Source organism: Micromonospora sp. NPDC048871 (assembly GCF_043198155.1).
In the GTDB taxonomy this organism is placed as follows: Bacteria; Actinomycetota; Actinomycetes; order Mycobacteriales; family Micromonosporaceae; genus Micromonospora.
This window is the reverse complement of sequence record NZ_JBICUM010000008.1, coordinates 115,344-171,229: the sequence shown is the minus strand read 5'-3', so window position 1 is coordinate 171,229 and position 55,886 is coordinate 115,344. Positions and strand designations below refer to the sequence as shown.

Here is a 55,886-nt window from a genome sequence, read left to right as displayed (position 1 = left end):
CTGTTCGGGGTGGCCTTCGAGTTCCCGCTGACCCTGCTGATGCTCAACTTCACCGGGGTGGTCAGCGCCAAGCGCCTGCTGAGCTGGTGGCGGGCGGTGGTCTTCATCTGCTTCGCCTTCGCGGCGGTGGCCACCCCCGACCCGGGCCCCTTCGGCATGACCCTGCTGGCCCTCTGTCTGAGCCTGCTCTATTTCATCGCGGTCGGGGTGGCCTTCCTCAACGACCGGCGCAAGGGCCGCGGCAAGGAGGTCTACGCCGGCATCGACGACGACGAGGCCTCCCCGCTGGAGGTGGATCTGGAGCCGGTGTCGGCGGGACGGCCGGTGGACCAGGTCAGCCCGATCGAGCCGCCGGAGCCGATCGTGGCACCCAAGCCGATCGAACGGCGCTACGACGACGTCACCTGATGACGGGCTGCCCCGGTAGCGGGGCAGCCCGCAGGGACCGCCGGTGCGTTGTCCGCCACCCCTGCCTTTAGCGCACGGGGTGTCGCCTGTCAGCGATGCAGTCGGTAATCCGTCACCGGGTCTCCCAGGTGCAACAACTGGGTAATGACTTCTTTACGATTTGTTGTCGCACCCCATCAGGAAGGTCGTTGCCCGTGCGCCGTACGTTGTCCTGCCGCTGGCCCACCTGACCTGAGCGGGCACGGGTGGCACGGTCGGTACGCCGGCTGTGTCGTGGTGGGCCCGTTGCGCGGTCGGTCACCGTGACTGCGCGCGCCCTCCTGCCTGATCGCGGCCCGTGTCATGCGAAGGATCTGGCCCACCACCATTGCCGCCTCGGGAGTCCCGTCTATGGGACTCCCACGGCGGCAGCGCGCGTCCACAGATCGGGAGTCAGCATTGATCCACGTCGTCGTCGCCGAGGAGATGAGTCTGCTGCGCAGTGCGCTCTGCGTGGCATTGTCGAGCGAGGAGGAGATCGAGGTGATCGCCCAGGTCGCCCGGGTGGAGGAGTTGCCCGAGGTACTGCGGCGGCACCAACCCGACGTCGTACTGGTGGACCTGGCTTCGGAGGTCTCCCCGCCGGCCAAGGTGGTCGCCGAGATCGCGGGCGCCGCCCCCGACGCCGCGGTGCTGGCGATGGGCCGCCGGTGGAGCCCGGAGGTGGTGGAGGAGTTGTTGGATGCCGGGGCACATGGGCTGATCGGCATGGATGCTCCGGTGGAGGCGCTGGTCGGGGCGGTGCGGGAGGTCGCGACCGGCGAGCGGGTGATCGACGCGGAGGTCGCCGTGACGGCCCTGCGGCCAGCGGGCAGTCCGCTGACTCGCCGCGAGGCGGAGGTGCTGCGGGTGGCCGCCGAAGGGCTGCCGCTCAAGGACATCGCCCGGCGACTCTTCCTGGCGCACGGCACGGTGCGCAACCATCTGTCGGCGGTGATGCGCAAGACGGGTGCCCGCAACCGGATGGAGGCGGTGTGGCATGCCCGCCGCCACGGTTGGATCTAGCCGACAACAGGATCGCTGCGGCGAGGGCCGGCAGCAGCGGGGTTGCGGAGGCGAGCGCCGGCAGCGACCCGAGCGGGGGCTTGGCTCACCGAGCGGCACCGGTCGGTACGTGTTTGAATGTTGACGGTTCGTGATCCGCCTGGCGGTTCCCGGGAAGGTCGACGTGATCCGTACCCTGCTAGCCCTCGACGGTGCCCTGGTCCGGGGTGCCCTCTCCCTCGTTCTCGCCGCCGAGGCCGACATCAGCGTGGTGGCGGAACTCGACCGGGGTGAGGCCCTTCCCGCGCTGATCCAGGCCCAGCGGCCCGACGTGGCGGTCATCGACCTCGATCTGGTCGGGTCGGCCGGTGCGGCGGGCTGCCCGATGCTGGTGCTGGTCGACCAGCGTCGGGCCCGCCGCCTGCACCGGGTCCTCGTGCCGGGACGCCCCCTCGGGGTACTCGGCAGCGACGTCGCGCCGCGTCGGGTGCTGGAGGGGGTCCGGCGGCTGTCCCGAGGGGAGTCGGTGATCGACGTGGACCTGGTCCAGGCGGCGTTGACCCGGGAGAGCCCGCTGTCGGCACGGGAGACCCAGATTCTCGATCTGACCGCGGCGGGAGCGCCGGTCGTCGAGGTCGCCCGGGCCCTGGGCCTGGCACCGGGCACGGTGCGCAACCATCTCGGGCGGATCGCCCGCAAGGTCGGCGCCCGCACCCGGGTGGAGGCCGTACGGGTCGCCCACGAGGCCGGCTGGATCTGACCCCGGGCGGGCACCGGTGTCCTACGGCGACCTGACCCGGGTGAGCATGGTGCTGTTCCGGCTGCCCAGCTGAGCCCGCCCCGCCCCGACGGGCCGCCCAGTCCGTGCCGCCCGACCGCGCCCGACCGACGGGCCGGGCCTTCACGCCCGGGTGGAGGTCACGGCCTGTCGGGTGTCCGGGGCGGGGTCCTGCCAGTGACCGACCAGTTCCCGGTAGGTGGGGGAGAGGTGCAGCAGTTCCTGGTGGCTGCCGACCAGTGGCCGGTCGCCGTCGAACACCAGCACCCGGTGGGCGCGCAGCGCCGAACTGATCCGGTGGGCGATCACCACGAGGGTGCCCGGGCGGTCGGCGAAGGCCCGTTCGACCCTGGCCTCCATGCCGGGGTCCAGGTGACAGGTCGCCTCGTCCAGGATGACCAACGGGGCCGGGGCCAGATAGGCCCGTACCGCGGCGATGAGTTGACGTTCCCCGGCGGAGAGGGCACCGGGCTCGACCTCGGCCGCCAACCCACCGAGGCGGTCGACCAGTGGCCAGGCGCCGAGGGCCTCCAGGGCCGCCGCCACGGTCGCCTCGTCCGCCTCCGGCCGCAGGTACAACAGGTTGTCGGCGAGGGTGCCGCTGCGGACGTACGCCTCCTGCGGCACCAGCACCCGCAGCCGGGCCAGGGCCTGGGGGGTGGCGGCGGTGACCGGGGTATCGGCCAGGTGCACCCTGCCGGACTCCGGTGGCGCCAGCCCGGCGATCAGGGCGGCCAGGGTGGATTTGCCGGCACCACTGGGCCCTACCACGGCCAGGTGTTCCCCGTGGGCCACCGTCAGGGTGAAGTCGGCGAGGACCGGCTTGGCGTGCGGGCCGTACCGGAAGGTCAGCCCGCAGGCCCGCACCGCCGGCGGCACCGCGGTGGTCCGCGGTGCCGGCCCGAGAGCCGGCGGTGGGGCGACAGGACTGGAGTCGGGCGGCGGGCTGCTGCGCAGGATCCGGTCCAGGGTCACGGCGTAGCGCAGGCCCCCGCCGCCCACCCCCTGCACGAGAGCGTGCAGGGCCGGTTGCAGACCGGTGGTGACGTAGACCAGCGCGCCCAGCACCGCACCGGTGCTCAGCCCTTGGCGCACCAGCCAGGGGGCGGCCAGCAGCAGGATCACCACGGGCAGCCAACCGCCCAGCCCTAGGCTGAGGCTGCGCAGGGCCGCCATCCGGGCCAGAGTCCGCTCGGTGTTCGACTGGGTGACGATTCGCCGGTCGACCGCGGCGACCACCCGGTCCTGCCCGCCGCAGGCCAGGACGTCGCGATGTCCGGTCAGGGCGGCGGCGGCCGAGCGGCCCAGTTCCTCACCGGCGGCCACCTGGGCCCGCTGGTGGGTGACCATCGCCGGCAGCGCCGCCGCGAACACGGCCAGCCCGAGCAGCAGCGGCGCGGCCACCGCCGCGGCCAGGGGCGGCGACAGGGCCAGCAGGCCGAGCAGCGCCGCACCGGCGGTGAACAGGAAACCCCGGACCACCAGCAGCAGGCCGCCGAAGGTGTCCCGGACGACCTCCACCTGTTGGGTCAGCCGGGCCACAGCGGCGCTGTCCGGTCGGCCACCGGCCCGGGTGGCCTCGCGCAGGGCACCGTCGACCACCCGGGTGGCCAACTCGTCACGGAAGGGCTCGACCACGGCACCGAGACTGCGGTACACCCGGCCGGTGGCGACCGCCCCGATCAGCACGGCGGCGGCCAGCCCGGCCAGCCAGGCCAGGCCGGTGGTGAACCGACCGGCCAGGAAGCCCTGGTCGACCGCCCGGGCCACGAGCAGGCCGCTGAGCAGCGCCGGCAGGGACTCGCCCACCGACCAGGCGGCCAGTCGGCCCAGCGGACGGCGGCGGGCCCGCAACGCCGCCCAGGTGGTCCGGCGTACCCCGGTCATCGGGGGTCCCCGGCCGGGGTGAAGATCGCCCGGTAGTCCGGGTCGGCCCAGAGCCGTCGGTGCGGCCCCACCGCCCGCACCCGGCCGTCGTCGATCCAGGCGACCAGGTCGGCCGCGGCGGCGGTCGCCGCACGGTGGGTCACCACCAGCCGGGTACGACCCTCGGCTCCCTCGGCCACCGCCTGGCTGATCCGGTGCTCCGTGGCGGTGTCCAGGCTGGACATGGCGTCGTCCAGGACCAGTACCCGTTCGGCGCAGAAGGCGCGGGCCAGCCCGAGGCGCTGGGCCTCGCCCCCGGAGAAGGGTGCCTCCGACAGCGGGGTGCGGAACCCGTCCGGCAACCGGGCCACGACGTCGGCCACCTGGGCGGCCCGGGTCACCGCCAGCACGGGCGCGGTCGCCGGGTTCGCACCGGCGGGCGGGTCGGCCGACTCCGGGGGCAGGGCCAGACCGATCGCATCGTGGACGGTCTCGCCGACCAGGACCGGCCGGTCGAAGGCGTGTCCGATGCCCCGCCGCAGCGCCGCCGGGCTCAACCGGGGCAGGGGTGTCCCGTCGAGCAGCACCTCACCGGCGTCCGGGTCGTGCAGCCGCCCGGCCACGGCGGCGAGGGTCGACTTGCCGACTCCGGAACGCCCGACGACCGCGAGGGTGCTGCCGGCCGGCACGAGCAGATCCACCCCGCGCAGCAGGGGGCGCCCGTCCTCGCGGTGCACCTCGACCCCGCGCAGCCGCAGCTCACCGCGGCCGGGGGGGAGGGCCTCGTCGCCGTAGCGGCGGGTGGGCCGGGCCAGTGGCTCGGCGATCCGGCTGGCCGCCGCACGGGCGCGTACCAGCCGGTGCAGGGTGGCCAGCACCGCACCCAACCCGGCGCCCAGGGCGGCGTACTGCACTGCGGCCACCAGTTGTCCGGGGGTCAGCCAGCCGACCGTGAGGGCGTACCCGCCGACGGCTACGACGGCCGCCTGCAACAGCGGACCCACCGCGGCGGTGCGGGCGCTGGCCTGGGCCAGCAACCGCCAGCCGAGCGACCCGTACCGGCGTAGCTCCGGCAGGGCGGCCAGCACCCGGTCGCGTTCGGGGTCCACGGTCGCGGCGGCGGCGATGGTGCGGGCCCCGCCGAGGGCCTCCAGCAGCCGTCCGGCGATGCCGCCCAACACCCGCTGGTAGCCGGTCACGGCGGCGGAGGCGTCGCTGACGAAGGCCCGCATGAGTACGGCGAGCACCACCAGCCCACCGAGCAGGGTGATCCCCAGCAGCGGCTCGATCAGGATCAGCGCCACCACGCTGCCGACCGGCGGCACCAGGGCGACCACCCCGAACACCACCGCGGTGCCGGCCTGCCCGGCGTCGGCGCTCTGCCCGACCAGCCGGCCGACCAGGTCACCCACCGGGTACCGGCGGACCGTGCGGACATCGCAGGCGAAGAGGTGGCGCAGCAGTCGCCGACGCAGCAGGAGAGTGGCCCTGGCCGTGCCGTAGCCGGCGGCCAGGTCACCGAGGATGTCGGTGACCAGCAGGCCGGCGACCAGGGCGCAGGCCACAGCCGGCCACCAGGAGGCCGTACCCCCGACGGCGGCGTCGACGGCGAGCCCCAGGGCGGCCGGAAGCGCGAGTTCGGCGGCGGCGCCGACGAGCGCCACCACCGTGAGCAGGACGGTCCAACCGCCGCCGTCCCGGACCACCCGGCGCAACAGCCGGTCGGCGCCGTCTCGAGTCGGCATCGGCACCTCCCGCGAGAAAGACGTGCGGCCCTGGGCGGGTTCATCGCCCCGCCCAGGGCCTCGCGTGGCGACCTATCAGTTGCAGGTCGTGACGGACAGCGAGCTGTCGCCGCAGAGCAGCAGGCTCGCCCGGCTGCCGCCGCCGGTGCGGTCGGCGGGGGCCATCTCCAGGCCCTGGAGGTCCAGAAGCGCCATGTCTTGTCACCTCCTTCCGTGCTGGTCGGTCTGATCGGATCCCCTCGCATCAGCGAGGGTGTCTGGGGCGCCCGTCAGGGGCGCGAGGAAGGGCAGCGTCACCGGGGCCTCGGCCCGGGCGGTGGCCAGGGCCAGCAGGACCCCTGCGGTGCCGGTGCCCAGGTCCATGGAGAGCCGCAACAGCTGCTCGCCCGGGAAGGCGGTCCCGTCCGCGTACGGCAGGGCGTGCCAGCCGAGGCGTTCGACCTGCGTGGCCAGTTCTGCGGCCAGGGCCGGGTCGTCCGGGTACGCCGCCAGGTAGGCGATGATGCCGGCCCGCCCGGCGAACAGGCCGGACTGCGCGTAGAAGGGGGACCGGGCGGCGCGCCGTACCCCGGCGCTGGCCTCGGCGAACCGCTCGTCGGTCCGGTGGCGCAGGTACTGGTCGAGCACCAGCCCGATGCCGACACTGCCCTGCCCCAGGTAGGGCATGGTGCGCCAGCCCTCGTTGACCTCCAGGGCGCCGTCCGGACGGACCACACAGCGGTGCAGGTCCTGCCGCAGTGCGGTGGCGGCGTGGGTCAGCAGGTCGGGCTCACCGGTCAGCTCGTGCAGCCGCACCAGCATCAGGGCCGGTCCGCTGCGACCGCGCAGCAGTCCCGCGTACGAGTGTCGACCACCGCTGATCTCCGAGGTCGGCTCGTCGGTGAGTTGGGCGACCACCCGTTCGGCGGCCGACCAGGCGGCCTCGCGCAGGGCCGGCTCGCCGGTGCGTCCGGCCAACTCTGCGAGGTTGAGCGCGATTCCGGAGAGGCCACCGGCCAGGCTGTGGTCCAACCCGTCCAGGGGTTGCCGCAGGCAGATGTCGAGCACGTCCAGGGCGTCCTGTCGGCGGCCCAGCAGCTCCAGGGCGTACGCGACGCCGTGCAGCCCGTCGTAGAAGCCGCAGCGGGTGCCGGAGGCCGGTGAGGTGGCCTGGCGTACCAGCCACTGTTCGAGTTCCGGCCAGCGCCCGGCGCCGCTGACGTGCAGGGCGTACAGGACTCCGGCGGCGCCGTGGGCGAGATTGAGCCCACCGCTGCGGAACTGCTCGATGTCGCCGGGGAAGAGTCGGTCCTCGCGCCCGGGTGTGGCGCTGGCCAGGATGGCCCGGGCCAACCGGTCGCGGTGGGCGGGTCCTAGGTCGACGGTGAGGTCGACTCGGGGTTCCGCTGCTGCCGGGCTTTCCCCGGTGATCTCCGCGACGGCGGCGTCCAGAAGCTCTTGGGGCACCGGGAACCGCTCGGCGATCACCTCCGCCAGGTGTGCGGCCTTGGCCGGTGCCAGGCGGACCAGTTGGGTCAGCGGCAGGAACAACGCCAGCCGCAGGCAGGCCAGGGCGTAGTTGTCGACCGCGGGACCGGTGCGGTCCCGGGGGGCGGCGAAACCCTGGTTGCGCAGGCCGGGCCGGCGGTGCCCGTCGATCGGCGCGGCCACCTCGAAGTCGACCAGGGCGATCCGGTCGTCCGGGCGGACCATCACGTTGAACAGGTGCAGGTCGCCGTAGACCAGGCCGCGTTCGTGGATGGCCTTGATGACCTGCTCGACCTGCCGGTGGACCTCCAGGGCCCAGCGGGTGTAGTCGGCCCGGTCGGCGTCCGTGGCGTCGGCGTCGATGAGGGGGTACCGGTCGACCAGCACCTTGTTCAACGCCCGGCCCTCGATGAACTCCAGCGCCAGGAACCGGTGCTCGCCGAGGGTGAACTCGTCGTGCACCCGGGGCACCTGTGGCAGGTCGGCGAGTCGACGCAGCGCCTCGGCCTCGCGGGACAGCCGGGCCACCGCGTCGGTGCCGTCGGCGTCCAGGCCGGCGTGCGGTCGCGCCTCCTTGAGCACCACCTGGGTGTCGGTGCGCAGGTCCCGGCCGACGTAGAGGCCGCCGCCGTTGGAGAAGTGGATGACCTTCTCGATCCGGTACGGCACCTCGTCCGTGCTGGTGGCGTTGCGGGCGGCCAGGTGGGGTGCCAGGAAGTCCGGCAGGGTCACCCAGTCGGGTACGTGGAAGACCGGGTCGCGCCGGTCCGGCACCAGGGTGCCGGTGCCGTCCTCGATCGCCGGTACGACCTGCCCGTCCGCCGAGTGGCAGTAGCGGGCGGCGAAGCCGCCGTAGCGTACGAACACCGGGCCGGTGCCGTAGCGCAGGTCGCTGAGGATGTACGGGCCGGACTCCCCGGCGAGCAGCTCGTCGAGTTCCTTGCAGACCAGTTCCAGCTCCGCCTCGTCGTGCGGGTAGACGGTGACGAACTTGCCGCTGGCCGCCCGGGAGGCGTACTTGGAGTTGCGCAGCAGCAGAGTGCGCGGACCACGCAGGAACTTGAAGGACAGCCCACGCGGGACGCAGTAGTCCCAGACCAGGTCCAGCACCCGCTCGGCGTTGTCCAGGGTGGCCGCCACATGGATCTTCCAGCCCTGCTGGGGCAGCGAGTCGCCGTCCGGGGCGTAGATCAGCCAGTCGTCCAGCGGCTCGGTACGCCAACCCTCCGGCAGCGCTCGCCGGGCCGCGGCGAAGGTGGGCTGCTCGACGGCGTTGCCGAGGGAGTCGTAGAAGTGTCGGTCGGCGGCGCAGTAGCTGTCGTAACGGTCGTCCACCGCGATTCCTCCCTCCCCTGATCGGCTCGTCCTCGTGCCCTGCTGGCTGATAAGAGTTTGTCCGTTCGGCCTATGGCGGAGCCAGTGCGTTCCGTCATGAGGTGCAGTGCGTGCCGCACAATCGACCGTGACAAATGTCAGGTGAGGGCCGGTGGCCCCGCCGAGGGTCTTCCGCCGCCGGTCGCTTCGATGGCCGGACCGCGCATGACGGCCGATGCCCGAGGGGCCGCCGGGCAGGGCATTTCGGCGGATGCCCGGGGGTGGCCGGGCCGGGTACGGTGCACGCCGTGACGGCAGACGATCACCCCTCGCCGGCCGATCGGCCGATCGCCGTTCTGACCAACCCCACCGCCGGCCGAGGGCGCCATCGGGGACTGCTACCCGAGGTGCTGGACCGCCTGGCGGCCGGCGGTCGCCCCCTGCGGGTGCTGGAGGCCCGCACCCGTACCCAGGCCGAGGCCGCCTGCCGCGAGGCGGTCGCCGAGGGGGCCGCGGCCCTGGTCGCGGTCGGTGGCGACGGCACCATGCACCTGGCCCTACAGGCGGTGGCCGGCACCCCGGTGCCCTTCGGCGCGGTACCGGCCGGCACCGGCAACGACTTCGCCGAAGCCACCGGCTTTCCCGCCGACCCCCTGGCCGCCGCGGACGCCGTCACGGCCGCCCTGCGCCAGGGACGAACCCGCCCGGTCGACCTGGCCCGGATCACCGGCCCGGACGGCGCACACCGGTGGTACGGCGGGGTACTCGCGGCCGGGTTCGACGCGATCGTCAACGAACGGGCCAATCGGATGCGCTGGCCACGCGGCCCCCGCCGCTACGACCTGGCGATCCTGGTGGAGTTGGCCCGACTACGCCCGCGCCATTACACCCTGCGCCTGGACGGGGTGACCCACGAGACGGAGGCCGTGCTGGTGGCGGTCGGCAACTGCCCCTCCTACGGCGGGGGAATGCGGATCTGCCCCGACGCCGACCCCAACGACGGCCTGCTGGACGTCGTCGTGGGTGGGCGCTACACCCGGCGAACCCTGATCCGCGAGAAGCCGAAGATCTACCGGGGCACCCACGTCCACCACCCGCTGGCGCGCACCTACCGGGCCCGCACCGTGGAGATAGCCGCCGCCGAGATCACCACCTACGCCGACGGCGAACGCTGCCTACCCCTCCCGATAACCATCACCGCCACCCCCACCGCCCTCCACCTCCTCCTCCCCTAACCCCCCACCCCACCGGTGGCCCCCGTTGATCATGAGGTTAGCGGCAGATGTCGATCTTCTGAGTGCCGCTAACCTCATGATCAACCCGTGCTGGGGTGGGGTTTAGGGGTGGGTGGGGTGGGTCAGGGGGAGGATGGAGCCTAGGCCGTTGGGGCGGCCTACTTCGGCGGTGGGGAGGACCAGTGCGGCGCAGCCGGCCGCTACCGCTCCTGCGTCGGCGGGGGTGTCGCCGACCATGAGAGCCCGTTCCGGGTCGACGCCGAGCATGCCGCAGGCCCGCCAGAAGATCGCCGGGTCCGGCTTGCAGCGGCCCACCTCGTACGACAGGACGAAGGCGTCGACCAGGTCGGCCAGGCCCCAGGCGGCGAAGTGGGGACGGATATCGAAGCCGATGTTGCTGACCACGGCCACCCGTACCCCGGCAGCCCGCAGGGCGGTCAGGATGGGGGCGGTGTCCGGGTACGGCACCCAGCCCTCGGGGGTCAGCACCCGCTCGTAGAGGGCCTCGGCCAGGCCGTCGATGCCGGCGTCGACCGTGGCGGCCAGCCCGGTGTACGCGCCCCGGTGGGCGTGCTCGTACAGATCACGGTCGGCCCACAGCTCGGCCAGGTGTGGTGGTACCCGGGCCGGCAGTGGCCCGCCGGCCCGACCCGCGGTGAGCAGTCGGTCGGCCAGCGCGGTGGCCCGGACCCGGTCGAGTGCCACCCCGCAGGCCGCCGCGGCGGTCAGGACCCACTCGCGGGGCTCCTCCACCTGGGCGAGGGTGCCGTGGAAGTCGAGCAGTACCGCCTCCACCGGACGGCGGGAGGGGGTCGGCTGGTCATCGCGTACGGGGTGGGTCGGTTCGGCATGATCCGGCACGTGGTGCACCCTACCGACCCCCTCCGACCCGCCTGCCGGTCGGCCTTGCCGGGTGCGGTGTCAGGCGTACGGACTAATCTTGGTGACATGTCGAGCCCCGCCGAGCGGTACGCCGCGGCGCGCCGCCGGGCCGCCCAGGCCTCCCAGTTCCCGGCCCTGGAAGAGTTCACCTCCGACCTCGGGTTCGACCTGGACGACTTCCAGCGTGAGGCGTGTCAGGCCCTGGAGCGGGGCAGCGGGGTGCTGGTGTGCGCCCCGACCGGCGCCGGTAAGACCGTGGTCGGTGAGTTCGCCGTACACCTGGCGCTGCGGGGGACCCCCGGGCAGCCGGCGCCGACCGACGGCACCCGGCGCAAGTGCTTCTACACCACCCCGATCAAGGCCCTGTCCAACCAGAAGTACCACGACCTGGTCGATCGCTACGGTGTCGAGCAGGTAGGGCTGCTCACCGGCGACAACGCCATCAACGGCGAGGCCCCCGTGGTGGTGATGACCACCGAGGTGCTGCGCAACATGCTCTACGCCGGCTCGGCCACTCTGGAGGGCCTGGCGTACGTGGTGATGGACGAGGTGCACTACCTGGCCGACCGGTTCCGGGGCGGGGTGTGGGAGGAGGTCATCATCCACCTGCCCGCCTCGGTCACCCTGGTGTCGCTGTCGGCGACGGTGTCCAACGCTGAGGAGTTCGCCGACTGGCTGATCACCGTACGGGGTGAGACCACCGTGGTGGTCAGCGAGCACCGGCCGGTGCCGTTGTGGCAGCACATGCTGGTCGGCAAGCGGATGTTCGACCTGTTCCACGACGCGGCGGCGGCCCGCAAACACGACGTGCACCCGGAGTTGCTGCGCTACACCCGGGAGACCGTGCGCCGCCTGGATCTGGGCGAGGGGCGTGCCGCCGGTTGGGGCGGGCGGCGGGGTCCCCGCTGGCGGGGACCCTCCCGGCCGGACATCGTCGAGCGGCTGGACCGCGAGGGGTTGCTGCCGGCCATCCTGTTCATCTTCAGCCGGGCCGGCTGTGCCGCGGCCGTGCAGCAGTGTCTGGCGGCCGGGCTGCGGCTGACCTCTCCGGAGGAGCGGGCCGAGATCCGCCGGGTGGTGGAGTCCCGGGTGACGGCCATCCCCAGTGAGGACCTGTCGGTGCTGGGCTACTGGGAGTGGCTCGACGGCCTGGAGCGCGGGCTGGCCAGCCACCACGCCGGGATGCTGCCGGCGTTCAAGGAGGTCGTCGAGGAGTTGTTCGTCCGAGGGCTGGTCAAGGCGGTCTTCGCCACCGAGACCCTGGCCCTGGGGATCAACATGCCGGCCCGCTGCGTGGTGCTGGAACGTCTGGTCAAGTACAACGGCGAGGCCCATGTCGACCTGACCCCGGGGGAGTACACCCAGCTCACCGGGCGGGCCGGGCGGCGGGGCATCGATGTGGAGGGGCACGCCGTGGTGGTGTGGTCCCCGGAGACCGACCCCCGGCACGTGGCCGGGCTGGCCTCCACCCGCACCTATCCGCTGCGGTCCAGCTTCCGGCCCTCGTACAACATGGCGGTCAACCTGGTCGGCAGTGTCGGCGCGGCACCGGCCCGGGAGCTGCTGGAGTCCTCCTTCGCCCAGTTCCAGGCGGACCGGTCGGTGGTCGGCCTGGCCCGGCAGGTGCAGCGCAACACCGAGACCATCGAGGCGTACGGCGTGGAGGCGCAGTGCCACCACGGTGACTTCGACGAGTACTTCGCGCTGCGGGTGGCCATCGCGGACCGGGAGCGGGCGATCGCCCGGCAGGGGCAGAACCAGCGCCGGGCGGCGGCGGTGGCCGCGTTGGAGCGGCTGCGGGTCGGTGATGTGATCCGGGTGCCCTCGGGGCGGCGCGCCGGCCTGGCCGTGGTGCTGGATCCGGCCGCGGGTGGCTTCAGCGAGCCGCGTCCGCTGGTGCTGACCCAGGACCGCTGGGCCGGGCGGATCAGCCCGGCCGACTTCACCACCCCGGCCGAGGTGCTGGCCCGCATCCGGGTGCCGAAGAACTTCAACCCCCGTAACCCGGCCGCACGCCGGGACCTGGCGGCGCAGGTCACCGGCACCGGGCTGGACCGGCACAGCCGGCGGGGTGCCCGGGGCCGGCAGTCGGGCGAGGATCACCAGCTCACCCAGTTGCGTGCCGAGCTGCGACGGCATCCCTGTCACGCCTGCCCGGAGCGGGAGGAGCACGCCCGCTGGGCGGAGCGTCGTCGTCGGCTGGAGCGCGACACGGAGGAGTTGCGGGAGCGGGTGGCCGGTCGGACCGGATCGCTGGCGCGTACCTTCGACCGGATCGTCGCCCTGCTCACCGCCCGGGGCTACCTCACCGCCGAGGGTGAGGTGACCGACGCCGGGCGGATGCTGAGCCGGATCTGGACCGAGACGGACCTGCTGGTGGCGGAGTGTCTGCGGCGGGGGGTCTGGGACGGGCTGTCACCGGCCGAGCTGGCCGCTGCGGTCTCCGTGGCGGTCTTCGAGGCCCGGCGTGACGTCGACGAACGGGCATCCCTGCCCCGCGGGCCGGTGGCCGAGGCGGTCGACTCGACCTTGAAGCTGTGGAGCGAGATCGAGGCCGACGAGGCCGGCCGGGGGCTGACGGTCACCCGGGAACCGGACCTGGGGTTCGCCTGGCCGATCTACCGCTGGGCCCGGGGGGAGGCGCTGGCCAAGGTGCTGGGCAGCGGACACGAACTCGACGGCGAGATGCCGGCTGGTGACTTCGTCCGGTGGGCTCGTCAGGTGGTGGATCTGCTCGGTCAGATCGCCGACTCCGGTGGAGCCTCGACCGAACTTCGGGCCACCGCCCGGCAGGCGATCGGCGTGGTCAACCGGGGAGTGCTCGCCTATCACGCACCCGCCTGACGGTCCGTGAGTCGGGGCTGACCTGTCGTGATGTCACCGATTCACAACGTTCCGCGCCGGCTGGTCGCTCCTATTGTGCCTGGTGGGAGGTTCCCTGATCATTTTACCGGCGCGTAGCCCGCGTGCCGTGTAGCTCTGGGGGGAGCCGCCGTGGCGGAAATCAATCACTTTGAATACGGATGGATCACACCCGCGCTCAGTTACGCGCTGTCGGTGCTGGGTTCCATCCTCGGGCTGATCTGTGCGGGCCGGATCCGGACCGCGTCGAGCACCGGTCAGCGGATCTGGTGGGGGACCCTGGCGGCCTGGGCCCTGGGTGGCACCGCCATCTGGACCATGCACTTCATGGCGATGCTCGGCTTCGCCGTCAGCGGCTCCCGGATCCGGTACGACGTGCCGATCACCGTGGTCAGCGCCCTGCTAGCGGTGGTGGCGGTCGGCATCGGGTTGGCCATCGTCGGCACCGGTCGGCTGTCGGCGGTACGGGTGCTCGCCGGTGGCCTGTTCACCGGTGCCGGGGTGGCGGCGATGCACTACACCGGCATGGCCGCGATGCGGCTGAACGGGGACCTGGGGTACGACCCCACCCGGGTCGGCCTCTCCGTGCTGATCGCCGTGGTCGCCGCCACGGCCGCCCTGTGGCTGGCGATGACGGTTCGTCGCGGTATCGCCATCTTCGCCTCGGCCCTGGTGATGGGGGTGGCGGTCAACGGCATGCACTTCACCGGGATGAGCGCCCTGTCGGTGCACCTGCACGAGCAGCGCAGAGAGGTCACCGGCGCCGAGGTGGGCAGCCTGCTGATCCCCATCGTCCTGCTGGTGATATTCGGGGTGGTGGGGCTGGTCTACGCGCTGCTGGCGGCGCCCACCGAGGAGGACCGGGCGGCGGCGGCCTATCTGGACGCCCGCCGGGCGGCCCCCACCCCCGAACCGGTCGCCGTCGACACGCCGGACCCGGTGGGCCTGCGCGCCCGCTCGACCCTGGCCCGCCCCGGCGCCCCCTTCCCGTCTCGTCGGGACCACCCGCCGCGCTGACCCCGGCCCCGGTCGGAGTCCGGGAAGAAGCGCTGGTCAGGGCCGCGGTCGGTGGAGGCCAGCCCGGCTCCCGGCAGTCGAGGGCTGCCGGCGCGTCGACCCTCCCTGCTGGACGGTCGCGGAAAGTGTCATACCCGGTACCCACCATGTATTCATGGCTGTCCCCGCCCTCACCCCGCGCAACACCCCGCCGCGCTCGCTGCCGTTGCGCGAGGCGCGCACCCGACTGAGTCAGCTCGTCGCCATGGCGGAGCTGACCGACACCGTCACCGTGGTCACCCGCGACGGTGACCCCCGTCCGATCGCCGCCATCGTGCCGGCCGAGGCCGCCCGCAGTGCCGCCCAGGCCCGCGCGGACGCCGGTCGGCTGGCCGAGGTCACCGCCGGCTGGTCCCGACGCCTCGAAGCGCAGCGGGAGCAGGCCGGTCGTCGGCACGCCGCCGAGTTGCGCGCCATGCGAGCGGCGCTTGCCGAGGTGTGGGCCGAGCTGGAGCGCCGGGCCACCCCGGGCGATGCCGAGGTGGCCCGGCTGCGCGCGGCGCACGCAGACCTCCTCGCCGGCTGATAGCGCCTGCCGCCGACCCTGGCTCGCCCGAGCGTGCCTGGCGGTCCCAGCACTCCCCGACTGCCTGCTGGCCGCGACTCGCCCGAGCGTGCGCCGGCCCCGACTCGCCCGAGGGTGCCGGCCGGCCCGGGCTCGCCAGAGGGTGCCTGCCGGTCCGCAGCCTGCCCGAATCTGCCGGCCGCAGCTCGCCCGGTGTCTGCTGGTCGCCCGGTGGCGACCCTCGGCCACAATAGACTTTCGCGATGGCGGTAGTCGGGGGTGACGATGAATGAATCCGAAGGACCGGTCGGCGATCCGCTGCCGCAGCGCCCCGCCGAGCCCGCTCAGCCCGGCGAACCAGTCGGGCCCGCCGCCGCGAACCGCACCCGGTGGCTGCGCCTCGGCGCGCTGATCGTGCTGCTGGTGGTGGCCGCGGTCACGGTGGTGCGGGTGGTCAGCGCGACCGCCCCACCCAGCCGGGAGCAGTTGCGGGAACGCGCCGAACTCACCGGCAAACAGGAGCTGCTGATCGGGGTCAAAGACGATCAGCCGGGAGTCTCGCAACAGTTGGAGACCGGTGCCTTCGTCGGCTTCGACATCGAGATCGCGTACATGATCGCCGAGGATCTGGGCTTCGAGGCGTCACGGGTGCGGTTCCTGCCCATCGAGAGCGAGGACCGGGCCCGTCGACAGGCCCGCGACGGGAATCGGTACGTAACGGTCGATCTGGTGATCGCCTCGTACAGCATCACGGAGGAGCGTCGGCGTCAGGGTGTGATCTTCTCCGCGCCGTACCTGCAGACCGAGCAGTCCGTGGTCACCCGGGCGGACAGTGACCTGCGGCCGACCACCTTCGCCGACCTGGCAGGCCGCACGGTCTGCACCTTGGCGACCTCCACGGCGGAGCAGAACCTGGCCGCTGCAGGCGCTCGGGCGCACGGGCGTAACCGGATCAGCGACTGCATCCGGGAACTGCACGACGGCGAGATCGACGCGGTCACCACGGACGCGGCGATCCTGGCCGGATTCGTGGCTCCGCCGGCCGTCGAAGCGGCGCCCCCGAAGGTCAAGATAGAGAACCCCAAGCCGTTGCGTCACTTCGACATCGGCGCCTCCGGTGACGAGTTGTGGGGGGTCAACACCGGGCCCAACCCGGCCGTGCGTGACCTGGTCAATCTCTCCTTGGAGCAGGCGCGTACCGGCCGCAACGGCAAGCGGTGGCGGACCGCCTTCGACCGCTATTTCGGCTACGCCCAGCAGTACAGCGTCGAGCAGCAGGTTGCCGTCGACCGGCAGCCGCCGCCCGGCCCGGGGGACAAGGTGGAGGTGCGGCAGTGGCCATGGGAGAGGTTCGCCTGGCGGCACCCGAGCCCAGCCCGGCCGGGCCCGGCATTCGTCGCCGCCCGGGGGCGCGCCAGACCCAACAGTGGCTGCTGACCCTGCTGCCGGCCTTCCCGGTACTGCTGCTGGTACTGCGGTTGTGGCGGCTCAGCCGGCAGGACATGTCGACGATGCTGCTGCTGGTGCAGTACGTCAGCCCGCTCGGGTTGCTCAGCGCGCTGCTCATCGCCCTGGTCTGGGCGGTGCCCCTGGTGGTGCTGCTGCCGGTCGTGCTCGGCCGACTGTTGCAGGTCAGCGCCCCGGACCGGTTCGATCCGGAACGCTCACTGCTGGCCTACATCGCCGTGCGTACCCCCGGTTGGGTGCCGGTGGTCGCCGCCGCCCTGGCCGCTCTCACCTGGCAACTGCGGTTCCTGCCGAGTCTGGTGATGCTGCTGGTCTGGCTGATCGCCCTGCACACCCGCAGCCGGTACCCCGACCGGCCGCGACTGCTGCTGGTCACCGGCCTGATTCTGCCGGTCGTCGTGGCGGCGGCCAGCTACGCCTGGCTGGCACCGGCCATCCGGTCGGCGGTCGGGCACGGGGAGTTGGCCACCGCCCTGCTGCTGGCCCTGCCGCCCGCCGGGGCCCTGGTGCTGACCGGCCCGGTGCCGGCGCGGATGGCACCGACCGTGACCCGGATGGTGATCTACGCGGTCGGGGTGCTGATGCCGCTGTTGACCGGCACGGTGTTCCTGCGTGTGCCGTTGCTGCCGGCGGTGGCCGTCGAGGTAGGCGCACCGCACACCCAGGAGGTGGTGCTGGGCGAGGCGGTGACGGTCACCGACCGGATGACGATCGTGTTGAGCCGTACCGGGGAGATCCGCTTCCTGCCCAATGACGAGGTGCGGGCGCAGGTGCTCTGTCCGGACGCCGGTCGGGTGCCGAGCAGCCGGGTGGCCGTGGCCGGATGGCCGGTGGAGGACACCGCCCTGGAATGGCTCATGCCGCGCCGACCGGTGGGCGCACCGGACTCCCGCTGCACCGGCCTGGTGCCGTTGCCGACACCTTCCCCGTCAGCCGGGTCGTGACCGCCCCTTCAGGCGCCGGCCCAACTCGCGGGCGATCTCCCGGTCGGCGTCCCGGGCGGCCAGCGCCTGACGCTTGTCGTACGACTTACGGCCCTTGGCCACGGCCAGTTCGACCTTGGCCCAGCCGCCGGAGAAGTACATCGACAGGGGCACCAGGGTGAACCCGCCCTCCCGGATCTGGGCCAGGATCCGGGCGATCTCCACCCGGTGCAGCAGCAGCTTGCGGGTCCGCCGGGGTGCGTGGTTGGTCCAACTGCCGTAGCCGTACTCGGCGATGTGCAGGCCGTACAGCATGATCTCGCCGTCGAGTTCCTGAGCGAAGGCGTCGACCAGGGAGACTCGGCCCGCCCGCAGCGACTTGACCTCCGTGCCGGCCAGCACGATCCCGGCCTCGTAGGTCTTCAGGATCGTGTAGTCGTGCCGGGCCTTGCGGTTGGAGGCGACGATCGTCCGCTCGCCGCTGCCAGAGGTGCTCACCCGCCGAAGGATATCCGCCGATCAGCCTGCGTGACGGCTCGGAGCCGGGGTGGTGCGGTGCGATCGCCTACCTGGTCAGCCGGGGTGGCGGGCGAAGAAGTCGGCCACCACCTCGGTGTGGGTGGAGAAGGCCAACTCGGTCGGCTCGGTCAGCACCAGCCACTCGGTGGCCTCTGCGGTCGGGGCCGAGGGGGGCAGCTCCTCGATCGGGCGGGCGGGCAGTTCACCGAAGACGAGGAGGGTGCCGCCGGCCGGTGCGCTGTGCACCGCGACGAGCTGCACCCCGTCCGGGTCGGCGATCAGCCCGGTCTCCTCCCGCAGCTCCCGCACCAACGCCCCCGCCCACTGCTCGCCGTGCTCGATGAAGCCGCCGGGCAGGGCCAGCAGCCCACGGGCCGGTTCGATGGCCCGCCGGACGGCGACCACACCCAGGCCGGTCGGGGTACGCACCGGCAGCAGGGCCACCGCGACCGGCAGGGGATTGCGCCACACCGTCTGGCCGCAGTGCCCGCAGCGCCTGGGCCAACCGGCCTGGACCGGATAGGCGGTGCCACAGTACGAGCAGTGTGAATGGGCCACTCCGGTCATGCCGATGCACGTTACGCCCGCCCACACCCGCTCGCCGGCCCGGGTCCGGCCGCCAAGGCGCTCTAGGAGATGGCGAGGCGGGCGCTGCCGATCACGTCGATGCGCCCCCACCGCCCAGGAATGTCGAGCATTTCGATCCGACCGAAGCGCTGCGGGATCGCCGGATCGACCACGAGGTGTTCACCGTACGGTTCCAGGCCCAGCAGGGTGCGCAGCAGCAGGAAGGTGGCCCCGGTGGCGGAGGCCTGCGGGCTGTTCGCCGCCGGGTACGGCACCGGACACCGGGTCAGTTTTCGGTCGTAGCCGGCGAAGGCCTCCGGCATCTGCCCGCCGAAGTGCTGGGCGGCCTCGATGAGGGACTCGGCGATGATCCCCGCCTCGGCGGCGAAGCCGTATCGCCGCAGTCCGGCGGCGATCAGGGAGTTGTCGAACGGCCACACCGTGCCGACGTGGTAGCCGAGGGGGTTGTATCTGGCCTGCCCCGTGCCCAGGGTCCGCACCCCCCAGCCGGAGAACAGCCGCGGCCCCATCAGGTGCCGGGCGACCGCCGGGGCGTGGGCTTCGTCCACGATGCCGCTCCACAGCAGATGGCCCATGTTGGAGGCGAGGGCGTCCACCCGGTCGCCGTCCGGGCCGAGGGCCAAAGCGAAGTACTCCCCGTCGTCGATCCAGAAGTCCCGGTTGAACCGCTGCTTGAGCTCCTCGGCCTGTCGCTCCAGGCGGTCGGCGTACGCGGGATCGCCCCAGAAGTCGCGGGCCAGTCGGGCACCCCGCCGCTTGGCGTCGTACACGTAGCCCTGAAGTTCGCAGGTGGCCCGGGGCAGCCCGGGTAGCCGACCGTCCGCGTAGCAGATCGCCTCCGGGGTGGTCTTCCAGCAGTGGTTGATCACCCCGGACTGCTCGTTGCGTCGCTGATACCACAGGTAGCCGTCGCCGCGGAGGTCGCCGTACTCGTCGATCCAGTGCAGGGCCGCGCGGGCGGCATCCTCCAGGTGGCGGACCAGTTCGCCGTCGCCGGTCCACCGTTCGTACTCGTCGAGCAGGACGACGAACAGCGGGGTGACGTCGGCACCACCGAAGTACGGCGACTGGGGTTGCTCCTCGAAGGCCACCTTCTCCCCCTGCCGGAACTCGCTGATTATCTTGCCGGGCTGCTCGTCCCGGAAGTCGTCGAGCACCGTGCCCTGTGGCAGGGCGAGCAGTCGGAGGGTGGTGGCGGCCGTGCCGGACACGAAGGGCAGGATCTGGAAGCAGGTGAGGATGGAGTCGCGGCCGGTGATGGTGGCCAACCAGGGCAGCCCGGCGGCGAGCATCGTCTCGTGCGGCGCCGTCAGCGGGGAGAACCGCAGGCTGGCCAGGTCACTCAGGCCGCGTCGGTAGGTGGTGGCCAGCGGCTGCCAGTCACAGTCGAGTCGGGGCGCCTCGGTCAGCCACTGCCTCAGGTCAGGACGCGACCGGGTGCCGGCCTGGCGGTCCGCGTGCCCCAGCCGGTCCCGTACGTCCGCGCCGTCCGGGCGCAGAATCATGCTCTGTACGCGCAGGGTGGTGCTCCACCGCCCCTGCCGGTCGACTCGGATGCGGAAGGTCATCCCGTGGCGGTCGACCTCGACGGGTTCGCTGGTCGAGACCTCGGTGGTGCGATGGAACCGCTCTCGGCGGTAGCCGAGCCGCAGGCGGTCCTCCGACACCTCGCGGTAGCCGCGCGACTGCGACGCCCGTGGCAGGAGCACCTGGTAGGTCGACGCGAAGTCGCTGTCGATGTCGATGCGGATGAGGTAGTCGGTCGGCTCGCCGGTGTGGTTGAGCACGGTCAGGCGTTCGGTGAAACTGCTCTCGGAGATCCACCGGTCACGGATGACGGAGACCTTGGCGTCGACGTAGTGAGTCGGATTGCCGGGGACCAGGAAGAAACGGATCTCGTTGTAACTCGGCTCGTGCACCGCCAGGGGGTGCAGCTGCTCTCCGTTGATGCTCAGCCGCCAGATGGACAGGAACCGGGTGTCGTAGGCGAAGAATCCGCTCGGGCCGGGCGGATTGGAGGTGATGTCCCCGTTGTCCTCGCTGAGGGCGAAGATGTTGCCGTCGAGGATGCGCGTCATCCGCCTCATCACGGTTTCCGATCGTCCGCCGGGGCCGCTCGGGTGGCCACGACCCGGGGATGGCGGGCTCCCTTGGGCGGGGCGAAGAGGCGTTCCAGCATGACCACGAAACGGAACTCGCCGTCCGCGGTGAAGTCGTTGCGCAACCAGGCCGGCAGCGGCTTGACCTCGCCGTACGCCATTCGAAGGAACAGGGTCTCGTCGGTATTGATCACGGTGTCGGCCTCCACCGGGCCACCCTGGGACACCGTGATCCGACCCCGGTCGATGGTGACCAGCCAGTGGTCCACCCCGCGCGGGTTGACCAGGTCGAAGCGGATCCGGCCGGAGACCTGCCGGAGCATCCGACCTCCGCTGCGGGTGAGGTCGTCGAAGAACGCCCGCACCGACTCCGACATCGCACCAACTCCAAGGGTCCGGCGGCGATCGACAGCACTGTCAGCGGATCGATCACGGGCAGGAAGCCGCACCTTCGTCACTTTAGCGGCTTTGATCCCCATCCGGGGTCCTCTCTGCCGAGCCGTCGGCTCCGGCGACCGGTCCCGCAATATCGCCGTTGGTTTGCGCTGCGGATGCGTCTATGGTGGTTCGATGTACCCCGTCGCCCTGCCCAACCGCGTCGCCGTCGTCACGGCGCCGCCGGTGTCGGCTGCGGCGAAGGCGGTGGCCCAGGTTCCCGCGCAGGCTGGTAGCGGCCAGCCGAGCCCCGCAGGCCGGAGCCCTCCGGAAGTCGTCCACACCCACAGGACGACCAAGGGCGAAGCCACCGGCTTCCGCCCCTTTTCTTTTTCCGGAGAAGGGATCACGGCATGAGCACCACCCACGATCAGAAGTGGTTGACCGACCTCAGGACCACCCTGACGGACGAGTTCGAGACGCAGACCGCCCGGCTGACCCAGTTGACCGCCGACACCGGCGACCCGGGCGAGGCGCACACCAACGCCGCCTTGATCGCGGCCACCCGGCAGAGCCTCGCCCAGATCACGGACGCGCTGCGGCGGCTGAGCAGCGGGAGCTACGGCGACTGCGAGAAGTGCGGCACGGCCATCCCGCGCGAGCGGCTGGAGATCCTGCCGCAGGCCCGCTTCTGCGTGCCCTGCCAGCAGAAGCAGAACCGCTGACCGGCGCGGGCTGTCGCACCGACCTACCGGTGCGGCGGCCCGCCCTCGCCGGGCGCGGCGGTCTCCCCGTCGGCGGCAGCCGGCCCGGTCCCTCCGGCGGGGGGTGACGCCATCTTCAGCGGGGCGGTGACGGTGGCGGTCAGGCCGTCGGACCGGTGGGTGAGGGTCAGCGCCCCGGTCAGCTGATGAGCCAGCCAGAGCCCTCGGCCGCCCGGGGTGTCGGTGGCCGGTCGGTGCACCGTCAGATCGGCGCCGCCGGGCCCGTGGTCGACCACCACGCAGACCAGCCGGTCGGCGTACCGGAGCAGTTCCAGTCGGCCCCGACCACCACCGTGCAGTACGGCGTTGGTGACCAGTTCGTGGACGGCCAGGACGAGATCCTCGGCCGCCTCGCCGTGCAGACCGGCGGCGGCGACCTGGGCGGCCAGCAGATGCCGCAGCGCGGTCACGGTCTGTCCGGTGAAGGCCAGCGACAGCAGGGAGTCGACCTCGTCATCGCCGGATGATGCGCCGTCCGGGCCGCTGGCGTCCGGCCGGTCGAGGTTGCTCATGCTGGCAGATTACGTTGTCCGCCGAGATCCGCACTCCTTGCCCGAGGGCAAGTTCCGGCGCCATGGTGGCCGCCGTGCCCGCGTCGTGCTTTGCTCTGCTTCAATCCGCGCCACGCCTGTCCCGAAGTCGGGGCGGCGCGGCCGGGCCGCGCCCTGAGGTGGCCGGGGCGCGACGAGGAGGACAAGGAGACCCCTACATGGCTGACTTCGTCGGTGCCGTAGACCAGGGCACCACCAGCACCCGTTTCATGATCTTCGATCATGCGGGCAACGAGGTGGGTCGCCATCAACTGGAACACCAGCAGATCCTGCCGCAGGCCGGCTGGGTGGAGCACAATCCGCTGGAGATCTGGGAACGGACCCAGACGGTGATCCGTACCGCCCTGAACACCCACAGCCTGGCCGCCTCCGACCTGGCCGCGCTCGGGGTGACGAACCAGCGGGAGACCACCGTGGTGTGGAACCGGCGCACCGGTCGGCCGTACTACAACGCGATCGTCTGGCAGGACACCCGCACCGACCGCATCGCGGCGGCCCTGGACCGGGACGGCCGTGGCGAGATCATCCGCCGCCGGGCCGGACTGCCCCCGGCCACGTACTTCGCCGGCGGCAAGATCCAGTGGATCCTGGAGAACATCGAGGGGGTGCGGGCCGACGCCGAACGGGGAGACGCGATCTTCGGTACGACGGACACCTGGCTGCTGTGGCACCTCACCGGCGGCACGGAGGGCGGTGCCCACCTCACCGACCCCACCAACGCCAGCCGCACCATGCTGATGGATCTGGAGACCCTGGACTGGGACGACGAACTGCTGTCGTTCTTCGACATCCCCCGCGCGATGCTGCCCCGGATCGTCGCCTCCTCGGACCCGCAGGCCTACGGCACGACCCTGCCGCAGGGCCCCTTCGCCGGGACGGTCCGGATCGCCGGAGACCTGGGCGATCAGCAGGCCGCCACCGTCGGGCAGGTCTGCTTCGCGCCGGGGGAGGCCAAGAACACCTACGGTACGGGCAACTTCATGCTGCTCAACACCGGTACGGAGATCGTCCGCTCGGAGGCCGGACTGCTCACCACGGTCTGCTACCGGTTCGCCGGTGAGCCCCCGGTGTACGCCCTGGAGGGCAGCATCGCCGTCACCGGTTCCGCCGTGCAGTGGCTGCGCGACCAGCTGAAGATCATCCGGACCGCCGCGCAGAGCGAGGAGTTGGCCCGTCAGGTCGAGGACAACGGCGGGGTCTACTTCGTACCGGCCTTCTCCGGCCTGTTCGCCCCGTACTGGCGCGCCGATGCCCGGGGGGCCATCGTCGGGCTGTCCCGCTACAACACCGACGCCCACATCGCCCGGGCCACCCTGGAGGCGATCTGCTACCAGAGCCGGGACGTGGCCGAGGCCATGGCCCGGGACTCCGGGGTGACCGTCGAGTGCCTGAAGGTCGACGGTGGGGTGACCGTGAACGACCTGTGCATGCAGTTGCAGGCGGACATCCTCGGGGTGCCGGTCAGCCGGCCGATGGTCGCCGAGACCACCGCCCTGGGTGCCGCGTACGCCGCCGGCCTGGCCGTCGGGTTCTGGAAGAACACCGACGAACTGCGGGAGAACTGGAACGAGAGTCGGCGGTGGCATCCCTCCTGGTCGCAGCAGCAGCGGGCGGCCGGGTACACGGGCTGGCAGAAGGCGGTCGGGCGCACCCTCGACTGGGTGCAGGTGGACTGAGGCCGGGGCCGGTGCGGTGGCGCGCCGGGTGACGGTTCGTCGCCCGGCGAGGCCCGCCGATGTGTCTTAGCATTCCGGTGTCGGGCATCGAAGACCAGGCGTGGAGAGGGGCAGCCATGCGGGTCGCACGCGCGATCATGGCGATCGTGGTCGTACTGTCGGCCGGGGTGTTGACCGGGTCGGCCACCGCCTCCGCGTCCACGCAGTTCACCCTGGTCAACGCCACCATCCAACCGGCCACCGGGACTCCCAGACCGGCCTCGGGCACCCACGCCACCCTGTGGCGCAACACCAGCTCCGCGACGACCACCGTGCAGGGACCCGGGTCCCTGGTGGTGGGCGCGATCGGCGACTACTGCGAGGGGTGGCCCACCCTCCGGGTGAGCGTGGGCGGCACCCCGATCGGGGAGGTGGCCGTGACCAGCGCGATGGACTACGGCGCCTACCAGGTCGGCGCGCCGCTGCCCGAGGGACGGCACAGCGTCCGGATCGAGCTGATCAACGACCGCTACACCGGGACGTGCGACCGCAACGCCCATGTGGCGTACGCCCGGGTCGACGTTGCGCCGTCGACCGACACCACCTTCAGCTTCGCGGTCATCCCGGACACCCAGGAGGAGGTGCTGAGCGCCGCGGACACCCGGTTCGCGCGACGGGTCAACTGGCTGCTGGCCCAGCGCCAAGCCCTCGACCTGCGGTTCGTCACCCACTCCGGGGATGTGGTCAACTACGACACCCCGGACCACATCCAGTACGAGCGGGCGAGCGCCGCACTGCGCCCCCTGGAGCAGGCCGGGGTGCCGTACACCTTGGCCATCGGCAACCACGACGGCCAGATCTTCGGCCCGGACGGCAAGCCGCGCAGCCCGGCCGGAACCCTGCTGCGCGACACCGCGGTGTTCAACCGGTACTTCACCGCCGACCGCTTCGGACAGGTGCAGGGCCGGTTCGAGGCGGGCAAGGTCGACAACATGTACGCCACCTACCAGGCCGGGGGAGTGCGTTGGCTGGTGCTGACCCTGGAGCCGTGGCCCCGGCGGGCCGCGGTCACCTGGGCCCAGGGGGTGGTGGCCGCCCATCCGCAGCACAACGTCATCGTGGTGACCCATCACCACTTGGAGAGCGACGCGACCATCGGGCAGGGGGCCGGCTCCGGTTCCACCAGCCCGCAGTACCTCTTCGACAACCTGGTGCGGCGCTACCCCAACATCCGGTTCGTCTTCTCCGGGCACACCGGCACGGCGGCCTCCCGGGTGGACACCGGGGTGAACGGCAACCGGGTCTACTCCTTCCTCCAGACCTTCCACTCCAGGTCGACCAACCCGGTCCGGCTGGTCGAGATCGACACGGCGGCGGACACCCTGCGTACCTGGATCCACGCCCCGCACACCAACGAGAACTTCCCGACGCACGACCGTAGATACACCGGCCTGGGCCTGGTGCGCTGAGCCCGGCGATCGTGTCGCAAAACTATCCCGATAGTGTCTCATTATTGTCCGGCGAATTGAGATGCCGGTAGAGGGTGGCCCGGGACACCCCGCAGGCGGCGGCGATCTCGTCGATGGAATGGGTGCCGGCGGCGTACATCCGCCGGGCCGTCAGCACCTGCTCCGGGCCCATCGACCGGGGTCGGCCCGGCCGCCGTCGCCCGCCCCGCCCCGCCCCGACCGCCGAGTCGGGGTCGGTATCGGTGTCCTCGGTGGTCGGCGGGTCGGCCAGCAGGCGGCGTACCCCGTCGAGCATGTCCGCGCGCAGCACCGCCTCCGGCACCTCCATCAGGAACACCACCGGGTCGCTGCACATCGCGATCGCCTGCACCGCCCGGACCCGGTCGCGTCGGCTCGAATCCGGGCCGGCGAGGATCTGATTGGCCCGCATCGCGATGCCGACCAGCCGGTGGTAGGTGCTGCCCCGATCGACGAGCGCGAGGTCGTGCAGGAGCATGCCGAGCGGCCCGCGATGCTTGAGCATGGTGTCCACCCAGCCCTCCAGCAGGGTCCACCGGGCCTGTTCGGTCGGCAGTGACCCGGCGGTGTCCACCAGCTTCTCCAGGTCTGCGACCATCGGTTCGGCCAGGGCGGCGAGCAGGTGTCCCTTGCTGGGGAAGTGGTAGAGGATCGCGGCCTTGGTCAGTCCGAGTCGTTCGGCGATCTGGCGCAGCGAGGTGCGCTGGTAGCCGTGCGCGGTGAACAGCTCGAACGCGGCGCGCAGGATCCTCTCTGGGGTGCCGTCGGTCTGCGCCAAGGTCATGCCGTCGAGGGTAGCCGCCACTGACCAGCGGTCGGACAGACTCGCCTCGGAGGCTTACCATCGGTCAGTACAGTGCGTCGCACCGGTACGGCGGGAGGCCCCCCATGTCCGTGATCATCATCGACAACCTGGTAAAGACCTTCGGCAGGGTACGCGCGCTCGACGGGCTGGACCTGCGGGTGGAACCGGGGGAGGTGCACGGCTTCCTCGGCCCCAACGGTTCCGGCAAGTCCACCACCATCCGGATCCTGCTCGGCCTGCTGCGCCGCGACTCCGGGCAGGTACGGATCCTCGGCGGTGACCCCTGGCGCGACGCGGTGGCCCTGCACCGGCGGCTGGCGTACGTGCCCGGGGACGTCAACCTCTGGCCCAACCTCTCCGGCGGAGAGGCCATCGACCTGTTCGGCGCCCTGCGCGGTGGACTCGACGAGCGTCGCCGCGACGACCTGCTGCGCCGCTTCGAACTGGATCCCACGAAGAGGTGCCGCACCTACTCCAAGGGCAACCGGCAGAAGGTGGCCATCGTCGCCGCCTTCGCCTCCGACGTGGAGCTGTACATCCTGGACGAGCCCACCTCCGGGCTGGACCCCTTGATGGAGGCGGTGTTCCAGGAGGAGGTCCGGCAACTGACCCGGGCAGGGGCCAGCGTCCTGCTCTCCAGTCACGTACTGGCCGAGGTCGAGGCCCTCTGCGACCGGGTCAGCATCATCCGGGAGGGGCGGATCGTGGAGTCCGGCACCCTGACCGAGCTGCGCCACCTGGCCCGCACCACGGTCACCGTCGAGACCGTACGCCCGCTGACCGGGGTGGCGGAGCTGCCCGGGGTGCACGAGGTCCGCACGGTCGACGGCAAGGTCCGGCTGGAGGTCGAACCCGCCCACCTCGACACCCTGCTGGCTCACCTGGTCCGCTTCCAGGTCCGGGCCCTGACCAGCGCCCCGCCCACCCTGGAGGAGCTTTTCCTGCGGCACTACGGCGACACCCTCACCGACGGGGGTGACCGATGAGCACCCTGACCGGCATCGGTCGGCTGGCCCGGCTGGCCCTCCGCCGCGACCGGGTCCGCCTGGGCATCTGGGTGCTCGGCACCCCCCTGATCGGGTACGCCCTGGCCGAGAGCGTCGCCGGGCTCTACCCCGACCAGCAGACCCGCCTCGGTTACGCCGAGACCGCGATCACCAGCGTGGTCGCCCGCGCCTTCAACGGACCGATCGCCGGCACCGACCTGGGCGCCGTGGTGGTCACCGAGTCGTACCTGACCCTGGCCCTGCTGGCTGCCCTGCTCAGCACCTTCGCCGTCATCCGGCACACCCGACAGAACGAGGAGACCGGGCGGGCGGAGCTGCTGGGCGCCGCCCCGGTCGGCCGGTACGCCCTGCTCACCGCCGCCCTGGTCGTGGTGGTCGGGGCCAATGTGCTGGCCGCCGGGCTGCTGGCCCTGGCACTGGCGGCCACCGGGCTGCCGGTCGCCGGAGCGGTGGCCGCCGCCGCCTCGGTCGGCGGGGTGGGGGTCGCCTTCACCGCGGTGGCCGCCGTAACCGCCCAGCTCACGGTCACCTCCCGGGGCGCGAACGCCCTCGCCGCCGCCACGGTCGGTGTCGCCTTCCTGCTGCGCGCCGCCGGTGACGTGCTCGGTGAGCGGGCCGCCGGGGTCCCCCGCCTGGACAGCGCCTGGCCGGTCTGGCTGTCGCCGCTGGGCTGGGGCACCCAGATCCGGGCCTTCGGGGCGGAACGCTGGTGGGTCCTGGCCCTACCCGCAGCGCTGCTCCTGGCCGGGACCGCCCTGGCCTACCTGCTGGCCGAGCGCCGGGACCTCGGCGCCGGTCTGGTGGCCGCGCGGCGGGGACCCGCCCGAGCCGCCGCCGGGCTGCTCAGTCCGGCCGGGTTGACCTGGCGGCTGCACCGCGCAGGACTGGTCGGCTGGGCGGTCGCGGTGGGAGTGCTGGGGCTGTCCCTGGGGGTGGCCGGACACGAGGTCGACGCCATGATCGCGGAGAACCCGCAGGCGGCCGAGGTGATCGCCCAACTCGGCGGCGGTGCCGAACTGGTCGACGCCTTTCTGGCCGCGATGCTGGGACTGTTCGCGTTGACCATCGGGGCGTACGTGGTGCAGGCCCTGCTGCGGACCCGTACCGACGAGGCCGACGGCATCCTGGAGGCCCTGCTGGCCACGGCGGTCAGCCGTACCCGGTGGCTCGGCACCCAGGTCCTCGGCGCGGTCCTCGGGGCGGCGGTGCTGATGCTGCTGGCCGGGCTCACCACCGGCCTGGGGTACGGGGTGGCCGCCGGGGACCCGGTCGGCTGGGCGGTCGAGCTGGCCGGGGCGGCGCTGCTGCGGCTACCGGCCCTGCTGGTGGTCGCCGGGGTGGTGACAGCCCTGTTCGGTGCGCTGCCCCGCCTGTCGGTCGCGCTGAGCTGGACGGCGCTGATCGCCTTCCTGCTGCTCGGCCAGCTCGGCTCGGTGCTCGACCTGCCGCAGGCCGCCCTCAACCTGTCCCCGTACACGCATGTGCCCTCCGTGCCCGCCGTCGACCCGACAGCACCGCCCCTGCTCATCCTCACCGCCGTGGCGGTCGTGCTGCTGGCCGTCGGACTGGCTGCCTTCCGCCACCGGGACACCCCGCGCTGAACGGTTTCACTCGATCCGGTCGCCGACCGCGCGTCGGCAAGCCCGTGCGGTGAAGCTCATTAGACTCGGACAGGTGGGACGAGGACGCTCAGACCACGACCGTGAACGTGCCGATCGGCCAGCAGGGGGTAGCCGTCTGCGCCCGATGTGCTCGGCCGTCTCACGTCCTGCCCACCGGCATGGGTGGTGTGGACATGCGTGACCTGCTCACCCCGATCGAGACGGCCCTCCACCAGGGACACCAGGACGAGGCCCTGCGCCGGTTGGCAGCCGTCCCGGCGGACCTGCCGCTACCGGCAGGGCTGGCCTGGCGGCTCGGTGTGCTGCTGCACCAGCATGGTCGGTTCGACGCGGCCGACGCCTGCTATCGCCGCGTCGACCTCGCCCTCGACCTCGCCGACGAGCGCCCGTCGGCGCTGGCCGACCACGCCCAGGTCCTCGCCGGCTGGGCCGCGACCCGCTGGGCCCAGGGCGACCAGGCGCGTACCCGGCAGTTGGCGACGGATGCGATCCGGGTCGCCGAACGCAGCGGCGACGACGCGGCGGTGGCGGCGGCCTATCTGGCGCAGGCGTTGGCCGCGTTCGGCGACGGCGACCGCGCGGGAAACGAACACGCGTACGCCCAGGCCCTGGCGGCGGCCGAACGCGCCGGTGACTTCGGGCAGCAACTGCGGATCCGGTGCAATGTCGGGTCGCGGCTCATCGAGGAGGGTCACTACCGGCCGGCCATCGAGGAACTCGACGAGGCGGTCCGGCTCGGCGAGCTGCTCGGGCAGCAGATGCTGCTCGCGTTGGCGCTGCACAACCGGGCGGAGGCGTGGCTGGGCCTGGGTGACCTGCATCGTGCCCGCAGCGACGCGGACAAGGCGCTGGCCCGGTGGCAGCGGGCCGGTTCGCCGTTGGCCGCCTTCGGGTTGACGTTGGCCGCCCGGGTGCACCGGGTGCGGGGGGCGACCCACCAGGCGGTGGCCGCTTATCGGGCCGCGCTGGCCATGGGGGAGCCGGACGGCAACGCGCAGGTGCTGGTGGAGGCGTGCGCGGGACTGGCCCGGCTCAGCTACGCCGACGACCCGCAGACGGCGGCCCGCCACGCCGAGCGGGCCCTGTCGCTGCCCAGTTCCGCGGGCCCCACCGTCGCCGAGTTGGCCGCAGGCTGGGTCGCCCTCTGCTGCGGAGACCCGCAAACCGCCCTGCGATACGGCGAACAGGTCCGCGCCGAGGCCGGTCGCCGCCGGGACACGGCTGGCCTGGCCGAGGCCATGGAACTCGTCACCCTCGCCGTCCACCGCGCCAACCCCGAGGCGACCTCGCCCCGGACCGTACGCCGGCTGCTCGCCGACCTGGTCGAGGCGGCGGCGATCTGGGCCGAACTCGGCAACGAGTTCGCGCTCGCCACCAACGCCCTGCTCCAGGCCCGGCTCACCGGTGACCTGGTCGCGGAGCAGATCGCGTACGAGCGGCTGCGCCGCATCGGCGTACAGGAAGGTGGCTGGCATGTCGCCGGGCCGTTGGCGGCGATCGGGCCGGCACCGGTTCCCGAGGTGGAGGTGCAGATCCTGGGCCAGTTCGCGGTGCGGCTGGCCGGCGCGGCGGTGCCGGTCGGCAGCTGGCAGTCCCGCAAGGCGCGTGATCTGCTCCACCTGGTGGCCGCGCAACTCGGCAGACCGGCGGCCCGCGACGCCCTGGCCGCCGCGCTGTGGCCGCAGGCCCGCGCCGAGGTGGCGCTGCGCCGCCTGTCGGTGCTGATCTCGACCGTGCGGGGTGTGCTCGACCCGGGTCGGCGACATCCGGCGGACCGTTACCTGATCACCGATTCGGCGACGGTGCAGCTCAGTACGGCACATGTGGTGGTGGACGCGTTGCGCTTCCACGACGCGGCCCGAGCGGCCGTCGTGGCCGACACCGCGAGCCCGCCGCCGTCCGGCACCGCCGCCGACGACCGGTTGCTGAGCCAACTGGAGACGGTGGTGGCCATGTACGCCGGCGATCTCTGTGCCGACGACGAGGTCGTCGGCGCGACGCTCCAGCGGCCCCGGGCGCTGCTGTCCGCGCTGCACCGCGAGGTGACCCACCGGCTGGCGAGACGGCATCTGCACCTGGACCGGGCCGACGCGGCGATCGGTTGGTACCTGCGGCTGGTCGGCGAGGACGGTTACGACGAGCCGGCCCACCTCGGGCTGATCGGCGCGTTGTCGGCCGCCGGGCGGCACGGTGAGGCCAACCGGCGCTATCAGGAGTACGTCGCGCGGATGGCCGAGATCGGTGTCCAACCTGCCGCGTCCGCGCTGCCGGATCGGGCCCGCCTGAACAATTCCTGAACCGCCCCCGAAGACTGTCCATCAGACTGCTCACTGTCCGGAGAGGTCGCTGTGGACGCCGAGGTGGCGTGTGCCGTGACCGCGATGGCGCCGGCGGCAGACGGGGGCGGTCAGCGTGCTCAGGTCGAGGGAGAAGACGATGCTACGGATTCGAGGGCTGCTTGTCGTGCTCGCGGCCGGGCTTGTGCTGACCGGCTGTGGTGGCGGGCCGGACGATGCCGCCTCGGGTGGGGCCGACACGTCGGGCGCGACGACTCGGGTCGACGGTGGGGAGGCACCCGACCAGGGCAGCGGCGGTGAGAAGGCCGGGCCGGGTGACGGTGACCGCTGGTGCGAGGCGGTGCAGGCGTTCACCGTCGCGATGGACCCGCTGTTCACCGAGAGCGCGGGCAAGGCCGAGGTGGCGCAGGCCCGTACCCAGCTGAAGGAGCTGAAGGCGGCAGCGCCGGCCGAGATCAAGTCCGACGTGACGACGTTGAGCGAGTTCTACGCCGCCGCCATCGAGGCCTCGGGCAAGAGCATGCCTCAGGATCCCGCGGCGTACGCCCGCCTCGGCCAGACCATGGAGGGGCTCAAGACGGCGATGCCGCCGGTGTCGGACTACACCATGAAGCGTTGCCCTGAGTTCGACGGGCAACTGCCGACCGGACAGTGACGACAGTCCCGGGTCTGCTCAGAGCACCTGGGAGAGGAAGCGGCGCAGGCGGGGATGCTGCGCCGCTTCGAAGATCGCGGTCGGTTCACCGGCCTCCAGCACCACCCCGGCGTCCATGAAGGCGACCGTGTCGGCGACCTCCCGGGCGAAACCCATCTCGTGGGTCACCACGACCATGGTCATGCCCTGCGCCGACAGGTCCGCCATCAACGCCAGAACACCCTTGACCAGCTCCGGGTCCAGTGCCGAGGTGGCCTCGTCGAAGAGCATCACCTGCGGCTGCATGGCCAGGGCCCGGGCGATGGCGACCCGCTGCTGCTGCCCACCGGACAGGTGCGCCGGACGGGCGTCGGCCTTGGCGGCCAGCCCCACCCGGTCCAGGTGTTCGCGAGCCACCGCCGCCGCCTCGTCCTCGCCGAGCTTGCGGATCCGGCGCAGCGCCAGGGTGATGTTGCGCAGCACGCTCATGTGCGGGAACAGGTTGAACTGTTGGAAGACCATGCCCACCCGCTGCCGCAGCAGGTCCGGGTCGTCGCGCAGCACGCTGCGCCCGTCCAGCAGCACATCGCCGCGATCCGGCTCCAACAACCGGTTGACCGTACGCAGCAGGGTCGACTTGCCCGACCCGGAGGGGCCGATCACGCAGGCCGTCGCGCCCCGGGCCACGTTCAGGTCCACCCCGCGCAGCACCTGGTGCCGCCCGAAGGCCAGGTGCACGTCGCGCAGGCTCAGGCTGACCGAGTCGCTCATCGTTGGTTTCCTCCCGCCGCGCCGGGCAGCGCCAGGTCGAGGTCGTCGGGGTCCTCGTCGGCCGGGCCGGTGGCCGGCCTACCGTGCCGCAGCCGCCGGTCGATCCAGTTGACGAAGTGGGTCAACGGCACCGTCAGCACCAGGTAGAAGAGCCCGGCCAGCAGCAGCGCCGACTGGTTGCCGGTGTTGGCGGCGTAGTCCTGCCCGATCCGGAACAGTTCCCGCTGGCTGGCCAGCAGCCCCAGGAAGTAGACCAGGCTGGAGTCCTTGATCAGGGAGATCAGCTGGTTCACCCAGGCCGGCAGGACCCGCCGGATGCCCTGCGGAATGATCACCCTGCGCATCGCCTCCCCCCAGGAGAAGCCCAGCGCGCGGGCCGCCTCCAGTTGGGTGGCCTCCACCGACTGGATGCCGGAGCGGAAGATCTCCCCGATGTACGCCGAGGCGATCAACGACAGCGCCAGGATGCCCAGCGGGTACGGGTTGGGTCCCCACACCTGCATACCCAGCGGGGCCAGCCCGACCCCGATCAGCAGGATGGTCGCCGCCGCCGGCAGGCCCCGGAACACGTCCGTGTAGACCCGGGCCGGCCACCGCAGCCAGCGGGTCCGCGAGATGCCCGCGACGGCCAGCCCGATGCCCAGCGCCGAGCCGAGCAGGGCGGCGGTGACCGCCAGGATCAGCGTGTTCGGCAACCCGACAGTGATCATCTCGGGTAGCGCCTCGCGCATCGACTCCCAGTCGAAGAACGTCTCCCACAGGGTGCGCAACGGATCCACGGGTCAACCTCCGCCCTGCTCGTTCCTACTCGCCGTCAGGAAGCCGACGGGACGGCCACGTTGCCGCTGCCCGGGGTGAAGTCGGCCGGGATGGCCCGACCCGGGTAGTACTGGTCGCTGAGCCGGGTCCAGGTGCCGTCGGCGATGACCTCGTCGAGGGCCTTGTTCAGCGCCTCGCGCAGCGCGTCGTTGCCCTTGGCGAAGGCGTACGCCGTCGGGGCCGGGCTGAGTTCCTTCGCCGCCACCGTGATCTTGCCGCCGCTGTCCGCGGCGGTCTTCTCACCGATCTCGGCCGGGGAGATCCAGGCGTCCGCGGTGCCCGCCTTGAGCTGGTTGAGGGCGCCGTTGTAGTCGGGCACCCGCACCGGGTCCAGTCCCTTGGTGGTGGCGTAGTCGTCCTGGACGGTGCCCTGCACGACCACCACCCGCTTGCCGGGCAGCTCGGCGAAGCTGCTCAGGGTCGAACCGGCCGGCACGTTGAGGCCGAGGTAACCGAAGTCGTAGCCGTTGCCGAAGTCGACCGTCTTCTTCCGCGCCTCGGTGATGGTGATCGAGGAACTGCCGATGTCGAACTTGCGGTTGTTGACCTGGGCGAGCAAACCGGAGAAGTCGGTGCCGACGAACTCGACCTTCAGTCCGAGCTTGTCGGCGGCGGCGACCAGCAGGTCGTTGTCGAACCCGGTGAACTTGCCGTCCTTGAGGTACACGTTCGGCGGCGCGTCGGTGAGCGTGCCGGCCCGCAGCACCCCCGGCTGGAGCAGGTTGTACGGGTTGTCGGCCTCGCCGGCCGAGTCCGAGCCGCAGGCGGTGAGGGTGACGGCGGCGAGGACTGCGGCGGCGCCGACGGCGGCGGCCCGGGTCAGGGCAGGAAGGATTCGCACAGGTGTCTCCTGGATGAACGACGGCGGGCACGGACGTGCCGCACCGACGGTCCGCCGTACGACGGACCGTGGGGATGAACCGATGACAAGAGGGGAGAGGGCTGGTCACCGTACGCCCGAAGGCGCGGTGACCGGCGGCGACGCGGTCAGCTACACGCGGCGCTACAGACCCGCATCATGTCGACGTGCCGACGCTGGGTCAGGTCCAGGCAGGTCGCCACGGGAGCGGATCGACTGCGGTACGACATGGGTCTCCCTCGAGGTCGTGATGACCTGGAAACCAGGCCACGCTTGCACCGGAGCCACTCCGATGCCTGGTCCTCACCCGGGGCACCCCTGCGCGGACGAGGGTTGCCGGCCAGCAAGCCGGGGCTTCACGCTGGCACTCATGACCTGCGGCAGAGGCTAGCAGCAGGTGACCGGTCGGCGTCCACCCGATATGACGGCCCTCACGCCCAGGTCATCCCGGTGGTGCGGCAGGTAGGCGCACGGTTACCCGGAGCCCGCCGGCGGGGCGGGGGGCGAGGGTGAGGGCACCGTCGTGTGCCTGGACGATGCTCGTGACAATGGCCAGGCCGAGGCCGACACCGGCGTGCTCCGCACGGACCCGTTCGGTGCCGCGCTGGAACGGCTCCACCAGCGTGGAAACCAGGTGTGGGGGGAGTCGTTCGCCGGTGTTCTCGACGGTGAGCAGCACAGCCTCGGGCGCGACACTGGTCGTGATCCACACGGTGCCCTGATCGGCGGTGTTGTGGATGATCGCGTTGTGCAGGAGATTCGTCGTCATCTGCAACAGGAGCGGGTGCGAGCCCAGGACCGGGGTGGCATCGGCCCGCAGCGCAATGGTGAGGCCGCGTTTCTCGGCAAGCGGCAGGAGCGTTTCGGCAGCCTCCTCCGCGAGCAGGGAGAGATCGAGGCGCTCGTGGGTGAATGACTTTTCGTTGACGCGGCTGAACAGGAGCAGCGCTTCGGTGAGTTTGATCGCCCGGGTGTTGACGGCGTGCAGACGATCGATGATCTCGCCGAGGTCGCGGTGCGGATCGGCGCGGGCCACCTCGAGAAGCGTCTGCGTGATCGACAGTGGGGTGCGTAGTTCGTGTGAGGCATTGGCGGCGAATGTGCGCTGCTGCGCGACGTGTGCTTCAAGGCGAGCGAGCATGGTGTCGAATGTGTCGGCGAGTTCGCGGAACTCGTCCCGGCGGCCCGGCAACCGGATCCGGTGGGAGAGCGATCCGTCGGCGGCTCTGCGGGTGGCATCGGTGAGGCGAGTCAGCGGGGCGAGCATCCGGCCGGCCAGGATCCATCCTGCCACGAGGCCGAACAGAAGTAGCAGCGCCCACAGTGCCGCGGCCTTCGGCGCGAAGGCGCGCAGCAGGTCGGACCGATTGGGAATGAAGAGGCGGGGGTGCGACCCCGGCGGTCCCGTGACCAGCACACCGTCGGGCACATACCGGAGCAGGAACAGCCACACGACCGCGAACAGCAGGGCGACGGCGAGCAGGAGAAACCCGGCGTAGCTGAGGGTGAGTTTGAGGCGGACGCTCAAACCGGGTGGCCGGGCTACGGTCGTGCCCTGTCGATGCGGTAGCCGACGCCGGGCACTGTGGAGATGATCCAGGGCTCGCCGAGCCGTTTGCGCAGTGCCGAGATGGTGATCCGCACGGCGTTGGTGAACGGGTCCGCGTTCTCGTCCCACGCCTGTCGCAGCAGTTCCTCGGCGCTCACCACACCGCCTTCGGCGGCGACGAGGACTTCGAGGACGGCGAACTGTTTGCGGGTCAGCGCGACGTAGCGGCCGTCGCGGTAGACCTCGCGGCGGAACGGATCCAGCCGCAGGCCGGCGATCTCCCGCACGGGTGGCCTGCGGTGGGTGCGCCGACGATCGAGTGCTCTGAGCCTGAGCACGAGTTCCCGGAGTTCGAAGGGCTTGGTGAGGTAATCGTCGGCACCGAGTGCGAATCCGGATGCCTTGTCGTCGAGTCGGCTGGCAGCGGTGAGCATGAGGATCGGCGTACCGCTGCCCGAGGCGACGATTCTTTCGGCGATCTCGTCGCCGGACGGGCCGGGAATGTCGCGGTCGAGGACGGCGACACTGTAGGCGTTGCCGTCCAGCAACTCCAGGGCGGTGTCGCCGTCAGCGGCGATGTCGGCGGCGATCGCCGCCAGGCGTAGACCATCGCGAATGGCATCGGCCAGATAGGGCTCGTCCTCGACGATCAACACCCGCACGCCGTCGATGCTACGGGGTGCGACATATCGTCGGCGTATCCAGAAACGCGTACGCCGTCGCAACAGCCGTTCCTGTTCGGTAGAGCGCAGACCCCCGTGATCGGACGACACGGGGCAGCTCGACCAACAGGAAAGGACCGTGATCATGGATTTGGAATCGGCATCCGGTATCGACCGGAGGCGACTGCTCGGGTGGGGCGGGTTGGTGGCGGCCGGCGCTCCACTGGTGGGTGCCGACTTCGCCGATGCGGCCCCGCCGACCGCCGACCGCCGCGTCACCGCCGGGCCTCCCGGGCCGGGTCGGATCCCGCCGGCGACCCGGCCCGGCGGAGCGTACGACCGGTTCGTGGCGCACCTGGCAGCCCAGGACCGGTTCTCCGGGGTGGTGCTGCTGTCGTACCGGGGTCGGACGGTGTTGTCCCGCAGCTACGGCATGGCCGACAAGGAGCGGAGGATCCGCAACCACGAGAATGTCGCGTTCCACCTCTCCTCGGCGAGCCAACCGTTCCTGTCGGTGGCGATCCTGCAACTCGTGCAGCAGGGGAAGGTGTCGCTGTCGGACCCGGTGGGCAGGCACCTGGAAGGGGTGGCGACGGAGATCGCCGAGCAGGTGACCATCCACCATCTGCTCACCAGCACCTCCGGCATCGACGCCCCGATGCCGGACTGGCTACGGGTCTATCACAGTCGCCAGGAGGTGCACGAGGCCGGCGAGCAGTGGGTCCGGCAGGCGCGGTTGGTGGGGGTCCCCGGCTCGGGAGCCAACGGTCATCTCCCCGGTGGCGGTGTGGGTCTGGCCATGGCGGCGCAGATCGTCGAGGCCGTGTCCGGCATGACGTTCTGGGACTACACCCACGAGCACATCTTCGAACGCGCCGGCATGACCGGCTCGGGGTTCTTCACCCGGCAGCAGTGGCTCACCGACCCGCGCATCGCGCACCCGTACATGCGCCAGGCCGACGGCAGCCGGGTGGACGCCGTACGCCACCTGGACACCGGCAGCATCAGCCCGCCGATCCGGGGCAGGAATCCGGGGCGCAGTTTCATCGGGTACGCCTCCGCCGACGGCTTCGCCACCGCACCGGACCTGGCCCGGTTCGCGTCCGCGCTGTACGACGGCACGTTGCTGGAGCGGCCGTACGCCGACCTGTTCGCCGGGGCCAAGCTTCCCGGTCCCGGTCCCGCCGGGTTCGAGGCGTACACGATGCCTGTCTCGATCATCGGCGGCCAGTGGGTGATCGGGCGCGGCGGCGGTGCGGGCGGGGTCGGTGCGAACTGGACCGTCTACCCGGACACCGGTTGGGTCGGTGTGGTGCTGAGCAACTACGACGACATGCCGTTGCTGGAGATCTGTGCCCGGGAGGTCGAGGCCGTCACCGGTGTGCGGCTCGACCTGCCCGGTGGCGGCTGAACCCGCACACGACTTTCGACACGAGCGAGGCGACCATCGATCGCCCATTGCCACGGCCCGCGTGATCCCTTACGGTCTGGTCAGCGGTGGGCGGTGCGGTCCGCATCCGATAAGCCACCGCCGGTGCCTCGCCAGGTGGGCCGGGAGGGTGGAACTCCCGACGCCCGCACACGTGGCGGGACCCGGCGGGCGAGCCCCGAACCCTGGGACGGCGCGTCGAGGCGTCGGTGCCGGCGGTCGGCGGGGCGCGGACACCCACCGGGAGCCACCCTTGTATCTCACTCCCCATGAGCAGGATCGTCTGCTCGTGCATGTGGCGGCCGATGTCGCCCGGCGTCGCCGCGAACGCGGCCTGCGCCTGAACTATCCCGAAGCCGTCGCGGTGATCACCGCCTTCCTGCTCGAAGGCGCCCGCGACGGGCGTTCCGTGGTCGACCTGATGTCCGCCGGCCGTACCGTGCTGACCCGCGAGGACGTGCAGGACGGCATCCCCGAGTTGCTGGGGGAGGTGCAGGTGGAGGCGACGTTCCCGGACGGCACCAAGTTGGTGACGGTGCACCACCCGATCCCGTGATCCCGGGGGAGATCCTGCCGGCCGCCGACCCGGTGGAGATCAACGCCGGGCGGCCGGTGACCACCCTGCTGGTGGTCAACACCGGCGACCGGCCGGTGCAGGTCGGCTCGCACTACCACTTCGCCGAGGCCAACCCCGCGCTGGACTTCGACCGGGACATCGCCTGGGGGCAGCGGCTGGCCGTACCGGCGGGCACCTCGGTGCGTTTCGAACCGGGGGTCAGTCGCAGTGTCGACCTGGTGCCGTTGGCCGGTGCCCGGATCGTGCCCGGCCTGCGGGGCGAGTGCGGCGGGGCACTGGACGCCGGTCCGGAGGTGCCGGCATGAGCACCGTCGAGCGGAACCGCTACGCCGCGCTGTACGGGCCGACCACGGGTGACCGGATCCGGTTGGCCGACACGAACCTGCTCATCGAGGTCGAGCACGACCACTGTGTCGGCGGCGACGAGGCGGTCTTCGGCGGCGGCAAGGTGATCCGGGAGTCGATGGGCCAGTCCCGGGCCACCCGGGCCGAGGGCGCCCTGGACACCGTCATCACCGGGGCGGTGGTGCTCGACCACTGGGGGGTGGTCAAGGCCGACGTGGGGCTGCGCGACGGGCGGATCGTGGCCCTGGGCCGGGCCGGCAACCCGGACACCATGGACGGGGTGCACCCCGACCTGGTGATCGGCCCGGCCACCGAGGTGATCGCCGGCAACGGCCGCATCCTGACCGCCGGGGCGGTGGACACCCATGTGCACTTCATCTGCCCGCAGATCGTCACCGAGGCTTTGGCCGGTGGGGTGACCACCCTGGTCGGCGGCGGCACCGGACCGGCCGAGGGCACCCGGGCCACCACGGTCACCCCGAACGCCTGGCACCTGGCCCGGATGCACGAGGCACTCGACGCCTTCCCGGTCAACGTGCTGCTGCTCGGCAAGGGCAACACGGTCTCCACCGAGGCGCTGTGGGAGCAGCTGCGGGCCGGGGCCGGTGGGTTCAAGTTGCACGAGGACTGGGGCACCACCCCGGCGGCGATCGACGCCTGCCTGCGGGTCGCGGACGCCTCCGGGGTGCAGGTCTCCATCCACACCGACACCCTCAACGAGGCCGGATTCGTCGCGGACACCCTGCGGGCGATCGGCGGCCGGGCCATCCACTCGTACCACACCGAGGGGGCCGGGGGAGGACACGCGCCGGACATCATCACGGTCGCCGGGGAACCCAACGTGCTGCCCTCCTCGACCAACCCGACCCGCCCCTACACCCGCAACACCCTCGCCGAACACCTGGACATGCTGATGGTCTGCCACCATCTGAACCCGGCCGTGCCGGAGGACCTGGCCTTCGCCGAGAGCCGGATCCGGCCGTCCACCATGGCCGCCGAGGACCTGCTGCACGACCTCGGGGCGATCTCCATCATCGGCTCGGACTCCCAGGCCATGGGCCGGGTCGGGGAGGTCGTGCTGCGCACCTGGCAGAGCGCACATGTGATGAAGGCCCGGGTGGGGGCCCTGCCGGGTGACGGCGCCGCCGACAACCACCGGGCCCGGCGGTACGTGGCGAAGTACACCATCTGCGCGGCCATGGCCAACGGCCTCGACCACGAGATCGGGTCGGTCGAGCCCGGCAAGCTCGCCGACCTGGTGCTCTGGGAGCCGGCGTTCTTCGGCGTACGACCACACCTGGTCATCAAGGGCGGCATGATCGCGTACGCCCAGCTGGGGGATGCGAACGCCTCGATCCCCACCCCCCAGCCGATGCTGCCCCGGCCGATGTTCGGCGCCTACGGCGGTGCGGCGGCCGCCACCAGTCTGGCGTTCGTGGCCCCGGTGGCCCTGGAGGCCGGGTTACGTCTCGATGTGCGCCGCCGGGTGGTGCCGGTGGCCGATGTGCGTTCGCGCGGCAAGGCTGACCTGCCGCAGAACAACGCCCTGCCGTGCATCGAGGTCGACCCGGACACCTTCACCGTCCGCATCGACGGGGAGGTGGTCGAACCCGACCCGGTCACCGAACTGCCCATGGCCCAGCGGTACTTCCTGTTCTGATGGCCGTACCGACGATCCTGCTGCTGGTGGCCGACGGACGGTTCCCGGCCGGTGCGCACGCCCACTCCTGCGGCCTGGAGGCGGCCGTGGCGGCCGGACGGGTGACCGACCTGGCGACCCTGGGGGAGTACCTGCGCGGTCGGCTGGCCACCGTCGGGCTGGTCGCGGGGGCCTTCGCAGCGGCGGCCTGCCGGCCGGCCGGTCCGCTGGGGGCGGACGGGGTCCACGATCGACGGCCGGCGCTCGCCCGGCTCGACGCTGAACTGGACGCCCGTACCGCCTCGCCCGCCCAGCGGGCGGTGTCCCGGCGGCAGGGCCGGGCCCTGCTGCGGGCCGGTCGGGAGATCTGGCCGGCCGCCGGCTTCGACGACCTGCCCGCGACCCCGGGCGGCCCGCACCAACCGCTCGTGCTCGGGCTGGTCGGGGCCGCCGCCGGGCTGGACCCGGGGCAGATCGCCACGGTAGCCGTGCACGCCACAGTGACCGGGGCGGCCAGTGCCGCCGTACGCCTGCTGGGTCTCGACCCGTACCAGGTGCAGGCCCTGCTGGTGCGACTGGCCGACGCCTGCGACACCACCGCTGCCCGTGCGGCGCTGGCCGCCACTCAACCACCGTGGCGGCTGCCCGCCGCGGCGGCCCCACTTGCCGACATTCACGCCGAAGCTCATGCCACCTGGGAGGTGCGTCTCTTTGCGTCCTGACCTTGCCCACGACGAGTCCGTTCCCCACACCCACCCCGAACCGGGGGTGGATCCGCACGCCCCGCTGCCCACGGAAGTACGGGCGTTGCGGGTCGGCATCGGCGGCCCGGTCGGCTCCGGCAAGACCGCTCTGGTCGCCGCGCTGTGCCGGGCCTTCGCCGAGGAACTGCGGCTGGCCGTGGTGACCAACGACATCTACACCACCGAGGACGCCGACTTCCTCAAGCGGGCCGGGGTGCTCGACCCGGCCCGGATCCGGGCGGTGGAGACCGGCTGCTGCCCGCACACCGCCATCCGCGACGACATCGGCGCGAACCTCGACGCGATCGACGAACTGGCCGAGGCGCTGGGCCCGCTGGACCTGGTGCTCGTCGAGAGCGGCGGGGACAACCTGACCGCCACCTTCAGCCGGGGCCTGGTCGACCGGCAGATCTTCGTGGTCGACGTGGCCGGCGGGGACAAGGTGCCGCGCAAGGGCGGGCCGGGGGTCACCGCCGCCGACCTCCTGGTGATCAACAAAACCGATCTGGCGCCGATGGTCGGCGCGGACCTGTCCGTGATGGACCGCGACGCCCGGGCCCGGCGCGGCACCCTGCCCACGGTGTTCCAGTCCATCACCGAGGACCCCCTAGCCACCCAGGTCGCCGAGTGGATCCGGCACGAACTGGCCCACCACCGCGCCGGTACCCGGGCGGCGGTTCCCGCCGGGCAGGCCTGATGCGGGCCACCGCCCGGCTGGTGGCCCGTGCCGACCGGCACGGCCGCACCACCCTGGCCGAGCTACGCGGCGAGAGCCCCCTGCTGCTGCGCCAGGTCCCCGGACCGGGCGGTGGCGTCACGGTGTACGTCGTCGGCGGGGCGGCCGGTCCGCTCGCCGGCGACGACCTGCGGCTGGAGGTCGAGGTCGGCCCGGGTGCGGCGGTACGGGTGCAGACGGTCGCCGCCTCCATCGCGCTGCCGGGCCGCCCCGGGGCGGTCTCCCGGATGCTGGTGCGGGCCACCGTCGCGGCGGAGGCCGTCCTGCACTGGCTGCCGGAGCAACTGGTCGCCGCGGCCGGCTGCGCGCACATAGCCGACGCCCAGGTGGAGGTCGCCGAAGGCGGCACCCTGCACTGGCGGGACGAGTTGATCTGTGGCCGGCACCGCGAACAACCCGGGCACGCCGAGATCAACACCTGGGTGGACCTGGCCGGTAGGCCGCTGTTGCGTCAGTCGTTGACGGTCGGACCCCAGGCACCCGGCTGGGCCGGCCCGGCGGTGCTCGACGGCGCACCGGCCACCGGTTCGCTGCTGGTTCTCGACCCCACCCGAGCACCCGAACCACCGGCGGTACGGGACACCCTGGCCCGGCTGCCGCTGGCCGGTGGACCGGCGACCCTGTGGACCGCCACGGCTCCGGACGCTCACACCCTGCGGTCGTACCTCGATCTTCCGGATAGCATCGCTGCCTCGACCGGGAGAGAGGATCACGAGGTTGTCCGAACTGGGTGAGGTCGTCGCCGAGCGGCGCATCGCGGTCATCGACCCGGATGGTGCCACCTCCGAGCTGGTAGTCCGCCTCGGAAAGCCGCATCCGGATCCGTCGTCGCGCAACGGCGACTGGGGCTGCCCATTCCAGGTCGAGGGACTGAACGAGAACTCGGTGCAGACCGCGTACGGGGTGGACTCCCTCCAAGCGCTGCTGCTGGCCGCGTACCGGGTCCGGCTGCTGCTGGCCGAACACGCCGAGCAGACCTCCGCCCGGCTGGACTGGCTGGGACAGCCGGACTTCGGCCTGCGTGTCGACCCGGGTCTGACCGTGCCACCCGCCGGCCTCGGGTGACCGGCCGGTCCCTGGTAATCCGGTTGGCCCCGGTGGCGCGGGTGGTTAGCGTGCCGGTGCATGGACCTGCCGCGACAATTCGTCATCCGCGAGGGTGGCCTGCGCATCCTCAACCCCTTCGACGCGGAGAAGCTGGCCACCCTGGGGCGGGCGCTGAAACTCGCCCCGGGCACCACCATCCTCGACCTGTGCAGCGGCAAAGGTGAGCTGCTCTGCACCTGGGCCCGCGACCACGGGGGGATCGGCACCGGCGTGGACATCAGCACCGCCTTCACCGCCGCAGCCCGGCAGCGAGCCGTCGAACTGGGGGTGGCGGAACAGGTCAGCTTCCTGCATGGGGACGCCGCCTCGTACGACTGCGAGGAACCGGTCGACGTGGCGGCCTGTGTCGGGGCCACCTGGATCGGCGACGGTGTTCCCGGCACCCTGGAGATCCTGGCCCGAGGCCTGCGTCCGGGCGGCATGGCCCTGATCGGTGAGCCGTACTGGCGCATCGAGCCACCCGACCAGGCGACCGTCGAGGGCTGCGACACCACCCACCGGGACGACTTCCACGACCTGCCCGGCCTGGTCGGTCTCTTCGGTGACCAGGGCTGGGACCTGGTCGAGATGGTGCTGGCCGACCAGGACAGCTGGGACCGCTACGCGGCGGCACACTGGCTCAACCTGCGCCGCTGGCTGGACGACAACCCGGACGATCCGCTGGCCCCCGAGCTACGTCAGGAGCTGACCGAGGACCCCCTGCGCCACGTGCGCTACCGCCGCGACCACCTGGGGTGGGGAGTCTTCGTCCTGATCCGCCGCTGACCGGGACTCCGCTGGATCAGGTGGTATGGCACCGTGTGTCCGGTGCCGGCACCCGCCGGCCGAACCGCTGGGCGAAGGAGTGGCGAATGGCTGAGCAGATGAGTCGTCGGGCCGTCATCGGAGCCGGGGTGGCGACGGCGGCGCTGGTCGCGACGCCAGGCAGAGCCGTGGCGGCACCGGGCCCCGTCGCGGGTCCGTCGATCGGCACCTTACCGGCGCCGGAGGTGATCCGGCGTGCGTACCGGAAGCAGAAGGCGCTGGCGGGGGGTTCGTGGCACACGCATGTCGCGATGGTCGGTGCCGCCGGTGGCCTGAATGTCGTCGTGGACGACGACGCCGACCGGGTGACGCACGGCTACAGCGTGCAGAAGCTCGCCGTCGCGGTGGCCGTCATGGACAAGATCGACCGTGGTGAGCTGGCCCTAGGCCAGCGCCTGGACCTCACCGGAGACATCATCCTCGGCGGCAGCGGGATCTACTTCCTGCACACCGTCTGGGGTGACGAGATCACCGTGGCGAACTTCCTCACCGCGTTGCTGCTCGTCTCGGACAACACCGCGGTACGGATGTGTGGCCGGGTGGTGCCGGCCCTGGAGATCAACGAGATCCTCGCGGCCAAGGGTTTCACCCATACCCGGGTGGAACCGGTGGCCAACCCGAACCGGTTCTTCCTCGGCGTGACCACCCCGCGGGAGACCCACGACCTGCTGTGGCGGCTGGCCAACAAAACCCTGCTGTCGACCCGGTCAAGCGACTTCCTGCTCGGGATCCTGCGCTGGATCAACGGCTACCACGACGGGATTCGCCGTGACATGTCCTCGGCCGAGCGCAGCCGGGTGGCCACCAAGTACGGGGCGGACTACGACTCGCGGGGTGCCGCCCGGCACGAGGTGGGCATCATGTTCGACCCCACCGGTGGACCCACCCTGACCTACGCCTTCTTCGCCGACTCCCTCGGCGACCTGGACAACTACGGCGGCACCCACCCGGCCGTACGCGCCCACGCGGTCCTCGGCCGCACCATGTTCGACGCCGTCTCCCCGATCACCAACCGAACCGCACCCGCCCGCCACCGCGTCCCCCGCTTCCACCCCAACAACGGCGGCTGACCACCCCCTGCGCCCCCGCACCCCGCACCCCTGTGCCCCCGCGCCCCGCCGATCTTGCACTTTTCGTCGCCACATAAGCCGCATAAGCCGTGTATCAGCGACCAAAAGTGCATGATCGCCGGGCCGAGCCGAGCTGGGTCGGGCAGGGGGCTGGGGCGGGTGGGCCTGGGTGGGTCAGGCGGGGGTGGGGTGGGGGTGGGGGGTCAGGCGGGGGTGGGGTGGGGGTGGGGGGTCAGGCGGGTGATCAGGGCGGTCAGGTGGGTGGCGAGGGTGATGTCGTCCACTGTGCTGAGGTCGGCCAGGTCGGCCCGGATCAGGGCGGCGAGGCGTTCGTGCTCGGCGCGGCCACGGGTGGTCAGGTAGGCCCGGATGCGGCGACGGTCGACCGGGTCGACCCGGCGGAAGACCAGGTTGCGGTCGACCAGTTGGTCGACCAGCTTGGTCAGGGTGCCCGGGGGCAGGGAGGCCTCGGCGGCCACCTCACTCATCGGATGGCCCAGCCCGTCGGCGAGCAGACCGAGTACCCGCCACGCCTCGATGGTGAGCCCTTCGTCGGCCAGCAGGGCGCCGACCCGGCGGGAGAGTAGTCGTTCGGCGCGGGTGAGCAGGGGCAGCAGGTCGGCTGCGGAGCCGGGAAACTCTGACATGTCACTCCCGCCTTGCGGTTGCCGGTCATCGTACCGAGACGTCCCGCCCAATGGGGAGAACTGGTCACCGGGATCGGCGGCGGCCACGATGTGTTCATGTCCGGTCCGGCATCGGGGAACGGGAGTCCGTCGGCGACGTCGAGTGTCGCCGCCGGGACCTCCTGGCTCACGGTCGACCGGGGCGTGGTCAGCATCGCCCTGGTGTTTCCGATGCGGGGGCCCGCCGGGATGTTCGGCCCGAGCTGCGAGCTGTGCGCTCAGCTCGCCGTCGAGGAGGTCAACAATCGGGGCGGGGTGCTCGGTCGCCAACTGCGGCTGATCCCGGTCGACGGCGGGGCACCGCCGGCCGAGGTGGCCGCCGAGGTGGAGGCCCTGGTGTCGGTCGGGGCGGTGCAGGGGGTCACCGGTTGGCACATCTCCTCGGTCCGGCAGGCGGTGGCGCCACGGATAGCCCACCGGGTGCCGTACGTCTACACCGCCCTGTACGAGGGCGGTGAGCGTACCGAAGGGGTCTTCCTGACCAGCGAAACCCCGGATGCCCAGCTCCGGCCGGCGATGCGGGCGTTGGCCGACCTGGGGGTGCGACGCTGGTTCGTGGTGGGCAACGACTACGTCTGGCCCCGCCGGACCACGCAGGCCGCCTACCGGTACGCCCGGGGCAGTGGCGGCCGGGTGGTCGGGCACCATTTTCTGCCGCTGGAGACCCACGACTACGCCGAGGTGCTGCGGCGGATCGAGCACAGCGACGCCGACGCGGTGCTGATGCTGCTGGTCGGGGCGGACGCGGTGCGGTTCAACCGGGCCTTCGCCCGCTCCGGACTGGATCAGCGGTGTCTGCGGCTGAGCACCCTGATGGACGAGAACATGCTGCTGGCCAGCGGTGCGGCCAACACCGCGCGGCTGTTCAGCACGGCCGGCTTCTTCGCCGGCCTGGTCACGCCGGAGAACCTGGACTTCCACGGCGCCTTCGCCCGCCGGTTCGGGCTGGAGGCACCCCCGTTGGGCAGCCTAGGTGAGTCCTGTTACGAGGGGGTCATGTTGCTGGCCGCCCTCATCGCCAAGGCCGGCACGTTGGACGTCCGGGCGGTGGAGGCCTCCGCCGAGGTGGTGTCGTACGACGGGCCGCGCGGGGAGTTGCGGCTGCGTCGGCGGCATGTGCGTCAGCGCATCTACCTGGCCGAGGCCGACGGCCTGGATTTCACCGTGGTGGCCGAACTCTGATCCGACCGCAGGGCATCGACCGGAGCGTGATGCGACCGTGCCTTGACAGGTCCGGAGATCGGCCACATAAGATACTTCCTGCGTGAAGTATCCGGCGTGGAACCGGACCTCGCCCACCGTTTGGACGACAGTCGACAATGCACTGTGGCCGACGGTCGAAAAATGCATGCCGGTAGCCCCTGAGCCGATTTCTCGTCGGCGGGTACCGGCATTTTCTGCGTCCGCTGGATCGCCGTTACCTGACAGCGGAAACAGTCTATTGAGGATTGGGAAACATCCGCGCAACGAAACGGATCGAAGCTTTCCCTGCCCGATATCCGAATCGGCGCCCGGTCGGTGTCCACCCACCCGCCGGGCACCGCGATGTTTCACCGGACCGCACCGCAAAACCGCAGCTCGACACCCTCGACCCGGGACCGGCGCTCGTTCCCGGGCAACTGACTCCACGCCTTGAGGTGCGACGCAGGGAGATTTGATGACACTGTTGCGGGGACGACGCATCCTAGCGGGTGCCATGACCCTGGTCGCCGCGGCCACGCTGGCCGCGTGCGGCAGTAAAACCACCGACGAGAAGGTCTCCTCCGGCGTCACCGCCGACACCTCCGGCGACACCGTCAAGGTGGGCCTGCTCAATTCCCTGTCCGGCACGATGGCCATCAGTGAGGTGACCGTCCGGGATTCGATCATGTTGGCGATCGAGGAGATCAACGCCGCCGGTGGGGTGCTCGGTAAGAAGATCCAGCCGGTTGGTGAGGACGGCGCCTCGGACTGGCCGACCTTTGCCGAGAAGGCCGAGAAACTGATCCGCGAAGACCGGGTGGCGGCCGTGTTCGGCTGCTGGACCTCGGCCAGCCGCAAGGCCGTCAAGCCGGTGTTCGAGAAGAACAAGGCGCTGCTGTTCTACCCGGTGCAGTACGAGGGACTGGAGCAGTCGCCGTACATCTTCTACACCGGGGCGACGACCAACCAGCAGATCGTGCCCGGCCTGGAGTACCTCAAGGCGCAGGGCACCAAGTCGATTTACCTGGTCGGCTCGGACTACGTGTTCCCGCGTACCGCAAACAAGATCATCAAGGCGTACGCCGAGGCCAACGGCATGAGCGTGCTGGGGGAGGACTACGCCCCCCTGGGCTCCACCGAGTTCGGCACGATCACCAACAAGGTGAAGTCCTCCGGGGCGGACGCGGTCTTCAACACCCTCAACGGTGACAGCAATGTCGCCTTCTTCAAGGAGTACAAGTCCGCCGGGCTGACCGCGGCCAGCATGCCGGTGGTGTCGGTGTCGATCGCCGAGGAGGAGGTCAAGAGCATCGGCACCCAGTACCTGGAGGGCCAGCTGACCGCCTGGAACTACTACCAGACCACCCCGGGGGCGGCCAACGAGAAGTTCGTCGCCGCGTACAAGGCCAAGTACGGGGCGGACAAGCCGACCAGTGACCCGATGGAGGCCGCCTACGTCTCGGTCTACCTGTGGAAGGCGATGGTAGAGAAGGCCGGCACCTTCGAGGTGGAGCAGGTCCGCAAGGCCTCCGACGGCATCACCTTCGAGGCACCGGAGGGTCTGGTCACCGTGGACGGGGCCACCCAGCACATCGCCAAGACCGCCCGGGTGGGCAAGGTCGGCCCGGACGGCCTGATCACCGAGGTGTGGAACTCCGGCAAGCCGATCACCCCGGACCCGTACCTCAAGAGCTACCCCTGGGCCGGCGGCCTCAGCTGACCGGTCCTGGTCCGGTCGGCCCAGCGCCGACCGGACCAACCCCACCCGGGCCGCGGCAGGCCCGGCCCGGGTGGGCTCCCCTCAGCAGTACGGAGTACCCACCGTGACAGTTCTCATCGGCCAACTCTTCACCGGCGTCAGCATCGGAGCGGTGCTGCTGCTCATCGCCCTCGGCCTGGCCCTCACCTTCGGCCAGATGGGGGTGATCAACATGGCGCACGGCGAGTTCATCATGGCCGGCGCGTACACCACCTATGTCCTGCAACAGGTCATCACGGCGGCCGGCTGGTCCCTGCTGATCGCCCTGCCGGTGGCCTTCGTGGTGGCCGGGGCGATGGGGGTGCTGCTGGAGTACCTGCTGATCCGCCGCCTCTACGCCCGCCCGCTGGACACCCTGCTGGTCACCTGGGGTGTCTCACTGATCCTGCAACAGCTGGCCCGGGACATCTTCGGCAGCCCCAACGTGCAGACCCGCGCCCCGCAACTGCTCACCGGCAACATCGCTCTGCCCGGCGGGATCACGGTGGCCAACAACCGGCTGTTCATCCTGGCCCTGGCCGCCGCCGCGGTGGCCGCCCTGACCGTCGGGCTGCGGGTGACCCCGCTGGGCCGCCGGATCCGGGCCGTGGTGCAGAACCGCGACCTGGCCGCGGTCTCCGGCATCCCCACCGCCCGGGTGGACCGGATGACCTTCTTCATCGGCTCCGGCCTGGCCGGGGTAGCCGGGGTAGCGCTGACCCTGCTGGGCCCGATCGGTCCCACCATGGGCACCAACCTGATCATCGACGCCTTCCTGGTGGTCGTGGTCGGCGGGATCGGTCAGCTCAAGGGCACCGTGATCGTCGCCTTCGCCCTGGGCGTGCTCCAGGCCACCGGCGAGTACCTGACCACCCTCAGTGTCGCCAAGGTGATGGTCTTCATCGCCATCGTCGCCTTCCTCCAGTGGCGGCCCCAGGGCATGTTCACCCTGCGAACCCGGAGCCTGGCATGACCACCGTCGCCCGTGATTCCCGTACCGTCGTCGATTCCACACCGCCACCGGCAAAGCCGGCGGCCGGTCCCTCCCGGCACCGCTTCCGGGCCGCCGCCGGGTTCGCCTTCGGTGCCGCGGTGCTGTTCGCCGTGGCGCCGCTGGTGCTGTCGGACTTCCGGCTCTCCCTGCTGGCCAAGTATCTCTGCGTGGCCATGGTCGCGGTCGGCATCGGCCTGGCCTGGGGGCGTGGCGGAATGCTGGCCCTCGGCCAGGGGGTCTTCTTCGGCCTGGGTGGCTACGCGATGGCCATGCATCTCAAGCTCGCCGACGCGGGACCGGGCAACATGCCCGACTTCATGCTGCTGTACGGGCAACTCGACGAGTTGCCGCTGTGGTGGCGCCCCTTCGCCAGCCCCTGGTTCGCCCTGCCCGCCACGGTGCTGCTGCCGATGGGGGTGGCCTTCGTACTCGGGTCCCTGGTGTTCCGGCGTAGGGTCCGGGGCGCCTACTTCGCCATCCTCAGTCAGGCCCTGGCCGCCGCCATGGTGATCCTGCTGATCGGCCAGCAGGGCACCACCGGCGGCACCAACGGCCTCACCGACATCCAGGGCTTCTTCGGCTACGACCTGGACGACCCGGTCAACCAGCGGATGGTGTACTTCATCATCGCCGGCACCCTGCTGGCGCTGCTGGCCCTGGCCCGGCACCTGATGCAGTGCCGCTACGGCGAACTGCTGGTGGCCGTACGCGACGGCGAGGAACGGGTCCGTTTCCTCGGGTACGACCCGGCAGGAGTGAAGCTCGTCGCGTATGTGGTCGCCGCCGGCATGGCCGGGCTGGCCGGGGCCCTGTTCGTGCCCGCGGTCGGCATCATCTCCCCAGCAATGATCGGGATCGTCCCGTCGATCGAGTTCGTCATCGGGGTGGCCGTCGGTGGGCGGGCCACCCTGCTCGGCCCGGTGCTCGGCGCGGTGGCGGTGGCCTGGGCGCGTACCGCCCTGTCGGAGCGGTTTCCGGGCGGCTGGACGTACCTCCAGGGGTTGCTGTTCGTGGTGGTGGTGGCGTTCCTGCCCGGCGGCCTGGCCTCGCTGATCGGCCTGCTCCGGCGGGACGAGGGCAAGCGGCGGTTCGGCTGGCTGCGCCGGACCCGCTGCCCGGAAGGGCAGGTGTCGTCATGACGGAGCAACTGCACGGGCTCTACGTGCGAGACCTCCGGGTGAGCTTCGACGGCTTCACCGCGGTCGACGGGGTGAGCCTGGAGGTGGCGCCGGGGGACCTCCGGTTCCTGATCGGCCCCAACGGCGCCGGCAAGACCACCCTGGTGGACGCGGTGACCGGGCTGGTCAAGGCCACCGGCTCGGTACGCTTCGGCGAGCGGGAACTGCTCGGCCGCCCGGTGCACCGGATCAGTCGCCTAGGGGTGGGGCGTACCTTCCAGACCTCGACGGTGTTCGAGGAACTGACCGTCCTGCAGAACCTGGACATCGCGGCGGGGGCCCGGCGTGGCTGGGGCACCCTGCTGCGCCGCCGGCACGGCGTCCCCGACGAGGTGGCCGAGGCCCTGGAGGTGATCGGCCTGGCCGGCCTGGCCGATCAGCTCGCCGGCACCCTGGCCCACGGCCAGAAGCAGTGGCTGGAGATCGGCATGCTGCTGGTGCAGGATGCCCGGCTGCTGCTGCTCGACGAGCCGGTGGCCGGGATGAGCCACGAGGAACGCGACGCCACCGGTGAGCTGCTGGAGCAGGTCAGCCGGGATCGGACGGTGGTGGTGATCGAACACGACATGGACTTCCTGCGCCGGTTCGCCCGGACGGTCACCGTGCTGCACGCCGGGCGGGTGCTCAGTGAGGGCACGGTCGCCCAGGTGCAGGCCGACCCCCGGGTGCAGGAGGTCTATCTAGGCCACCCGGTCGAGGGCGGCCCGACCCCTGTGGAGGCATGATGTTCAGTCTGCGTGGGGTGCACGCCGGCTACGGCCGCAGCCGGGTGCTGCACGGCGTCGATGTCAGCGTGCCGGACGACGGGGTGGCCACCGTGCTGGGCCACAACGGTGCCGGCAAGTCCACCCTGCTGCGGGTCGCCGCCGGACTGCTGCGCCCCAGTGCCGGACGGGTCGAGTTCGACGGCGAGGACATCACCCGGCTCGCCCCCCATCAGCGGGTCGCCCGGGGCCTGGCGTACGTGCCGCAGGGCCAGCAGTGTTTCCCCCACCTGACGGCGGCGGAGAACCTGCGCCTGGTCGCCGACGGCCGCCGCGACGGTGCGGCGGCCACCGCCGAGGTGCTGGACCTGTTTCCGGCACTGCAACCGCTGCTACGTCGCCGGGCCGGGCTGCTCTCCGGCGGGCAACGCCAGCAACTGGCCATCGCCCGTGCCTTGATCACCCGCCCCCGGTTGCTGATGCTCGACGAGCCCACCGAGGGCATCCAGCCCTCCGTGGTGGCCGAGATCCAGGACCGGATCGTGGCGTTGATCGCGCAGACCGGCTTCAGTGTGCTGCTGGTCGAGCAGCATCTCGGGTTCGCGCTGAAGGTGGCCGACCGCTACCACGTCCTGGAGTCCGGCCGGGTCACCTCCGCGGGGGAGGGCGGCGGCGAGGCCGAGCACGATGTCCGGGCGGCGCTGGCCGTGTAGAAGGCTGATCGACTCCGTTTCGCCGTAGTGGCGGTGTTCGGCCGGGGCTGTCACCGCCATCGCGTCGAAACGGCGGACATCCACTTCCGCTGTCGACCACTACCGCATAAGGTGACCCGTGGAAGCGCTCCCACGGTCTGTCGGGCAGGGCCGTTGTGTCGACGTTCCTCGTCACCCACCACAGAGGAAGTCGCATGTCCGCACGGAGAAAACTCCAGGCCCTGGCCACCACGGCCGTGGTGCTGCTGGGCCTGGCCGCCGCCACCCCCGCCGCCTCGGCGGCCCCCACGGCCGGCACCGCGAGCGCCGCCGCCCCCGCCAACGACTGGCTGCGCACCGACGGCAACAAGATCGTCGATGAGGACGGCAACCAGGTCTGGCTGACCGGGGCCAACTGGTTCGGTTTCAACGCCACCGAACGGGTCTTCCACGGCCTGTGGTCGGCCAACATCGAGAACATCACCCGCCAGATGGCCCAGCGCGGCATCAACATCGTCCGGGTGCCCATCTCCACCCAGTTGCTGCTGGAGTGGAAGGCCGGCCAGGCGATCCGGCCGAACGTCAACACCTACGTCAACCCGGAGCTGGAGGGCATGAACAACCTCCAGGTCTTCGACTACTGGCTGCAACTGTGCGAGAAGTACGGCCTGAAGGTCATGCTCGACGTACACAGCGCCGAGGCCGACAACTCCGGGCACACCTACCCGGTGTGGTGGAAGGGCACCATCACCTCGGAGCTGTTCTACCAGGGCTGGGAATGGGTCACCGCCCGCTACCGCACCAACGACACCATCGTCGCGATGGACATCAAGAACGAGCCGCACGGCACCCCCAACGACCCGCAGCGGGCCAAATGGGACTCCAGCACCGACCAGGACAACTTCAAGTACGCCTGCGAGACCGCCGGCAAGCGGATCCTGGCCATCAACCCGAACCTGCTGATCCTCTGCGAGGGCATCGAGGTCTACCCCCGTCCCGGGGCCACCTGGAACTCGCCGAACACCAACCCGGACCGCAGCCCCAACTACTTCTACAACTGGTGGGGCGGCAACCTGCGCGGGGTCGCCGAGCACCCGGTCGACCTGGGCGCCCACCAGGACCAGCTGGTCTACTCCCCGCACGACTACGGACCGCTGGTGTTCGAGCAGCCCTGGTTCGCCGGTGACTTCGACCGGGAGTCGCTGACCAACGACGTGTGGCGGCCGAACTGGTTCTACATCCACGAGCAGAACATCGCCCCGCTGCTGGTCGGCGAGTGGGGTGGACGGCTGGGTCAGGACGCCCGGCAGGACCGCTGGATGGCCGCGCTGCGCGACCTGATGGTCGACAACGGCATCCACCACACCTTCTGGTGCCTCAACCCCAACTCCGGTGACACCGGGGGTCTGCTGCTCGACGACTGGAACAGCTGGGACGAGACGAAGTACAACCAGATGCTCAAGCCCGCGCTGTGGCAGCACAACGGCAAGTTCGTCGGCCTGGACCACCAGGTGCGCCTGGGTGGCGCCAACTCCACCACCGGCATCAGCCTGGCCGAGCGGTACGCGGACGGCCCCGACCCGGTGGACACCACCGCGCCGACCGCGCCGGGCCAGCCCACGGCCACCGAGGTGACCGCCACCGCCGCCACGCTGAGCTGGGCCGCCTCCACCGACAACGTGGGCGTCACCGCCTACGAGGTGCTGCGGACCACCAGCGGCTCCGGTGGGGCCGGCGTGGTCACGGTCTCCGGCACCAGCTACCGCGCCACCAACCTGACCGCCTCGACCAGCTACACCTTCACGGTACGGGCCCGGGACGCGGCCGGTAACGTCTCGGCGGCCTCGCCCCCGCTGACCCTGACCACACCGGCCGACAACGGCGGTGGTGGTGACCAGGGCTGCGCCGCGACCTACCGGGTGGTCAACTCCTGGCAGGGTGGCTACCAGGCGGAGGTGACCGTACGCAACCCCGGCACCACGGCGATCAACGGCTGGACGGTCAGCTGGACCGCCCCGGCCGGCACCACCATCTCGTCGCTGTGGAACGGGCGGTTGACCACCTCCGGCACCTCGGTGACGGTGCGCAACGAGCCCTACAACGGCCAACTGGCCGCCTCGGCCAGCACCACCTTCGGGCTGACCGGCAGCGGATCGGGCGTGCCGAGCGCGCTCACCTGCGCGGCGTCCTGACCCGGTGAGCCGGGACCTCTGCCCCACCCGCCCCCGGGTGGGGCAGAGGCCGTCCGGAAAAGCGGTCCTCCCGGACGGCCCCGCGCGGCCCGGGCCTGGGTGGGCCGCGTCTAGGCCAGCCGGATGGCGTCACCGTCGACGGTGACGTTAGCGGCCGGCAGTGGAGCCCGGGCCGGTCCACTGCGTACGGAACCGTCGGCGATGTCGAACACGCTGTTGTGACAGGCGCAGGTGATGACGCCGCCGTCGACCGAGGTGACCGTGCAGCCCTGGTGGGTGCAGGTGGCCGAGAAGGCCTTGATGTCGCCCTCGGTGGGCTGGGTGACCACCACCCCGGCCGAGGCGAAGATCGCACCTCCGCCGACCGGGATGTCGGCGAGGGTGGCCAACGCCGGGGGAGCCGGGCTGTCGTCCGGGGCACCGGATCCGGAAGGGTCGGCGCTGCCCCCGGGAGCGGTACTGCCCCCGGGAGCGGCGACCGGTGGCGGGGCCGCCGCCGGCTGGCCGTACGTCGCGCAGCCGGTCAGTGCGGCCACTCCCGCCGCGCCGGTGCCGGCCAGCAACGCCCGTCGCGACCGGCAGCAGCCGGCCTGATCGTGGTTCATCTCTGCCTTTCGAAGATCAGAACTGGATGCCGAAGGTGGTGAAGTACCACACCGACGAGGTCAGGAAGATGCCGATCAGGGCGACGAAGACCACCCCGCCGACCACCGGCAGCACCCAACCGGCCAGGCCGCGTTTGGGCAGGGTGAGCATCTTGGTGGCGAACGCACCGAAGAAGAAGCAACCCAGCAGGGAGTGCATCAGGGTACGGGTGTCGTAGCCGTCGAAGCCGAGGGCGTACAGGCAGTGCACCGCGACCGGTACGGTCAGCAGGAAGGCGATCCGCCCCGACCAGCGGTGCGCGGCGCCGGCCCAGGAGGGGGAGAACCCGCCGAGCCGGCCCCACATGGACAACGCCGACAGTAGTTGGATCACCGCGAAGAAGGCCGCCCCGGTGCCCAGCCACACCTTCACCGTCAGGGGTGAGGAGAAGCCGGCCACGTTGACCGCGATGCCGGTCGGGGTGTGGGTGCGGCCGTAGACCCCCAGGGCCACCGCCACCCCCGCTCCGACCACGATCGGCACCACCATGGAGGGACGTCGTCGGGACTCGCTCGGCGGCGGGCCGAATTCGCGGATCACCTCGATGTCGGGTGCCGGCGGGCGGCGGGGCACCGTACGCACATTTCCCTGACGGTGCTGCGACATCACCGCCCTCCGGGGATTACCGGCTCGGCGACGATGGTCACGTCGTTGACCACCGTGCTGAAGAAGGCCGGGTCCAGCGGTGGGGCAGGGATCGGCTTGCCGTTCCAGGTGACGATGCCGATCTGGGTACCGTCCGGCAACATGATCCAGCCGCCGTCGATGCCGGCCTTGCGGCCCTCCTCGGTCACCCGGTAGATCGCCGGGGCGGTGCCCTCGCCGGACTTG

At 71.5% G+C, this 55,886-nt stretch carries 54 protein-coding genes and 1 riboswitch (2 of these 55 cut by a window edge); of the genes, 34 read left to right on the top strand and 20 right to left on the bottom strand.

Annotated features, from left to right (window positions below; all coding sequences use genetic code 11):
* From tatC to ACGFIK_RS19465, 3 genes are all read left to right on the top strand, one after another.
* Positions 1-408, top strand: partial view of a twin-arginine translocase subunit TatC gene (gene tatC, locus ACGFIK_RS19475; RefSeq protein ID WP_327025568.1) — the final stretch only. It extends 543 nt beyond the left edge of the window; the window shows 408 of its 951 coding nt (coding positions 544-951); its start codon lies off the left edge, out of view; the stop codon is at positions 406-408.
* Between the two features lie 438 nt (positions 409-846).
* Positions 847-1,452, top strand: coding sequence for a response regulator transcription factor (locus ACGFIK_RS19470; RefSeq protein WP_327025569.1), 606 nt, complete (start codon positions 847-849; stop codon positions 1,450-1,452).
* 130 nt (positions 1,453-1,582) lie between these two features.
* Complete coding sequence (locus ACGFIK_RS19465) at positions 1,583-2,191, top strand: response regulator transcription factor (protein WP_327025570.1); 609 nt, start codon at positions 1,583-1,585, stop codon at positions 2,189-2,191.
* Positions 2,192-2,332: 141 nt separating this feature from the next.
* Here ACGFIK_RS19465 and ACGFIK_RS19460 read toward each other — a convergent pair whose 3' ends face one another.
* From ACGFIK_RS19460 to lanKC, 4 genes are all read right to left on the bottom strand, one after another.
* Positions 2,333-4,096 carry an ABC transporter ATP-binding protein gene (locus ACGFIK_RS19460; protein WP_357532613.1) on the bottom strand — a complete coding sequence of 588 codons (1,764 nt, stop codon included), beginning with the start codon at positions 4,094-4,096 and terminating at the stop codon, positions 2,333-2,335.
* On the bottom strand, positions 4,093-5,820 hold the full coding sequence (locus ACGFIK_RS19455; RefSeq protein WP_393340510.1) for an ATP-binding cassette domain-containing protein: 1,728 nt from the start codon (positions 5,818-5,820) through the stop codon (positions 4,093-4,095). Before ACGFIK_RS19455 ends, ACGFIK_RS19460 begins: the two co-directional genes overlap by 4 nt.
* 75 nt (positions 5,821-5,895) lie before the next feature.
* A complete protein-coding gene (locus tag ACGFIK_RS19450) occupies positions 5,896-6,015 on the bottom strand; it encodes a SapB/AmfS family lanthipeptide (protein ID WP_013734295.1) in 120 nt (39 codons plus the stop codon).
* A gap of 6 nt (positions 6,016-6,021) precedes the next feature.
* A complete protein-coding gene (gene lanKC, locus ACGFIK_RS19445) occupies positions 6,022-8,622 on the bottom strand; it encodes a class III lanthionine synthetase LanKC (protein ID WP_393340507.1) in 2,601 nt (866 codons plus the stop codon).
* Positions 8,623-8,900: 278 nt separating this feature from the next.
* Between lanKC and ACGFIK_RS19440 the strand changes: the two genes are divergently transcribed.
* Complete coding sequence (locus tag ACGFIK_RS19440; RefSeq protein ID WP_393340551.1) at positions 8,901-9,836, top strand: YegS/Rv2252/BmrU family lipid kinase; 936 nt, start codon at positions 8,901-8,903, stop codon at positions 9,834-9,836.
* 102 nt (positions 9,837-9,938) lie between these two features.
* Here ACGFIK_RS19440 and ACGFIK_RS19435 read toward each other — a convergent pair whose 3' ends face one another.
* The gene (locus tag ACGFIK_RS19435; protein ID WP_393340504.1) at positions 9,939-10,697 is read right to left on the bottom strand and encodes an HAD family hydrolase; all 759 of its coding nucleotides are present in this window, start codon (positions 10,695-10,697) and stop codon (positions 9,939-9,941) included.
* A gap of 87 nt (positions 10,698-10,784) precedes the next feature.
* On the opposite strand from ACGFIK_RS19435, the gene ACGFIK_RS19430 reads away from it, so the two are divergent.
* From ACGFIK_RS19430 to ACGFIK_RS19410, 5 genes are all read left to right on the top strand, one after another.
* The gene (locus ACGFIK_RS19430; RefSeq protein ID WP_393340501.1) at positions 10,785-13,562 is read left to right on the top strand and encodes a DEAD/DEAH box helicase; all 2,778 of its coding nucleotides are present in this window, start codon (positions 10,785-10,787) and stop codon (positions 13,560-13,562) included.
* 150 nt (positions 13,563-13,712) lie between these two features.
* Positions 13,713-14,597 carry an MHYT domain-containing protein gene (locus tag ACGFIK_RS19425; RefSeq protein WP_393340498.1) on the top strand — a complete coding sequence of 295 codons (885 nt, stop codon included), beginning with the start codon at positions 13,713-13,715 and terminating at the stop codon, positions 14,595-14,597.
* A 154-nt stretch (positions 14,598-14,751) separates the two neighbouring features.
* Positions 14,752-15,162 carry a type II toxin-antitoxin system Phd/YefM family antitoxin gene (locus ACGFIK_RS19420; RefSeq protein WP_327025577.1) on the top strand — a complete coding sequence of 137 codons (411 nt, stop codon included), beginning with the start codon at positions 14,752-14,754 and terminating at the stop codon, positions 15,160-15,162.
* Positions 15,163-15,426: 264 nt separating this feature from the next.
* Positions 15,427-16,578: a transporter substrate-binding domain-containing protein gene (locus ACGFIK_RS19415; protein WP_393340495.1), complete on the top strand. Its 1,152-nt coding sequence runs from the start codon at positions 15,427-15,429 to the stop codon at positions 16,576-16,578.
* The gene (locus ACGFIK_RS19410) at positions 16,482-17,552 is read left to right on the top strand and encodes a hypothetical protein (protein WP_393340492.1); all 1,071 of its coding nucleotides are present in this window, start codon (positions 16,482-16,484) and stop codon (positions 17,550-17,552) included. The genes ACGFIK_RS19415 and ACGFIK_RS19410 overlap by 97 nt, the downstream gene beginning before the upstream one ends.
* Here the strand turns inward: ACGFIK_RS19410 and smpB are convergent.
* The 4 genes from smpB to ACGFIK_RS19390 all read right to left on the bottom strand — a co-directional run bounded on the left by smpB (position 17,538) and on the right by ACGFIK_RS19390 (position 21,114).
* Positions 17,538-18,029 (bottom strand): SsrA-binding protein SmpB, encoded by a 492-nt coding sequence (gene smpB / locus ACGFIK_RS19405; protein ID WP_393340489.1) that lies wholly within the window; start codon positions 18,027-18,029, stop codon positions 17,538-17,540. The genes ACGFIK_RS19410 and smpB overlap by 15 nt on opposite strands.
* A 75-nt stretch (positions 18,030-18,104) precedes the next feature.
* Complete coding sequence (locus tag ACGFIK_RS19400) at positions 18,105-18,617, bottom strand: NUDIX domain-containing protein (protein WP_357531879.1); 513 nt, start codon at positions 18,615-18,617, stop codon at positions 18,105-18,107.
* 62 nt (positions 18,618-18,679) lie between these two features.
* Positions 18,680-20,725, bottom strand: a complete 2,046-nt coding sequence (locus tag ACGFIK_RS19395; protein ID WP_393340486.1) for a glycogen debranching N-terminal domain-containing protein — start codon at positions 20,723-20,725, stop codon at positions 18,680-18,682.
* Positions 20,725-21,114, bottom strand: a complete 390-nt coding sequence (locus ACGFIK_RS19390) for an SCP2 sterol-binding domain-containing protein (RefSeq protein WP_393340483.1) — start codon at positions 21,112-21,114, stop codon at positions 20,725-20,727. The genes ACGFIK_RS19395 and ACGFIK_RS19390 overlap by 1 nt, the downstream gene beginning before the upstream one ends.
* A 193-nt stretch (positions 21,115-21,307) precedes the next feature.
* On the opposite strand from ACGFIK_RS19390, the gene ACGFIK_RS19385 reads away from it, so the two are divergent.
* Positions 21,308-21,529, top strand: coding sequence for a hypothetical protein (locus ACGFIK_RS19385; protein WP_327025584.1), 222 nt, complete (start codon positions 21,308-21,310; stop codon positions 21,527-21,529).
* On the top strand, positions 21,526-21,837 hold the full coding sequence (locus ACGFIK_RS19380; RefSeq protein ID WP_393340480.1) for a TraR/DksA family transcriptional regulator: 312 nt from the start codon (positions 21,526-21,528) through the stop codon (positions 21,835-21,837). The genes ACGFIK_RS19385 and ACGFIK_RS19380 overlap by 4 nt, the downstream gene beginning before the upstream one ends.
* A gap of 23 nt (positions 21,838-21,860) precedes the next feature.
* On the opposite strand, the gene ACGFIK_RS19375 is transcribed toward ACGFIK_RS19380, so the two are convergent.
* Positions 21,861-22,388, bottom strand: a complete 528-nt coding sequence (locus tag ACGFIK_RS19375; protein WP_393340477.1) for an ATP-binding protein — start codon at positions 22,386-22,388, stop codon at positions 21,861-21,863.
* Between the two features lie 197 nt (positions 22,389-22,585).
* Between ACGFIK_RS19375 and glpK the strand changes: the two genes are divergently transcribed.
* Positions 22,586-24,103, top strand: coding sequence for a glycerol kinase GlpK (glpK, locus tag ACGFIK_RS19370; protein WP_393340474.1), 1,518 nt, complete (start codon positions 22,586-22,588; stop codon positions 24,101-24,103).
* A gap of 116 nt (positions 24,104-24,219) precedes the next feature.
* Positions 24,220-25,551: a metallophosphoesterase gene (locus ACGFIK_RS19365; protein ID WP_393340471.1), complete on the top strand. Its 1,332-nt coding sequence runs from the start codon at positions 24,220-24,222 to the stop codon at positions 25,549-25,551.
* Positions 25,552-25,573: 22 nt separating this feature from the next.
* On the opposite strand, the gene ACGFIK_RS19360 is transcribed toward ACGFIK_RS19365, so the two are convergent.
* The gene (locus tag ACGFIK_RS19360; protein WP_327025589.1) at positions 25,574-26,353 is read right to left on the bottom strand and encodes a TetR family transcriptional regulator; all 780 of its coding nucleotides are present in this window, start codon (positions 26,351-26,353) and stop codon (positions 25,574-25,576) included.
* A gap of 104 nt (positions 26,354-26,457) precedes the next feature.
* On the opposite strand from ACGFIK_RS19360, the gene ACGFIK_RS19355 reads away from it, so the two are divergent.
* The 4 genes from ACGFIK_RS19355 (at position 26,458) to ACGFIK_RS19340 (ending at position 31,955) form a co-directional block, all read left to right on the top strand.
* Positions 26,458-27,360, top strand: coding sequence for an ATP-binding cassette domain-containing protein (locus ACGFIK_RS19355; protein ID WP_393340468.1), 903 nt, complete (start codon positions 26,458-26,460; stop codon positions 27,358-27,360).
* Positions 27,357-28,982, top strand: a complete 1,626-nt coding sequence (locus ACGFIK_RS19350; RefSeq protein WP_393340465.1) for an ABC transporter permease — start codon at positions 27,357-27,359, stop codon at positions 28,980-28,982. The genes ACGFIK_RS19355 and ACGFIK_RS19350 overlap by 4 nt, the downstream gene beginning before the upstream one ends.
* A gap of 194 nt (positions 28,983-29,176) precedes the next feature.
* Positions 29,177-31,300, top strand: coding sequence for a BTAD domain-containing putative transcriptional regulator (locus tag ACGFIK_RS19345; protein ID WP_393340462.1), 2,124 nt, complete (start codon positions 29,177-29,179; stop codon positions 31,298-31,300).
* Between the two features lie 139 nt (positions 31,301-31,439).
* On the top strand, positions 31,440-31,955 hold the full coding sequence (locus ACGFIK_RS19340; protein ID WP_393340459.1) for a hypothetical protein: 516 nt from the start codon (positions 31,440-31,442) through the stop codon (positions 31,953-31,955).
* Between the two features lie 18 nt (positions 31,956-31,973).
* On the opposite strand, the gene ACGFIK_RS19335 is transcribed toward ACGFIK_RS19340, so the two are convergent.
* The 5 genes from ACGFIK_RS19335 to ACGFIK_RS19315 all read right to left on the bottom strand — a co-directional run bounded on the left by ACGFIK_RS19335 (position 31,974) and on the right by ACGFIK_RS19315 (position 36,594).
* Complete coding sequence (locus tag ACGFIK_RS19335; protein ID WP_327025594.1) at positions 31,974-32,705, bottom strand: amino acid ABC transporter ATP-binding protein; 732 nt, start codon at positions 32,703-32,705, stop codon at positions 31,974-31,976.
* Positions 32,702-33,484: an amino acid ABC transporter permease gene (locus tag ACGFIK_RS19330; RefSeq protein ID WP_393340456.1), complete on the bottom strand. Its 783-nt coding sequence runs from the start codon at positions 33,482-33,484 to the stop codon at positions 32,702-32,704. Before ACGFIK_RS19330 ends, ACGFIK_RS19335 begins: the two co-directional genes overlap by 4 nt.
* A 35-nt stretch (positions 33,485-33,519) precedes the next feature.
* Complete coding sequence (locus ACGFIK_RS19325; RefSeq protein ID WP_393340453.1) at positions 33,520-34,365, bottom strand: ABC transporter substrate-binding protein; 846 nt, start codon at positions 34,363-34,365, stop codon at positions 33,520-33,522.
* A 282-nt stretch (positions 34,366-34,647) separates the two neighbouring features.
* Positions 34,648-34,759, bottom strand: a riboswitch (SAM riboswitch).
* A gap of 66 nt (positions 34,760-34,825) precedes the next feature.
* Positions 34,826-35,911, bottom strand: a complete 1,086-nt coding sequence (locus tag ACGFIK_RS19320) for a HAMP domain-containing sensor histidine kinase (protein ID WP_327025597.1) — start codon at positions 35,909-35,911, stop codon at positions 34,826-34,828.
* A gap of 14 nt (positions 35,912-35,925) precedes the next feature.
* Complete coding sequence (locus tag ACGFIK_RS19315; protein WP_327025598.1) at positions 35,926-36,594, bottom strand: response regulator transcription factor; 669 nt, start codon at positions 36,592-36,594, stop codon at positions 35,926-35,928.
* A 145-nt stretch (positions 36,595-36,739) separates the two neighbouring features.
* On the opposite strand from ACGFIK_RS19315, the gene ACGFIK_RS19310 reads away from it, so the two are divergent.
* The 10 genes from ACGFIK_RS19310 (at position 36,740) to ACGFIK_RS19265 (ending at position 45,044) form a co-directional block, all read left to right on the top strand.
* Positions 36,740-38,005: a serine hydrolase domain-containing protein gene (locus ACGFIK_RS19310; RefSeq protein ID WP_327025599.1), complete on the top strand. Its 1,266-nt coding sequence runs from the start codon at positions 36,740-36,742 to the stop codon at positions 38,003-38,005.
* A gap of 271 nt (positions 38,006-38,276) precedes the next feature.
* Positions 38,277-38,579 (top strand): urease subunit gamma, encoded by a 303-nt coding sequence (locus tag ACGFIK_RS19305; protein WP_013734263.1) that lies wholly within the window; start codon positions 38,277-38,279, stop codon positions 38,577-38,579.
* The gene (locus ACGFIK_RS19300; protein ID WP_327025600.1) at positions 38,576-38,905 is read left to right on the top strand and encodes an urease subunit beta; all 330 of its coding nucleotides are present in this window, start codon (positions 38,576-38,578) and stop codon (positions 38,903-38,905) included. Before ACGFIK_RS19305 ends, ACGFIK_RS19300 begins: the two co-directional genes overlap by 4 nt.
* Complete coding sequence (locus tag ACGFIK_RS19295) at positions 38,902-40,605, top strand: urease subunit alpha (protein WP_327025601.1); 1,704 nt, start codon at positions 38,902-38,904, stop codon at positions 40,603-40,605. Before ACGFIK_RS19300 ends, ACGFIK_RS19295 begins: the two co-directional genes overlap by 4 nt.
* Positions 40,605-41,306: an urease accessory UreF family protein gene (locus ACGFIK_RS19290; RefSeq protein WP_327025602.1), complete on the top strand. Its 702-nt coding sequence runs from the start codon at positions 40,605-40,607 to the stop codon at positions 41,304-41,306. The genes ACGFIK_RS19295 and ACGFIK_RS19290 overlap by 1 nt, the downstream gene beginning before the upstream one ends.
* Complete coding sequence (gene ureG, locus ACGFIK_RS19285) at positions 41,296-42,024, top strand: urease accessory protein UreG (protein WP_393340449.1); 729 nt, start codon at positions 41,296-41,298, stop codon at positions 42,022-42,024. Before ACGFIK_RS19290 ends, ureG begins: the two co-directional genes overlap by 11 nt.
* The gene (locus tag ACGFIK_RS19280) at positions 42,024-42,797 is read left to right on the top strand and encodes an urease accessory protein UreD (protein WP_327025604.1); all 774 of its coding nucleotides are present in this window, start codon (positions 42,024-42,026) and stop codon (positions 42,795-42,797) included. The genes ureG and ACGFIK_RS19280 overlap by 1 nt, the downstream gene beginning before the upstream one ends.
* Positions 42,781-43,128, top strand: a complete 348-nt coding sequence (locus tag ACGFIK_RS19275) for a DUF6968 family protein (protein WP_327025605.1) — start codon at positions 42,781-42,783, stop codon at positions 43,126-43,128. Before ACGFIK_RS19280 ends, ACGFIK_RS19275 begins: the two co-directional genes overlap by 17 nt.
* A 60-nt stretch (positions 43,129-43,188) precedes the next feature.
* Positions 43,189-43,935 carry a class I SAM-dependent methyltransferase gene (locus tag ACGFIK_RS19270; RefSeq protein ID WP_327025606.1) on the top strand — a complete coding sequence of 249 codons (747 nt, stop codon included), beginning with the start codon at positions 43,189-43,191 and terminating at the stop codon, positions 43,933-43,935.
* 86 nt (positions 43,936-44,021) lie between these two features.
* Positions 44,022-45,044 carry a serine hydrolase gene (locus tag ACGFIK_RS19265; RefSeq protein ID WP_327025607.1) on the top strand — a complete coding sequence of 341 codons (1,023 nt, stop codon included), beginning with the start codon at positions 44,022-44,024 and terminating at the stop codon, positions 45,042-45,044.
* 203 nt (positions 45,045-45,247) lie between these two features.
* On the opposite strand, the gene ACGFIK_RS19260 is transcribed toward ACGFIK_RS19265, so the two are convergent.
* Positions 45,248-45,691, bottom strand: coding sequence for a MarR family winged helix-turn-helix transcriptional regulator (locus ACGFIK_RS19260; protein ID WP_327025608.1), 444 nt, complete (start codon positions 45,689-45,691; stop codon positions 45,248-45,250).
* Positions 45,692-45,787: 96 nt separating this feature from the next.
* Between ACGFIK_RS19260 and ACGFIK_RS19255 the strand changes: the two genes are divergently transcribed.
* From ACGFIK_RS19255 to ACGFIK_RS19225, 7 genes are all read left to right on the top strand, one after another.
* On the top strand, positions 45,788-46,912 hold the full coding sequence (locus tag ACGFIK_RS19255) for a substrate-binding domain-containing protein (protein WP_327025609.1): 1,125 nt from the start codon (positions 45,788-45,790) through the stop codon (positions 46,910-46,912).
* Between the two features lie 475 nt (positions 46,913-47,387).
* Positions 47,388-48,632, top strand: a complete 1,245-nt coding sequence (gene urtA, locus ACGFIK_RS19250; protein ID WP_327025610.1) for an urea ABC transporter substrate-binding protein — start codon at positions 47,388-47,390, stop codon at positions 48,630-48,632.
* Between the two features lie 103 nt (positions 48,633-48,735).
* A complete protein-coding gene (gene urtB, locus ACGFIK_RS19245; RefSeq protein ID WP_327025611.1) occupies positions 48,736-49,623 on the top strand; it encodes an urea ABC transporter permease subunit UrtB in 888 nt (295 codons plus the stop codon).
* Positions 49,620-50,783: an urea ABC transporter permease subunit UrtC gene (urtC, locus tag ACGFIK_RS19240; protein ID WP_327025612.1), complete on the top strand. Its 1,164-nt coding sequence runs from the start codon at positions 49,620-49,622 to the stop codon at positions 50,781-50,783. Before urtB ends, urtC begins: the two co-directional genes overlap by 4 nt.
* Positions 50,780-51,547, top strand: a complete 768-nt coding sequence (urtD, locus tag ACGFIK_RS19235; protein WP_327025613.1) for an urea ABC transporter ATP-binding protein UrtD — start codon at positions 50,780-50,782, stop codon at positions 51,545-51,547. Before urtC ends, urtD begins: the two co-directional genes overlap by 4 nt.
* A complete protein-coding gene (urtE, locus tag ACGFIK_RS19230; RefSeq protein WP_327025614.1) occupies positions 51,547-52,239 on the top strand; it encodes an urea ABC transporter ATP-binding subunit UrtE in 693 nt (230 codons plus the stop codon). Before urtD ends, urtE begins: the two co-directional genes overlap by 1 nt.
* 194 nt (positions 52,240-52,433) lie before the next feature.
* Positions 52,434-54,410, top strand: coding sequence for a cellulase family glycosylhydrolase (locus tag ACGFIK_RS19225; RefSeq protein WP_327025615.1), 1,977 nt, complete (start codon positions 52,434-52,436; stop codon positions 54,408-54,410).
* Positions 54,411-54,520: 110 nt separating this feature from the next.
* On the opposite strand, the gene ACGFIK_RS19220 is transcribed toward ACGFIK_RS19225, so the two are convergent.
* The 3 genes from ACGFIK_RS19220 to ACGFIK_RS19210 form a co-directional block, all read right to left on the bottom strand.
* Positions 54,521-55,015 (bottom strand): Rieske (2Fe-2S) protein, encoded by a 495-nt coding sequence (locus ACGFIK_RS19220; protein WP_327025616.1) that lies wholly within the window; start codon positions 55,013-55,015, stop codon positions 54,521-54,523.
* Between the two features lie 16 nt (positions 55,016-55,031).
* Positions 55,032-55,544, bottom strand: coding sequence for a DUF6529 family protein (locus ACGFIK_RS19215; RefSeq protein WP_327027102.1), 513 nt, complete (start codon positions 55,542-55,544; stop codon positions 55,032-55,034).
* Positions 55,545-55,660: 116 nt separating this feature from the next.
* On the bottom strand, positions 55,661-55,886 hold the 3' portion of the coding sequence (locus ACGFIK_RS19210; RefSeq protein ID WP_327025617.1) for a hypothetical protein. 560 nt of this gene lie beyond the right edge of the window; 226 of the gene's 786 nt are visible here — the last part of the coding sequence; its start codon lies off the right edge, out of view — the gene reads right to left on this strand; the stop codon is at positions 55,661-55,663.

Bases quoted from the DNA above. Each gene is read 5' to 3' on its own strand.
- ACGFIK_RS19460 (WP_357532613.1), bottom strand. From the start codon at position 4,096: ATGACCGGGGTACGCCGGACCACCTGGGCGGCGTTGCGGGCCCGCCGC.
- ACGFIK_RS19455 (WP_393340510.1), bottom strand. From the start codon at position 5,820: ATGCCGACTCGAGACGGCGCCGACCGGCTGTTGCGCCGGGTGGTCCGG.
- ACGFIK_RS19450 (WP_013734295.1), bottom strand. From the start codon at position 6,015: ATGGCGCTTCTGGACCTCCAGGGCCTGGAGATGGCCCCCGCCGACCGC.
- ACGFIK_RS19430 (WP_393340501.1), top strand. From the start codon at position 10,785: ATGTCGAGCCCCGCCGAGCGGTACGCCGCGGCGCGCCGCCGGGCCGCC.
- ACGFIK_RS19420 (WP_327025577.1), top strand. From the start codon at position 14,752: ATGGCTGTCCCCGCCCTCACCCCGCGCAACACCCCGCCGCGCTCGCTG.
- ACGFIK_RS19415 (WP_393340495.1), top strand. From the start codon at position 15,427: ATGAATGAATCCGAAGGACCGGTCGGCGATCCGCTGCCGCAGCGCCCC.
- ACGFIK_RS19410 (WP_393340492.1), top strand. From the start codon at position 16,482: ATGGGAGAGGTTCGCCTGGCGGCACCCGAGCCCAGCCCGGCCGGGCCC.
- ACGFIK_RS19400 (WP_357531879.1), bottom strand. From the start codon at position 18,617: ATGACCGGAGTGGCCCATTCACACTGCTCGTACTGTGGCACCGCCTAT.
- ACGFIK_RS19395 (WP_393340486.1), bottom strand. From the start codon at position 20,725: ATGAGGCGGATGACGCGCATCCTCGACGGCAACATCTTCGCCCTCAGC.
- ACGFIK_RS19390 (WP_393340483.1), bottom strand. From the start codon at position 21,114: ATGTCGGAGTCGGTGCGGGCGTTCTTCGACGACCTCACCCGCAGCGGA.
- ACGFIK_RS19385 (WP_327025584.1), top strand. From the start codon at position 21,308: ATGTACCCCGTCGCCCTGCCCAACCGCGTCGCCGTCGTCACGGCGCCG.
- ACGFIK_RS19380 (WP_393340480.1), top strand. From the start codon at position 21,526: ATGAGCACCACCCACGATCAGAAGTGGTTGACCGACCTCAGGACCACC.
- ACGFIK_RS19375 (WP_393340477.1), bottom strand. From the start codon at position 22,388: ATGAGCAACCTCGACCGGCCGGACGCCAGCGGCCCGGACGGCGCATCA.
- glpK (WP_393340474.1), top strand. From the start codon at position 22,586: ATGGCTGACTTCGTCGGTGCCGTAGACCAGGGCACCACCAGCACCCGT.
- ACGFIK_RS19365 (WP_393340471.1), top strand. From the start codon at position 24,220: ATGCGGGTCGCACGCGCGATCATGGCGATCGTGGTCGTACTGTCGGCC.
- ACGFIK_RS19360 (WP_327025589.1), bottom strand. From the start codon at position 26,353: ATGACCTTGGCGCAGACCGACGGCACCCCAGAGAGGATCCTGCGCGCC.
- ACGFIK_RS19355 (WP_393340468.1), top strand. From the start codon at position 26,458: ATGTCCGTGATCATCATCGACAACCTGGTAAAGACCTTCGGCAGGGTA.
- ACGFIK_RS19350 (WP_393340465.1), top strand. From the start codon at position 27,357: ATGAGCACCCTGACCGGCATCGGTCGGCTGGCCCGGCTGGCCCTCCGC.
- ACGFIK_RS19345 (WP_393340462.1), top strand. From the start codon at position 29,177: ATGCGTGACCTGCTCACCCCGATCGAGACGGCCCTCCACCAGGGACAC.
- ACGFIK_RS19340 (WP_393340459.1), top strand. From the start codon at position 31,440: ATGCTACGGATTCGAGGGCTGCTTGTCGTGCTCGCGGCCGGGCTTGTG.
- ACGFIK_RS19335 (WP_327025594.1), bottom strand. From the start codon at position 32,705: ATGAGCGACTCGGTCAGCCTGAGCCTGCGCGACGTGCACCTGGCCTTC.
- ACGFIK_RS19310 (WP_327025599.1), top strand. From the start codon at position 36,740: ATGGATTTGGAATCGGCATCCGGTATCGACCGGAGGCGACTGCTCGGG.
- ACGFIK_RS19295 (WP_327025601.1), top strand. From the start codon at position 38,902: ATGAGCACCGTCGAGCGGAACCGCTACGCCGCGCTGTACGGGCCGACC.
- ACGFIK_RS19290 (WP_327025602.1), top strand. From the start codon at position 40,605: ATGGCCGTACCGACGATCCTGCTGCTGGTGGCCGACGGACGGTTCCCG.
- ACGFIK_RS19280 (WP_327025604.1), top strand. From the start codon at position 42,024: ATGCGGGCCACCGCCCGGCTGGTGGCCCGTGCCGACCGGCACGGCCGC.
- ACGFIK_RS19270 (WP_327025606.1), top strand. From the start codon at position 43,189: ATGGACCTGCCGCGACAATTCGTCATCCGCGAGGGTGGCCTGCGCATC.
- ACGFIK_RS19265 (WP_327025607.1), top strand. From the start codon at position 44,022: ATGGCTGAGCAGATGAGTCGTCGGGCCGTCATCGGAGCCGGGGTGGCG.
- ACGFIK_RS19260 (WP_327025608.1), bottom strand. From the start codon at position 45,691: ATGTCAGAGTTTCCCGGCTCCGCAGCCGACCTGCTGCCCCTGCTCACC.
- ACGFIK_RS19255 (WP_327025609.1), top strand. From the start codon at position 45,788: ATGTCCGGTCCGGCATCGGGGAACGGGAGTCCGTCGGCGACGTCGAGT.
- urtA (WP_327025610.1), top strand. From the start codon at position 47,388: ATGACACTGTTGCGGGGACGACGCATCCTAGCGGGTGCCATGACCCTG.
- urtC (WP_327025612.1), top strand. From the start codon at position 49,620: ATGACCACCGTCGCCCGTGATTCCCGTACCGTCGTCGATTCCACACCG.
- urtD (WP_327025613.1), top strand. From the start codon at position 50,780: ATGACGGAGCAACTGCACGGGCTCTACGTGCGAGACCTCCGGGTGAGC.
- urtE (WP_327025614.1), top strand. From the start codon at position 51,547: ATGTTCAGTCTGCGTGGGGTGCACGCCGGCTACGGCCGCAGCCGGGTG.
- ACGFIK_RS19225 (WP_327025615.1), top strand. From the start codon at position 52,434: ATGTCCGCACGGAGAAAACTCCAGGCCCTGGCCACCACGGCCGTGGTG.
- ACGFIK_RS19220 (WP_327025616.1), bottom strand. From the start codon at position 55,015: ATGAACCACGATCAGGCCGGCTGCTGCCGGTCGCGACGGGCGTTGCTG.
- ACGFIK_RS19215 (WP_327027102.1), bottom strand. From the start codon at position 55,544: ATGGTGGTGCCGATCGTGGTCGGAGCGGGGGTGGCGGTGGCCCTGGGG.